Annotated in this window: 54 protein-coding genes, 1 tRNA gene, 1 other RNA gene and 1 riboswitch; of the genes, 20 read left to right on the plus strand and 36 right to left on the minus strand. The window is 73.1% G+C overall.

Features of this window, described 5'->3' with window-relative positions; genetic code table 11:
• From AC1DT4_RS12610 to AC1DT4_RS12625, 4 genes are all read right to left on the minus strand, one after another.
• The coding region (locus tag AC1DT4_RS12610; RefSeq protein WP_477090140.1) for a DNA polymerase III subunit gamma and tau at positions 1-1,984 on the minus strand (1,984 nt) is incomplete at its 3' end.
• A gap of 46 nt (positions 1,985-2,030) precedes the next feature.
• A complete protein-coding gene (locus tag AC1DT4_RS12615) occupies positions 2,031-3,389 on the minus strand; it encodes an FtsX-like permease family protein (protein WP_477090141.1) in 1,359 nt (452 codons plus the stop codon).
• Positions 3,386-4,084 carry an ABC transporter ATP-binding protein gene (locus AC1DT4_RS12620; RefSeq protein ID WP_477090142.1) on the minus strand — a complete coding sequence of 233 codons (699 nt, stop codon included), beginning with the start codon at positions 4,082-4,084 and terminating at the stop codon, positions 3,386-3,388. The genes AC1DT4_RS12615 and AC1DT4_RS12620 overlap by 4 nt, the downstream gene beginning before the upstream one ends.
• A 118-nt stretch (positions 4,085-4,202) precedes the next feature.
• Complete coding sequence (locus tag AC1DT4_RS12625) at positions 4,203-4,811, minus strand: LysE family transporter (RefSeq protein ID WP_477090143.1); 609 nt, start codon at positions 4,809-4,811, stop codon at positions 4,203-4,205.
• Positions 4,812-4,890: 79 nt separating this feature from the next.
• On the opposite strand from AC1DT4_RS12625, the gene AC1DT4_RS12630 reads away from it, so the two are divergent.
• Complete coding sequence (locus AC1DT4_RS12630; protein WP_477090144.1) at positions 4,891-5,319, plus strand: Lrp/AsnC family transcriptional regulator; 429 nt, start codon at positions 4,891-4,893, stop codon at positions 5,317-5,319.
• Here AC1DT4_RS12630 and ffs read toward each other — a convergent pair.
• The 9 genes from ffs to melA all read right to left on the minus strand — a co-directional run bounded on the left by ffs (position 5,317) and on the right by melA (position 13,994).
• Positions 5,317-5,413, minus strand: an RNA gene (ffs, locus tag AC1DT4_RS12635) — signal recognition particle sRNA small type. The two genes, AC1DT4_RS12630 and ffs, sit on opposite strands and share 3 nt — an antisense overlap.
• 8 nt (positions 5,414-5,421) lie before the next feature.
• Positions 5,422-6,348 (minus strand): 1-phosphofructokinase family hexose kinase, encoded by a 927-nt coding sequence (locus AC1DT4_RS12640; protein WP_477090145.1) that lies wholly within the window; start codon positions 6,346-6,348, stop codon positions 5,422-5,424.
• On the minus strand, positions 6,345-7,268 hold the full coding sequence (locus tag AC1DT4_RS12645; RefSeq protein ID WP_477090146.1) for a carbohydrate kinase family protein: 924 nt from the start codon (positions 7,266-7,268) through the stop codon (positions 6,345-6,347). The genes AC1DT4_RS12640 and AC1DT4_RS12645 overlap by 4 nt, the downstream gene beginning before the upstream one ends.
• Positions 7,265-8,152 (minus strand): carbohydrate ABC transporter permease, encoded by an 888-nt coding sequence (locus tag AC1DT4_RS12650; protein ID WP_477090147.1) that lies wholly within the window; start codon positions 8,150-8,152, stop codon positions 7,265-7,267. Before AC1DT4_RS12650 ends, AC1DT4_RS12645 begins: the two co-directional genes overlap by 4 nt.
• A complete protein-coding gene (locus tag AC1DT4_RS12655) occupies positions 8,152-9,126 on the minus strand; it encodes a carbohydrate ABC transporter permease (RefSeq protein WP_477090148.1) in 975 nt (324 codons plus the stop codon). Before AC1DT4_RS12655 ends, AC1DT4_RS12650 begins: the two co-directional genes overlap by 1 nt.
• A 5-nt stretch (positions 9,127-9,131) precedes the next feature.
• Complete coding sequence (locus AC1DT4_RS12660) at positions 9,132-10,454, minus strand: ABC transporter substrate-binding protein (RefSeq protein WP_477090149.1); 1,323 nt, start codon at positions 10,452-10,454, stop codon at positions 9,132-9,134.
• A 38-nt stretch (positions 10,455-10,492) separates the two neighbouring features.
• Positions 10,493-11,377 carry an SIS domain-containing protein gene (locus AC1DT4_RS12665; protein WP_477090150.1) on the minus strand — a complete coding sequence of 295 codons (885 nt, stop codon included), beginning with the start codon at positions 11,375-11,377 and terminating at the stop codon, positions 10,493-10,495.
• A gap of 452 nt (positions 11,378-11,829) precedes the next feature.
• Complete coding sequence (locus AC1DT4_RS12670) at positions 11,830-12,681, minus strand: class II fructose-bisphosphate aldolase (protein WP_477090151.1); 852 nt, start codon at positions 12,679-12,681, stop codon at positions 11,830-11,832.
• Positions 12,678-13,994 (minus strand): alpha-galactosidase, encoded by a 1,317-nt coding sequence (gene melA / locus AC1DT4_RS12675; RefSeq protein WP_477090152.1) that lies wholly within the window; start codon positions 13,992-13,994, stop codon positions 12,678-12,680. The genes AC1DT4_RS12670 and melA overlap by 4 nt, the downstream gene beginning before the upstream one ends.
• Before the next feature lie 95 nt (positions 13,995-14,089).
• Here melA and AC1DT4_RS12680 point away from each other — a divergent pair, with 95 nt between their 5' ends.
• The 5 genes from AC1DT4_RS12680 (at position 14,090) to sthA (ending at position 20,796) form a co-directional block, all read left to right on the plus strand.
• Positions 14,090-14,896 carry a DeoR/GlpR family DNA-binding transcription regulator gene (locus AC1DT4_RS12680; RefSeq protein ID WP_477090153.1) on the plus strand — a complete coding sequence of 269 codons (807 nt, stop codon included), beginning with the start codon at positions 14,090-14,092 and terminating at the stop codon, positions 14,894-14,896.
• Between the two features lie 300 nt (positions 14,897-15,196).
• Positions 15,197-15,439 carry a hypothetical protein gene (locus tag AC1DT4_RS12685; RefSeq protein ID WP_477090154.1) on the plus strand — a complete coding sequence of 81 codons (243 nt, stop codon included), beginning with the start codon at positions 15,197-15,199 and terminating at the stop codon, positions 15,437-15,439.
• Between the two features lie 169 nt (positions 15,440-15,608).
• Positions 15,609-17,954 carry a DUF4832 domain-containing protein gene (locus AC1DT4_RS12690; protein WP_477090155.1) on the plus strand — a complete coding sequence of 782 codons (2,346 nt, stop codon included), beginning with the start codon at positions 15,609-15,611 and terminating at the stop codon, positions 17,952-17,954.
• A gap of 71 nt (positions 17,955-18,025) precedes the next feature.
• Positions 18,026-19,222, plus strand: coding sequence for a hypothetical protein (locus AC1DT4_RS12695; RefSeq protein ID WP_477090156.1), 1,197 nt, complete (start codon positions 18,026-18,028; stop codon positions 19,220-19,222).
• Positions 19,223-19,332: 110 nt separating this feature from the next.
• Positions 19,333-20,796 carry a Si-specific NAD(P)(+) transhydrogenase gene (sthA, locus tag AC1DT4_RS12700; protein WP_477090157.1) on the plus strand — a complete coding sequence of 488 codons (1,464 nt, stop codon included), beginning with the start codon at positions 19,333-19,335 and terminating at the stop codon, positions 20,794-20,796.
• Here sthA and AC1DT4_RS12705 read toward each other — a convergent pair.
• Positions 20,786-21,616: an inositol monophosphatase family protein gene (locus tag AC1DT4_RS12705; RefSeq protein WP_477090158.1), complete on the minus strand. Its 831-nt coding sequence runs from the start codon at positions 21,614-21,616 to the stop codon at positions 20,786-20,788. The genes sthA and AC1DT4_RS12705 overlap by 11 nt on opposite strands.
• Positions 21,617-21,727: 111 nt before the next feature.
• Here AC1DT4_RS12705 and AC1DT4_RS12710 point away from each other — a divergent pair.
• Together AC1DT4_RS12710 and AC1DT4_RS12715 are read left to right on the plus strand one after the other, a co-directional pair.
• A tRNA-Ser gene (locus AC1DT4_RS12710) sits at positions 21,728-21,812 on the plus strand.
• Positions 21,813-21,972: 160 nt separating this feature from the next.
• Positions 21,973-22,410 carry a ScoMcrA-related endonuclease gene (locus AC1DT4_RS12715; RefSeq protein ID WP_477090159.1) on the plus strand — a complete coding sequence of 146 codons (438 nt, stop codon included), beginning with the start codon at positions 21,973-21,975 and terminating at the stop codon, positions 22,408-22,410.
• Positions 22,411-22,422: 12 nt separating this feature from the next.
• On the opposite strand, the gene AC1DT4_RS12720 is transcribed toward AC1DT4_RS12715, so the two are convergent.
• On the minus strand, positions 22,423-23,628 hold the full coding sequence (locus AC1DT4_RS12720; RefSeq protein WP_477090160.1) for a BaiN/RdsA family NAD(P)/FAD-dependent oxidoreductase: 1,206 nt from the start codon (positions 23,626-23,628) through the stop codon (positions 22,423-22,425).
• Positions 23,629-23,659: 31 nt separating this feature from the next.
• Positions 23,660-25,075 carry a DUF2252 domain-containing protein gene (locus AC1DT4_RS12725; protein ID WP_477090161.1) on the minus strand — a complete coding sequence of 472 codons (1,416 nt, stop codon included), beginning with the start codon at positions 25,073-25,075 and terminating at the stop codon, positions 23,660-23,662.
• Between the two features lie 100 nt (positions 25,076-25,175).
• On the opposite strand from AC1DT4_RS12725, the gene AC1DT4_RS12730 reads away from it, so the two are divergent.
• Entirely contained in the window at positions 25,176-25,367 is a 192-nt protein-coding gene (locus AC1DT4_RS12730) for a hypothetical protein (RefSeq protein WP_477090162.1), read from the plus strand.
• 7 nt (positions 25,368-25,374) lie between these two features.
• Here AC1DT4_RS12730 and AC1DT4_RS12735 read toward each other — a convergent pair whose 3' ends face one another.
• Positions 25,375-26,391, minus strand: coding sequence for a cupin domain-containing protein (locus tag AC1DT4_RS12735; RefSeq protein ID WP_477090163.1), 1,017 nt, complete (start codon positions 26,389-26,391; stop codon positions 25,375-25,377).
• Positions 26,392-26,437: 46 nt separating this feature from the next.
• On the opposite strand from AC1DT4_RS12735, the gene AC1DT4_RS12740 reads away from it, so the two are divergent.
• Positions 26,438-26,689: a DUF4242 domain-containing protein gene (locus AC1DT4_RS12740; protein WP_477090164.1), complete on the plus strand. Its 252-nt coding sequence runs from the start codon at positions 26,438-26,440 to the stop codon at positions 26,687-26,689.
• Here AC1DT4_RS12740 and AC1DT4_RS12745 read toward each other — a convergent pair.
• Genes AC1DT4_RS12745 through AC1DT4_RS12765 form a run of 5 tightly spaced genes read right to left on the minus strand, consistent with a single transcriptional unit; the run spans position 26,665 to position 31,602 of the window.
• On the minus strand, positions 26,665-27,741 hold the full coding sequence (locus tag AC1DT4_RS12745) for a hypothetical protein (RefSeq protein ID WP_477090165.1): 1,077 nt from the start codon (positions 27,739-27,741) through the stop codon (positions 26,665-26,667). The genes AC1DT4_RS12740 and AC1DT4_RS12745 overlap by 25 nt on opposite strands.
• 51 nt (positions 27,742-27,792) lie before the next feature.
• A complete protein-coding gene (locus tag AC1DT4_RS12750) occupies positions 27,793-28,122 on the minus strand; it encodes a hypothetical protein (protein WP_477090166.1) in 330 nt (109 codons plus the stop codon).
• 21 nt (positions 28,123-28,143) lie between these two features.
• Positions 28,144-29,661: an ATP-dependent DNA ligase gene (locus tag AC1DT4_RS12755; RefSeq protein ID WP_477090167.1), complete on the minus strand. Its 1,518-nt coding sequence runs from the start codon at positions 29,659-29,661 to the stop codon at positions 28,144-28,146.
• Positions 29,662-29,708: 47 nt separating this feature from the next.
• On the minus strand, positions 29,709-30,596 hold the full coding sequence (locus AC1DT4_RS12760; protein ID WP_477090168.1) for a diacylglycerol kinase catalytic domain-containing protein: 888 nt from the start codon (positions 30,594-30,596) through the stop codon (positions 29,709-29,711).
• Position 30,597: 1 nt separating this feature from the next.
• The gene (locus AC1DT4_RS12765) at positions 30,598-31,602 is read right to left on the minus strand and encodes an SPFH domain-containing protein (RefSeq protein WP_477090169.1); all 1,005 of its coding nucleotides are present in this window, start codon (positions 31,600-31,602) and stop codon (positions 30,598-30,600) included.
• 84 nt (positions 31,603-31,686) lie between these two features.
• On the opposite strand from AC1DT4_RS12765, the gene AC1DT4_RS12770 reads away from it, so the two are divergent.
• Positions 31,687-32,370 carry an NUDIX hydrolase gene (locus AC1DT4_RS12770; protein ID WP_477090170.1) on the plus strand — a complete coding sequence of 228 codons (684 nt, stop codon included), beginning with the start codon at positions 31,687-31,689 and terminating at the stop codon, positions 32,368-32,370.
• A 7-nt stretch (positions 32,371-32,377) separates the two neighbouring features.
• Here AC1DT4_RS12770 and AC1DT4_RS12775 read toward each other — a convergent pair whose 3' ends face one another.
• Complete coding sequence (locus AC1DT4_RS12775; RefSeq protein WP_477090171.1) at positions 32,378-32,782, minus strand: YchJ family protein; 405 nt, start codon at positions 32,780-32,782, stop codon at positions 32,378-32,380.
• A gap of 298 nt (positions 32,783-33,080) precedes the next feature.
• Between AC1DT4_RS12775 and AC1DT4_RS12780 the strand changes: the two genes are divergently transcribed.
• Both AC1DT4_RS12780 and AC1DT4_RS12785 read left to right on the plus strand, forming a co-directional pair.
• Positions 33,081-33,284, plus strand: a complete 204-nt coding sequence (locus tag AC1DT4_RS12780) for a cold-shock protein (RefSeq protein ID WP_028049733.1) — start codon at positions 33,081-33,083, stop codon at positions 33,282-33,284.
• Between the two features lie 147 nt (positions 33,285-33,431).
• Positions 33,432-34,511, plus strand: a complete 1,080-nt coding sequence (locus tag AC1DT4_RS12785) for a fatty acid desaturase family protein (RefSeq protein ID WP_477090172.1) — start codon at positions 33,432-33,434, stop codon at positions 34,509-34,511.
• Positions 34,512-34,726: 215 nt separating this feature from the next.
• Here the strand turns inward: AC1DT4_RS12785 and AC1DT4_RS12790 are convergent, their stop codons facing one another.
• The 4 genes from AC1DT4_RS12790 to AC1DT4_RS12805 all read right to left on the minus strand — a co-directional run bounded on the left by AC1DT4_RS12790 (position 34,727) and on the right by AC1DT4_RS12805 (position 41,334).
• The gene (locus AC1DT4_RS12790; protein WP_477090173.1) at positions 34,727-37,261 is read right to left on the minus strand and encodes a rhamnogalacturonan lyase; all 2,535 of its coding nucleotides are present in this window, start codon (positions 37,259-37,261) and stop codon (positions 34,727-34,729) included.
• A gap of 631 nt (positions 37,262-37,892) precedes the next feature.
• Entirely contained in the window at positions 37,893-38,582 is a 690-nt protein-coding gene (locus tag AC1DT4_RS12795) for a response regulator (RefSeq protein ID WP_477090174.1), read from the minus strand.
• Positions 38,579-41,212, minus strand: coding sequence for a DUF4118 domain-containing protein (locus tag AC1DT4_RS12800; RefSeq protein WP_477090175.1), 2,634 nt, complete (start codon positions 41,210-41,212; stop codon positions 38,579-38,581). The genes AC1DT4_RS12795 and AC1DT4_RS12800 overlap by 4 nt, the downstream gene beginning before the upstream one ends.
• Positions 41,209-41,334: a potassium-transporting ATPase subunit C gene (locus AC1DT4_RS12805; RefSeq protein WP_477090176.1), complete on the minus strand. Its 126-nt coding sequence runs from the start codon at positions 41,332-41,334 to the stop codon at positions 41,209-41,211. The genes AC1DT4_RS12800 and AC1DT4_RS12805 overlap by 4 nt, the downstream gene beginning before the upstream one ends.
• A gap of 141 nt (positions 41,335-41,475) precedes the next feature.
• On the opposite strand from AC1DT4_RS12805, the gene AC1DT4_RS12810 reads away from it, so the two are divergent.
• The 3 genes from AC1DT4_RS12810 (at position 41,476) to AC1DT4_RS12820 (ending at position 43,852) form a co-directional block, all read left to right on the plus strand.
• The gene (locus tag AC1DT4_RS12810; protein WP_370502557.1) at positions 41,476-41,772 is read left to right on the plus strand and encodes a type II toxin-antitoxin system VapB family antitoxin; all 297 of its coding nucleotides are present in this window, start codon (positions 41,476-41,478) and stop codon (positions 41,770-41,772) included.
• A complete protein-coding gene (locus AC1DT4_RS12815; RefSeq protein WP_477090177.1) occupies positions 41,769-42,404 on the plus strand; it encodes a LytR C-terminal domain-containing protein in 636 nt (211 codons plus the stop codon). The genes AC1DT4_RS12810 and AC1DT4_RS12815 overlap by 4 nt, the downstream gene beginning before the upstream one ends.
• A 185-nt stretch (positions 42,405-42,589) precedes the next feature.
• A complete protein-coding gene (locus AC1DT4_RS12820) occupies positions 42,590-43,852 on the plus strand; it encodes a glycosyltransferase 87 family protein (RefSeq protein WP_477090178.1) in 1,263 nt (420 codons plus the stop codon).
• Here AC1DT4_RS12820 and AC1DT4_RS12825 read toward each other — a convergent pair.
• The 4 genes from AC1DT4_RS12825 to AC1DT4_RS12840 are packed head-to-tail and all read right to left on the minus strand — an operon-like array spanning position 43,795 to position 47,461.
• A complete protein-coding gene (locus AC1DT4_RS12825) occupies positions 43,795-45,018 on the minus strand; it encodes a lysophospholipid acyltransferase family protein (protein ID WP_477090179.1) in 1,224 nt (407 codons plus the stop codon). The two genes, AC1DT4_RS12820 and AC1DT4_RS12825, sit on opposite strands and share 58 nt — an antisense overlap.
• A complete protein-coding gene (locus AC1DT4_RS12830; RefSeq protein WP_477090180.1) occupies positions 45,015-45,890 on the minus strand; it encodes a phosphatidate cytidylyltransferase in 876 nt (291 codons plus the stop codon). Before AC1DT4_RS12830 ends, AC1DT4_RS12825 begins: the two co-directional genes overlap by 4 nt.
• Positions 45,887-46,462, minus strand: coding sequence for a CDP-alcohol phosphatidyltransferase family protein (locus tag AC1DT4_RS12835; protein WP_477090181.1), 576 nt, complete (start codon positions 46,460-46,462; stop codon positions 45,887-45,889). The genes AC1DT4_RS12830 and AC1DT4_RS12835 overlap by 4 nt, the downstream gene beginning before the upstream one ends.
• 51 nt (positions 46,463-46,513) lie before the next feature.
• Entirely contained in the window at positions 46,514-47,461 is a 948-nt protein-coding gene (locus tag AC1DT4_RS12840) for an LLM class F420-dependent oxidoreductase (protein ID WP_477090182.1), read from the minus strand.
• Positions 47,462-47,652: 191 nt separating this feature from the next.
• Here AC1DT4_RS12840 and AC1DT4_RS12845 point away from each other — a divergent pair, with 191 nt between their 5' ends.
• Together AC1DT4_RS12845 and AC1DT4_RS12850 are read left to right on the plus strand one after the other, a co-directional pair.
• Positions 47,653-48,204 carry a DUF1684 domain-containing protein gene (locus AC1DT4_RS12845; RefSeq protein ID WP_477090214.1) on the plus strand — a complete coding sequence of 184 codons (552 nt, stop codon included), beginning with the start codon at positions 47,653-47,655 and terminating at the stop codon, positions 48,202-48,204.
• Positions 48,201-49,019, plus strand: a complete 819-nt coding sequence (locus AC1DT4_RS12850) for a hypothetical protein (protein ID WP_477090183.1) — start codon at positions 48,201-48,203, stop codon at positions 49,017-49,019. Before AC1DT4_RS12845 ends, AC1DT4_RS12850 begins: the two co-directional genes overlap by 4 nt.
• A gap of 3 nt (positions 49,020-49,022) precedes the next feature.
• Here AC1DT4_RS12850 and AC1DT4_RS12855 read toward each other — a convergent pair whose 3' ends face one another.
• From AC1DT4_RS12855 to AC1DT4_RS12875, 5 genes are all read right to left on the minus strand, one after another.
• A complete protein-coding gene (locus AC1DT4_RS12855; RefSeq protein ID WP_477090184.1) occupies positions 49,023-49,955 on the minus strand; it encodes an Fpg/Nei family DNA glycosylase in 933 nt (310 codons plus the stop codon).
• 10 nt (positions 49,956-49,965) lie between these two features.
• On the minus strand, positions 49,966-51,855 hold the full coding sequence (locus tag AC1DT4_RS12860) for an AAA family ATPase (RefSeq protein WP_477090185.1): 1,890 nt from the start codon (positions 51,853-51,855) through the stop codon (positions 49,966-49,968).
• Positions 51,856-51,985: 130 nt separating this feature from the next.
• A complete protein-coding gene (locus AC1DT4_RS12865) occupies positions 51,986-52,780 on the minus strand; it encodes a tyrosine-protein phosphatase (protein WP_477090186.1) in 795 nt (264 codons plus the stop codon).
• Positions 52,777-54,024, minus strand: coding sequence for an RNA polymerase sigma factor (locus AC1DT4_RS12870; RefSeq protein ID WP_477090187.1), 1,248 nt, complete (start codon positions 54,022-54,024; stop codon positions 52,777-52,779). Before AC1DT4_RS12870 ends, AC1DT4_RS12865 begins: the two co-directional genes overlap by 4 nt.
• A complete protein-coding gene (locus AC1DT4_RS12875) occupies positions 54,005-54,397 on the minus strand; it encodes a YciI family protein (RefSeq protein WP_477090188.1) in 393 nt (130 codons plus the stop codon). Before AC1DT4_RS12875 ends, AC1DT4_RS12870 begins: the two co-directional genes overlap by 20 nt.
• A gap of 166 nt (positions 54,398-54,563) precedes the next feature.
• Positions 54,564-54,672: riboswitch (SAM riboswitch) on the plus strand.
• Between the two features lie 16 nt (positions 54,673-54,688).
• Between AC1DT4_RS12875 and AC1DT4_RS12880 the strand changes: the two genes are divergently transcribed.
• Both AC1DT4_RS12880 and AC1DT4_RS12885 read left to right on the plus strand, forming a co-directional pair.
• Positions 54,689-55,216: an NADPH-dependent FMN reductase gene (locus AC1DT4_RS12880; RefSeq protein ID WP_477090189.1), complete on the plus strand. Its 528-nt coding sequence runs from the start codon at positions 54,689-54,691 to the stop codon at positions 55,214-55,216.
• On the plus strand, positions 55,213-55,758 hold the full coding sequence (locus tag AC1DT4_RS12885; RefSeq protein ID WP_477090190.1) for a flavin reductase family protein: 546 nt from the start codon (positions 55,213-55,215) through the stop codon (positions 55,756-55,758). Before AC1DT4_RS12880 ends, AC1DT4_RS12885 begins: the two co-directional genes overlap by 4 nt.
• Positions 55,759-55,788 lie beyond the last annotated feature (30 nt).

The raw sequence follows: 55,788 nt of genomic DNA on the forward strand, positions 1-55,788 counted from the left end.
CGCCGGGCTCGCCCGGCTCGTCGTCCGGGGGCTCGGCAGCGGGGGGCTCGTCGTCCCAGGACGCCGCCGCCTCGGCCGGGGTCACCGCGCGGGGGTTGGCGCGATCGTCCGCGGAGGTCCGGGATACCGGGGCGGGCGATGCGGCAGGAGCGGATGCCGCGGACACCTGCTCCGCGAGGATGCCCTCGACGCGGACGTCGAACCCGAGGGTCTCCCGGACGGCACGGGCGACGACGTCCGCATGGGCGCCGTTGCGGAACGTGGTGGCCAGCGCCGGGTTGTCGAAGGCGATGCGCAGCGTGGTCGCGTCGAGCTCGGCGACCTGCGCGTTGCGGGGGTCGATGAGGGCCCACGTCACGCGGCGCAGGCCCTTGACGGTCTCCAGGACCTCGGGCCATCGGCGGCGGAGCACCTCGGTGTCCGGGCCGCCGGTGGGGCGGGCGGTCGTCGGAGCGGCAACGGCAGGCGCGGCAGCGGGAGCGGACGAGGCGGCGGGCGGCGGTGCGGCAGGAGCCGAGCTCGGCTCGCGAGCAGTCGTCCTCGCCGCGACACTGTCGGACGGGGAAGCCGGCGGCGGTGTCGGGTCGGCCACCGGCTCGACCCGGTCGGACGTTTCCGGGGCCGGCGCGGCGACCGGCGACTCCGGCGAGGCGGTCGACTCCGAACGAGCGGTCGCCGCCGACTGGTCGGCGGCAGGCCCGTCCGCCGGTGCGGGGTCAGCAGCACGCGGCGCTGCGGCGGCAGCGGCCGGTGCAGGAGCAGCGGCGGCCGGTGCGTCGTGCGTCGGGACGCGGACGCCGGCACCACCGTCGGCCGGCAGCCCCCGCTCGAGCCGGTCCAGCCGTGCCCCGATCCCCGAGCGCGTGTCCTCGGCCGCGGGCAGCAGGAGCCGGGCCATGAGCAGCTCGAGGTGCAGGCGCGGGGACGTCGCGCCGGTCATCTCGGTGAGCGCGGCGTTGCACAGGTCGGCCGAGCGCGACAGCTCGGACGGCCCGAGGTGGCGGGCCTGCAGGCGCATGCGGTCGAGCTGGTCGGTCGGGACGTCGCGCAGGGCCGCGTCGGCGGCGTCGCCGGACGCGGCGATGACGATGAGGTCGCGCAGCCGCTCGAGCAGGTCCTCGACGAACCGCCGCGGCTCGTGCCCGGTGGAGATGACGCGCTCGACCACGCGGAACGCGGACGCGCCGTCGCGGGCGGCGACGGCCTCGACCAGGTCGTCCAGCAGGGAGGCCTGCGTGTACCCGAGGAGCGCCGCGGCACCCTCGTACCCCAGCTCGCCGCCGCCGGACCCGGCGATCAGCTGGTCGAGCACGGAGAGCGTGTCGCGGACCGACCCGCCGCCGGCGCGGACCACGAGCGGCAGCACGCCGGAGGCCACCGGAACGCCCTCGCTGTCGCACAGCTGCTGCAGGTAGGGCACCAGCACGTCGGGCGGTACCAGCCGGAACGGGTAGTGGTGCGTGCGCGAGCGGATGGTGCCGATGACCTTGTCCGGCTCCGTCGTCGCGAAGATGAACTTGATGTGCGGCGGTGGCTCCTCGACGATCTTGAGCAGCGCGTTGAAGCCCTGGTTCGAGACCATGTGCGCCTCGTCGAGGATGAACACCTTGTACCGGTCGCGCGCGGGCGCGAACGTGGCCCGCTCGCGCAGCTCGCGCGCGTCGTCGACACCGCCGTGGCTGGCCGCGTCGATCTCGACGACGTCGAGGCTGCCCGGTCCCCCGCGCGCCAGCTCCACGCACGACTCGCACACGCCGCACGGGGTGTCGGTCGGGTTCTCCTCGGTGTTCTGCGCGCAGTTGAGGATGCGCGCCAGGATGCGGGCGGACGTCGTCTTGCCGCAGCCACGCGGGCCCGAGAAGAGGTAGGCGTGGTTGACCTGACCGCTGCGCAGCGCCTGCCGCAGGGGCGCGGTCACGTGGTCCTGACCGATCACCTCGGCGAAGTTCTCCGGCCGGTAGCGGCGGTACAGGGCTGTCGTCACGCCACGAACCCTAGACGCCCGCGCCAACACGTGGAGCCCCTCCTCCTCAGTCCGCGCGGACCACCGTGTCGGCAAGCACCGACCGGAGCAACGGTCGCGACGTCTCGGTCGCCCCATACACCAGCGCGCACCCGCCGGCCAGGAACCCGAACAGCAGCAGGAGTCCCTGCGGCGACGTCACGGCCGCCGTGCCGAACAGCGGGAAGAACATGATCAGCGCGGTCGCCGCGGAGCCGACGGCGACGAACAGCAGCGGCACCAGCACGGACCGTCGGCGGACCGAGTCGAGCAGCTCGACGGGCGTCCCGGCCAGGTTCTGCAGCGCGATCTCCCGCCGCCGGTCGAGCACCGAGGCAGCCTGCGCGATGCCCGCGGACACGGCCGCGAGCAGGAACGCAACCACCAGGGTGACCATCGCTCCGGTGACCAGGTCGTCCATGAGCATCGCGCCCTGCGGGTCCTGCGACGTGTCGACCGCGGTGATCGCCGGCAGGACCGCCAGCACGCCGGCGACGAACCCGGCGAGCCCGAGCCCGCCGACCACCCGCCAGGCCGCCTTCGGGTCGTCGAGCAGCCGGCGCGCCGCCAGGAGCCGCGCGGGCGTCGTGGCACGGCGCAGCTGCACCTTGCCGACGAGACCGAGCACCCACGGCCCGATCGCGTTCAGCGTGGCGAAGCCGAGCGCGAGCGCCCCGACGAGTGCGCCGACGGCAGCCGCCCCGAGCGCGCCCGCCGCCGCGCTGAGCACCATGAACAGGCCGATACCGACGACGGCGACCACGACGCGCAGCCAGGTCATCTTCTTCGGCGTCTCGCGCCGGGCCACGCCCAGCGGCGAGACGGTCACGCGCCGCAGCGAGACCGCCCCCGACAGGGCCGCCAGGACCGGGACGGCGACCAGCGCGATCGCGAGCCCCTGCCAGCCCACCCAGAGCTCGCCGACCGAGAACGTCGTCCCCTGGAACGGCAGCAGGGACACGACCGGGAGCAGCAGGCCGTAGAGCACGATCCCGAGCACGGCCCCGACGAGTCCCTGCCAGGCCGTCTCGGAGACCGTCAGCGCGACGACCTCACGCGGCGTCGCGCCGAGCAGCCGCAGGGTCGCCAGGCGGGCGTCGCGCCGGGCGACGCCGAGCCGGGCGGCGGCCCCACCGAGAGAGACGAGTGGGACGACGAGGAGGACGACTGCGAACCACGCGAGCGTGAGGTAGAGACCGCGGATGTCGTTCTGGTTGTCGCCGACTGGCAGGGTGGACCGACCCGCGAAGCCGAGCAGTCCGCCGACGACGCTGAGCGTGAGCCCGGTCGTCACCGTGAACGCGGTGATCGCGAGGACGGTGGTGACCCGCGAGTCGCGACCGCCGGCGCGCTGCAACCGGGGCGCGAGCGCGACGACCGCGTTCACCGGGCGACCTCGGCGGGGGTCGACGCGCCGACGACGAGCCCGTCGCGCACCTCGATCCGGCGGTCGCACCACGCCGCGACCTGGGCGTCGTGGGTCACGACGACCAGCGACGCGCCCGCCGCCTTCGTCGTGTGCGTCAGCACCTGCATGACGTCGTGCCCGGTGGCCTGGTCGAGGGCGCCTGTGGGCTCGTCGGCGAACACAACCGCCGGGCCGGTGATGAGCGCCCGCGCGACGGCCACCCGCTGCGCCTGCCCGCCGGACAGCTCGCCCGGCCGACGCCCCTCCATGCCCGCCAGCCCGAGGGAGCCGAGCCACTGCCCGGCCAGCGTGGTGGCCTCTCGTCGCGACGTGCCCAGCAGCATCGCGGGCAGCGCGACGTTCTCGATGGCCGGCAGCTCGGAGAGCAGCTGCCCGAACTGGAACACGAACCCGTAGTGCCGACGCCGCAGCAGCGAGCGCTCGCGGTCGGACTGCCGGCCGACCTCCCGCCCGTCCAGCTCGACCGTGCCCGCGTCGGGCAACAGGATGCCCGCCAGGCAGTGCAGCAGCGTCGACTTGCCGGACCCGGACGGCCCCATCACGGCGAGCGACTCGCCCGCGGCGAGATCGACATCGACGCCGGCGAGGGCGGTCGTTGGCCCGAACGACTTCACGAGGCCGCGGGCGGACAGGCGGGGCGAGGCGGTGGTCATGGCCCCAGCCTGGGGCGAGCGCAGGCACGCCCGCGTCGGCCCTCGGGCTGCTTCCGCCCGCCCGGGTCTGCACCCGCAGGCGGACGCGGGTCCGCCCACCGTGGGACGCCGCCGCCGGCTAGACGACGAGCGCCACGCCCACGAGCACGACGACGCCCGCGCCCGCCATCGAGACCCACCGGCGGGCCTGCGGCGGCACCCGCAGGCCCAGCGCCCCGCTGCTGACCGCGAGCACCAGCTGCCACGCGAGCGAGGCCAGCCCGACCCCGACGACGAACGCCGACACGGACCCGGCTCCCCCGACCTGCGCGGCCAGCCCGACGGCGATCGTCGTGAACGTGACGGCCGTCAGAGGGTTGACGGCCGTGAGCCCGACGAACCGCAGGTAGGCGCGCGACGCCGACGGCGCCACGGTCGCGGTCGGAGCGGGGTCGCGGGACGCGCGCGCGGCCGTGATGACCCCGACCACCCCGACGGCGACGAGCACGCCGGCGCTGACCCACCGCACGAGCGCGGCGTGCTCCCCGAGCACCCGGCTCACGGGCGCGCCCACCGCCACGGCGAGCACCGCGTAGGCGAGGTCGACGGTCGCGACGCCCACAGCCGCGCCGACAGCCACCCGCACGCCGTCGACCAGCCCCGTGCGCAGGAGCAGGACGCCGACCGGCCCCACCGGCATCGCGACGGACAGGCCCGCGAGGACGCCGAGGAGGAAGGCCGTGGTCATGAGGTCAAGGCTTCGACACCCGGGCCGGTCGGTCACGGGGATACTGCGGAATTCGTCGTCGCACTGCGATCATCGACTCATGGACGCCATCGACGACGCAATCCTCCGCGAGCTGACCGTGGATGCGCGGTTGCCGTACAGCGAGCTCGGCGCCCGCGTCGGCCTGAGCCCGAACGCCGCTGCGAACCGCGTGGGCCGCCTGGTGGCGGACGGCACCATCCGCGCGTTCACCATCGTCCGCGGGGGCGGAGCGGCCGCGCCCGGGCCGGGGCTCGAGGTGTTCGTCGAGGTCCGGCTGGCCGAGGGGACCACCAACGAGGACTTCACGGACGCGCTGGCGCGGCGGGGCTTCCCGCAGGTGCTCGACGCGGTCCACGTCACGGGCTCGTACGACTACCTGCTCCACGCGGTCGTGCCGGACCCGGCGGCACTGGACCTCTTCGTCCGGCGGCTCAAGCGCGAGGCGGGGGTGGCCCAGACCTTCACGCGGCTCGCGATGCGGGCATGAAAGGACCCCCCGCACACCCGCCAGAGCTCACCTGCCCTTGCTGCCTTCCGGCCCTGGGGGAGTTCAGCGAGATGACGCCGCACGAGGGGTCTGCCGGAAATCCTAACCCGAACCGTCGGTGACGATGACCGCGTCCGTCAGCCGCGCGACGGTCGCGGGGTCGAACCGGGCGGCACCCGGGACGAGCGCGTTCGCGGCACCCGCAGCCGTCCCGCGTCGGAGCGCGTCGGCCAGGTCGAGCCCGTCGTCGAGCGCCTGGACCAGGGCGCCGAGCAGCGAGTCGCCGCTGCCGACGGGGAACTGGCCGACCACGCCCGGCAGCGAGGCGTGCAGCGTGCGGACGCCGTCGGTCGCGCCCAGACCCGCCACGCCGTCGGTCACGACGACGAGCGAGCCGGTGCGTTCGTGCAGGCGGGCGACGAGGTGGGTCAGCGGGGTGGTCGCCGGGGCGTCGAGGGCCTCGCACGCCTCGGCGCGGTTCACCTTCAGGAGGGCCGGGGAGGCATCGTGCAGCAGCGCGCGCAGGGCCGACCCGTGGCTGTCGACGGCGAGGCGCGTCCCGACCGGCAGGCTCGCGTGCAGGTCGCGCAGCGCCTCCGGCCCGAGCGACGCCGGGGACCCGCCGCTCACCAGGCACCAGCCGGGCCGGTCGACGAGCAGGGCGCCGAGGGCGTCGAGAAACGTGCGGAAGACGGCGGCGGACACCGGCGTCGCGTGCTCGTAGATCTCCGTCAGGCCGTGGTCGGACCGCGCGTGCACGCTCACGCAGGTGCGCGTGAGCTCACCGCCGTCGACCACCCGCAGGTCCAGGCCGTCGCCGCGCGCGAGGTCGGCGACCACCGCGCCCGTGCCCCCGCCGAGCACCGCGACCGCGGCGACCGACGAGCCCAGGAGGGCGGCCGCGCGCGCCGCGTTGAGCGCCTTGCCGCCCGCGACCCGGTGCACCTCGAGGGGCCGCTGGATGCCGGCCAGCTCCTCGACGACGTACGTGACGTCCAGGGAGGGGCTGACGGCCGCGGCCGTGATCATGCGACCCCGAGGTCGGCGAGCGTCGCCTGCCGGCCGGTCCCGCCGCTGCCCAGGGTGGACAGCGAGCCTGCAGCAGCGGCCCAGCGGAGGCGCTCGGCCTCGTCGGCGATCCCGTGCGCGAGCGCGGCGAGGTAGCCCGCGTCGAAGCTGTCCCCCGCGCCCGTGGTGTCGACGACATCGACCGGTAGCCCGGGCGCGCGGACGACCACCCCGGCGGGGTCGACCGACCAGCCGCCGTCGGCCCCGGCCTTGACCACGACGCGCGGGCCGAGGGACGCGAGGTGCCGCGCCCGGTCGACGTCGCTGCCGTTCGAGGGTGCGAGCGCCCGGAGCTCCGAGAGGTTCGGCAGGAACACGTCGACGTGCGCGAGCAGGTCGAGAACCCCGTCCCAGCGCTCCGCCGGGTCCCAGTTGGTGTCGAGGCTGACGGTGACGCCCGCGGCGCGGACCTCGGCCAGCAGGGCGGGCAGCTCGGCCGCGAGCGACGGCTGCAGGAAGTACGAGGCGACGTGCAGGTGAGCTGCTCCGGCCGCCGCGAGCGCCTTCCGGACCGCCTCCGCACGCAGCGTCGGGATCGTGCCCGGCACGGTGAGGATCGCGCGGTCGTCGGGCGCGGACAGGATCACGGACAACCCCGTGGGCACCGCCGTGTCGACCTCGATGTGTGCGGTGGAGACCCCCGCGGCGGCGAGCCCGTCGAGCTGGAACCGGCCGAAGGCATCGTCGCCGACCCGGGCCACCAAGAACGTCGGCACCCCGAGCCGCGCGAGACCGCAGGCCACGATCGAGGCGCTGCCGCCCAGCACGAGCTCGCCCGAGTCCGCCAGCTGCTCGGCCTGGCCGAACCGCGGGACGACGTCGCCCCGCAGCACGAGGTCGACGTTGGCGTCGCCGGCGACGAGCACCGTGCGCAGGGTCATCCCTTCAGCCCCGAGAACGTCATCGTCGCGATGAACTGCTTCTGCGCGAGCACGAAGAACGCGATGAGCGGCAGGGTCGCGATCACGTTGCCCGCCATGAGCAGCGACCAGTCCGTGCGTCGGGCGCCCTGGAAGCTGGTGATGCCGAGCTGCAGCGTGAAGCTGGCCGGGTCGTTGATGGCGATGAGCGGCCAGACCAGGTCGTTCCACGAGCCCAGCAGCGTGAAGATCGCCAGGGTCGCCATCGCCGGCTTGGCCAGCGGGAGCACGACGCGCCAGAACACCGCGAGGCGGGAGCAGCCGTCGAGCACCGCGGCCTCCTCGAGCTCCGCGGGCAGGGACAGGAAGAACTGCCGCATGAGGAAGATGCCGAACGCCGACGCCAGCCACGGGACGATCGCCGCGCCGAGGGTGTCGACGAGCCCGACCTTCGCGAACATCACGTAGGTCGGGACCATGAGCAGCTGGGTCGGGATCATGATCGTGGCGACGATGGCCAGGAAGCCGAAGGTGCGGCCCGGGAACTTCAGGCGCGCGAACCCGTAGCCGGCGAGCGAGCACAGGACCAGGTGCGACAGGACACCGACGGTCGAGACGATCACCGTGTTGAGCAGCCAGCGCAGGATGTCGGACTCGGCGAACAGCTTGGAGAAGCCGTCGAGCGTGAGGGTCGACGGGATCAGCTTCGGCGGGAACTTGTTGATCTCCGACGCCGGCGTGAGGGCCGTGAGGAACATCTGCACGAACGGCAGGGCGAACAGCAGCGCGACCGGGGCGAGCAGGACGTGCCACCACCAGTGGCGGCGGCCGGGGCGGCGCGGCGCGAGTCGGATGTCGTCGGGGGTGTCAGGCACCGGCGTGCGGGACATCAGCTGGACGGCCATCAGAACGCCTCGACCTTCGCGCGCCGGGAGTAGAGGACGACGCCTCCGGTGATGATCAGCGTCACCGCGAACAGCCCGTAGGCCACGGCCGACGCGTACCCGAACTCGAGGTTCTTGAACGCCGTCTGCCACAGGTAGTAGACGATGGTCTGCGTCGCGTCGAGCGGCCCGCCGCGCGTGGTCGTGTACACCAGGTCGAAGAGCTGGACCGCCCCGATGACCTGCCAGACCGTGACGAACACGGTGACGGGGGCCAGCTGCGGGAACGTCACGTGCCAGAACGACTGCCACCGGTTCGCGCCGTCGATCCGGGCGGCCTCCAGCAGCTCCCCGGGGATGTCCTGCAGGGCCGCCAGGTAGATGACCGTGGTGAACGCCGCCTGCCCCCACAGCGACATGAGCGTGATCACGACCATGGCCTGCGACGGGTCCTCGAGCCAGCGCTGCTGCGGCAGGTGCAGGGCGCGCAGGACCGTGTTGGCCAGGCCGAACTGCGGGTTGAAGAGGTACGTCGTGAGGATGCCGGTCGCCGCGGCCGAGGCCACGAACGGCAGGAAGATGGCCGTCCGGTAGAAGCCGATCATGAACAGCGAGCGGTTGAGCAGCATGGCCAGGGCCATGCCCATCAGCACGGACGCCGGGACGAAGAGCACCGTGTAGAGGATCGTGTGGCCGACGGCGTCGCGCAGGGCGGCGTCGGTGACCATCGCCTGGTAGTTGCCGATCCCCACCCAGGTCGGCGTCGAGAAGCCGTCCCAGCTCTGCAGCGAGAGCCAGAACGCCCAGGCCGCCGGGAAGATCGACAGGCCGAGCACGATGAGCATCGCCGGGGCCACGAAGCCCCAGCCCTGCGCGCCGGCGCGACGACGCTCCTTGCGGCTGCCGGGCCGAAGGGCGGCCTCGTCGACCGGGCGTGGGGCGTGCGCCTGCGGCAGGAGCGCGCCTCGTCGCCGGGCAGGGGCTGCCGCCCTCACCATCGTCACCCTCCGAGCGCCTGCGTCGCCGTGTCCGCGGCCTTCGACAGCGCCTCGGCCGGGTCTCCTTGACCCTGCATCACCTCGGAGATCGCGGACCCGATCGCCTCGGAGAGGTTGACGTAACCCTTCACGGTCGGCCGAGCGTGCTTGGCGTTCGCCATGTTGGCCGCCATGACGTCGAGACCCGGGAGCGCCTCGACCTGGGCGAGGAACTCGGGCGACTGGGCCTCCGAGTCGCGGAGCGGGAGGTTGCCGTACGCGACGTTCCACTTGATGTCCTGCTCGGCCGACGTCAGCCACTTGGCGAGCTCGTACGACCAGTGCTCACGGTTGGCGTCCTTGTGGTCGAACAGGACCCACAGGTCCGGGCCGGACACGCTCTCGTGGTTGCCGTCGGTGCCCGGCAGGGGCACGACCCCGTACGACGTCTTGGCCGTCTGGAGGTCGTAGAGAGTCCAGGGTCCCGACGTGATCATGCCGATCCGGTCGCTGGCGAACAGCTCGGCCGACTTGGTGTCGGTCTGGTCGAGATAGATCGACTTGTCGTCGACGGCCATGTCGCGCAACAGCGTCAGGGACTTCACGCCGGCGTCCGAGTCGAAGGTCGCCGTCTTCTGGTCCTCGGACAGGATCTCCCCGCCGTTCTGCCACAGGTGCGGCCAGAACTGCCAGGTGGTCTCCTCCGTGCCCGACACCGAGTAGCCGTACCCGTAGGTGTTCGTGCTCGTGTCGGTCAGCTCCTTGGCGGCGGTGCGGAAGTCGTCCCACGTCCAGTCGTCGGTCGGGTAGTCCACGCCCGCCGCGTCGAACACCGTCTTGTTGTAGATGAGCGTCAGGTTGTCGACGACGGCGGGGAAGCCGATCGTCGTGCCGCCGCCCGGCTGGGCCGTCTGGCGCGCCGCGGCTGGGAACTCGTCCCACTTCACGTCCGGGTCCTTGACCTGGTCCGTGATGTCGAGCGTCCGCTTCGAGGCCTGGATCTCGCTCGCCCACGAGCCGTACGCGTAGGAGATGTCGGGGTAGGTTCCGCCCGCGAAGCCCGCCGACAGCTTCTGCAGCAGCTCGTCCGTCGAGGGCGCGCCCGACGAGATGTCGACCGTGACGTTGGGGTGCAGCTCCTCGAAGTCCTTGGCCAGGCCCTCGAGGATCGACTCGGCCTGCTCCGCCTGGCCCGTCCACCACGTGATGGTCGTCTTGGCATCGGGGTCGAAGGTGGTCGCGCCCGGCGAGCCGCTCGAGCACGCGGTCACGGACAGGGAGGCGACCACGGCGGTGGCTGCGGCGAGGGCGGCGATTCGCGTACGGGGCGAGCGCTGGGGGGACAACTCGATCTCCTCGGGGTCGGTGGGGGCGCGGGCTGAGGTCAGGACAGGACGACGGAACGGGTCAGGTGGCGCGGCGTGTCCGGGTCGAGGCCCCGGCTCTCGGCGAGCGCGACGGCGAAACGCTGGGCCTGCAGGAGCTGGACCAGGGGGTCGTCGTGAGTGGCCAGGACGCGGGCGCCCGTGGCCTCGATGTCGGCGACGATCGTCGGGTCGGCCGACCCGAGGATGGTCACGAGGGACCCCGGGTGCGCCACCGCGATGGGTCCGTGCCGGTAGTCGAGCAGGGGGTAGGACTCCGACCAGGCCTGCGCGGCCTCCCGGACCTTGAGGGCGGCCTCCTGCGCCAGCCCGTGGGTCCAGCCCGTGCCGAGGTAGACGACGTGGTCGATGCCGTCGACGGCCACCGGGAGCGGCGCGTCGAGCGCCCGCTGGGCGGCGGCGGCGAGATGGTCCGTGGCGCCGCCGAACGCGGCGCGGGCGATCGCCAGGACCGTCGTCGGGAAGCGGGTCTGGACCACCGAGGCCTCGTCGGCGTAGTCGAGGACGAGGACGTCGTCGGCGCGGAGGGCGATCGGGCTGTCCTCGACGCCGACGATCGCGGCGACCGACGTGCCGGGCTCGACCAGCTCGAGGGCCGTGAGGACCTCGCTCGTGGTGCCGGACCGGCTGATCACGAGCACACGGTCGTAGGTGCGGCCCGGGCGCCACTCGGAGGCGTACGCCGCGTCCGTCAGTCCGAGCCCAGCCTGCTCGCGCAGCACCGCGACGGACTCGGCGACGAAGGCGCTGGTGCCACAACCGAGGATCAGGACAGCCTCGCCCGGGCGGCCGAAGATCGCACCGGTCGTCGAGGCGTCACGCAGGGCGCGCGCCCAGACCGACGGCTGGCTGGCGATCTCTCGCGCGGTGATGCTGCTGCTCACGGGTGCTGCCTCTCTGCTCCCGGCTCCGGGGATCGTCGCGGGGCCGTATGCGCAATACTCCGCAGCGAAGTGATCGATCCGCAATGAAACTGCGGCACACGCTCACTATTGGTGAGCGAACCCAAGAGGATGGGGCCATGACCACCCCCGACGGGGCCGCCGCCGCCGACCTGCGCCCGGCCGGCTGGCACCCGTGGAGCAGGCTAGTGGCCGGAACGACGCAGGTGGCCCGCAGCGCCGTGGCCTGCATCGACGTGCACAACCACCTCGGCCGGTGTCTACCGCCGGCGGGATGGACGGCGCCGTCCGTCGACGAGCTGCTCGCACTGATGGACCGGCGCAACGAGAATGTGCCGCCGCAGGGGCGGTGGACGGTGTCGGCGCTCGGGCTGCGCCGGGAGGCGCTGGAGGCCGCGTACGCGGGCAACGCGTGCTCGGCCTGTGACGGCGTCTCAGGCCGCCCTGATCGACTCGCAGGTGGCGGCGACGGTCGCCGCGACGGCCTCCCGGGCCGGGGCGAGGTAGCGGCGAGGGTCCGTGAGGCCGTCGTCGGCATCCAGCGCCTTCCTGACCTGCGCGGTCAGTGCGACGTTGAGCGCGGTGCCGATGTTGATCTTGCGGATCCCTGCCCGGACGGCGGCCTGCAGGGTTGCCGGCGGCACGCCCGAGGACCCGTGCAGCACGAGCGGGACGGGGACCGCCGCGGCGAGCCGAGCGACGAGGTCGAGGTCGAGACGAGCGGTCGCGGCCGTCATCGCGTGCGAGGAGCCGACGGCGACCGCCAGCCCGTCGACCCCCGTCGCGGCGACGAACGCCGCCGCCTCGCCCGGATCGGTCCGGACACCGGGTGCGTGGGCGCCGTCCTTGCCGCCGACCTCGCCGAGCTCCGCCTCGACCCACAGGCCCACGTCGTGGGCGGCCCGGGCGAGCGCGGACGTGGTCGCGACGTTCTCGTCGTACCCGACGTGGGCCGCGTCGACCATGACCGACGAGACGCCGAACCTGTGCGCCTGCGCCACGCCGTCGCGCAGGAGGTCGCCGTCCTGGAGGTGGTCCAGGTGCAGGCCGACCGGCACGCTCGCCTGCTCCGCGAGCTCGCGGCAGGCCGCGAGCAGCGGACCGAGCAGGCCCTGCCTGTAGCGCACCGCGTTCTCGCTGACCTGCAGCAGGCCGGAACACCGCGCACGCTCGAGCCCGGCGACGATGCCTTCGGCGTGCTCGAGCGTGATGACGTTGAACGAGAGGACGGCCGAGCCGCGGGCGACGGCGTCGTCGACGAGATCCCGGGTGCGCGCGACGGTCACAGAGAGCCCGCGGGCAGGAGGGCACGCAGCGGCTCGGGCAGGAGGTCGCCGTGCGCCGTGACCAGGTCGTCGCACAGGTCCCAGATCTGTGCCGGGGTCAGGGTCGACGAGGCGTTGCCGTCGACGAGCACCGCCTGCCGGACCAGGCGCGGGTCGCCCGTGCGGACGGCCTCGACCGTGAGCTCCGCGACCGACAGGTACGTGCGGTTGAGCGCCGCGCACTGGACCGGCAGCGGGCCCATGGCGATGGGCACCACGCCGTTGCCGTCCACGTGCGCCGGGACCTCGACGGCCGCACCCTCCGGCAGGTTGCCGATGAGACCGTGGTTCGGGACGTTGACGTGGATCTCGCGCGTCGTTCCCGTCAGGATCGAGTGGATGACCTGCGGCGCGTACTCGGAGGCGCCGCCCTCGAGCGGCAGCGGCGACCCGTCGCGCAGGAGGTTCTTGGCCTGCTCGTACTCGGCGACGTTCTCGCGGCTGATCCCGATGTACTGCAGCGGCTCGATGCGGAACCGCGCGACCTGCTCGTCCGACCGGAGGAACCAGGACAGGTACTCCGACGAGTGCTCGCTGGTCTCGGTCGGGTACCAGCCGATGCGGCGGAAGATCTCCACGCGCACCCGGCGCTCGAGCTCTGCATCCTCCGCGATCTTCGCGCGCAGCCGCGGGTAGAGGTCCTCGCCGTCGCGGGTGGTCCAGTCGCGCAGCCAGGCTTGGTGGTTGACGCCGAAGGCGCGGAAGCGGGTCTCCTCGACGTCGAGCCCGAGCAGACCGGCGAGGTCGTGCGCGGTCCAGTAGACGGAGTGGCACAACCCGAAGGTCCGGATCTCCGGCGCGACGACCGACGCCCACCAGACGTTCATGGCCATCGGGTTGGTGTAGTTGAGCAGCAGCGCGTCGGGGCAGACCGCCCGCATGTCCTCGAGGATCGCCGTCAGCACCGGGAAGGTGCGCAGCGCACGGAAGACGCCGCCGACGCCCGTCGTGTCACCGATGGTCTGGCGCAGCCCGTGCCGCGCAGGGATCTCGAGGTCGGCGATCGTCGCGTCGATGCCGCCGACCTGGATGATGTTGATGACGAAGGCCGCACCGTCGAGGGCGGACCGGCGGTCGAGGGTCGCGCTGACCCGTGCGGGGTGGCCCAGCTGCTCGACGAGCCGGTGCGCGGTGCCCTCCGCGACGGCCAGCCGGTCGGCGTCGACGTCGTGCAGCGCCAGTTCCAGCTCCAGGTCCCCGAAGCGCAGGAGGTCCGCGACGAGCTGACGGGTGAACACGACGCTCCCGGCGCCCACGAACGCGATCTTGGCCATGCCAGGATGATCGTGGTGCCGATCGATACGTGCAAGAATCCTCGAGTGGATCGGTCGAAGTGATCATCTTGAGTGAGCGAGCGTCGGAGGCAGGCATGGCAGCGCTGGACGTGGCCCCGAGGGCGACCTCACGGAAGCGCTCGGACCGGATGCTCGGCGTCCTGGCCCTGCTCGAGTCCGGCGACACCGTCTCGCTCACCGAGCTGACCCGGTCGCTCCGGGTGTCGACCGCGACCGTGCGACGGGACCTGGCAGACCTCGAGGAGCAGGGCCTCCTGGTGCGCACCCACGGCGGCGCCCGAGCGTTCGCGGCGGCGCGCACCGAGGTCCCCGTCCGGCTGCGCGACTCGCGGTTCCGCGAGGCCAAGCAGCGCATCGCCCGCCGGGCGGCCGAGCTCATCCCCGCCGGGCCGTACAGCATCGCCATCAGCGGCGGGACGACGACGGCCGAGGTGGCGAAGGCCCTTGCGCATCGGCCCGACCTCGCGATCGTCACGAACGCGCTGACCACAGCGATGGAGATCGCGTCCCGCCCGAACCTCAAGGTGATCATGACAGGGGGCGTCGTCCGGTCCAGCTCGTTCGAGACCGTCGGCGTCATCGCCGAGAACACCTTCAACGCCATCAACGTGGGCACCGCCATCCTCGGCACCGACGGCATCAGCGCCTCCGGCGGGGCCACCACCCACGACGAGACCGAGGCGCGCACCAACAACGCGATGGTCTGCCACGCCCAGCGGGTGGTGGTGGTGGCCGACGGGTCCAAGGTCGGCCGCGTGACCCTGGCGAAGATGGCCGACCTCGGCCAGGTGCACGTCCTCGTGACGGACTCGACCGCCGACCCGGAGGAGCTCGCCCGGATCGCCGCAGCCGGCGTCGACGTCATCGTGGTGGAGCCGTAGCCGCAGGTCACGGCCCCGTGCGCCAGCCTGTCCGCACCCCTGGCTCGCCGCCGGGAGGGTGCGCGCCACCACGGCTGACGCTCGTCACCGTGCGTCGACGTCCCCGATGACGTGCGTCGCCTTCGCCCTCGGCCGACTCGGGCGTCCCTCCGCCCGTAGGAGGTCCAGGACGCTTCTCTCCCTGGCCTGAGACCACCCTGCGGGACTCGATCATCCGAAGTGACCGCTTCGCGCAACAACCTATGCGAACCGGTCAGTCGTTCGGATACTGGGCCGAGCCAGCCCTTCCCAGGAGCCCCAGTGACCATCACCGACGATGCGATCCCGAGCCAGCCGACGAGCACCCGATCCCCGGGACCGCTACGGCGACGGTCTCCCGTCATCGCGTTCGTCGTCGCGGCGCAGCAGCACCTGATCGCGGCCACGACGTCCCTCGGGATCGACGGCTCGGCACTGCTGGGCGCCGACCTGGACCTGCAGGTGCCGGTCTCGGTCGGGGACGGGACCTACCGCGCCACGTTGGTCCTGACCGCTCTCAGCTGAGAGCGGCCCAGAGGGGGCGCGCACATCGGCGTGGAGCGCGACGACGTGGCTGGGGCCGGCTCTTCCGGCCGGCCCAGCCACCGTGTTCGCGACATCGCCTCGGCACTGCCCGCGTCGCGCGACGGCACGGCTAGCAGGACGACCACACGAGGACTGGAAGGAGTGCAAGATGCCTGGACGACTCACGATGTTGGCGCTCTCTGTCGCGCTGACTCCCACGCTGTTGCTGACCACGGGCATGGCTGTCCAAGGTGGAGCCCCCGAGGGCGGATCCGCCGCGGCGCTGGTGCCGCAGGGCCTCGACTACACAGAGAACCCGGTCGACGTCCCGAACCCGGACCGGGGGTTCTACCGGGCCAACGACGGGATGATCGTCCCGGTCACCGGTGCCGGCTCGGGCACCATCAACGTCGGTGACAACCCGGTCACCGTGGGTGGTGCCGCCGTCACCACCCGCGTCAGCCACATCTACTTCGACCTGCGGAACTTCTCGAGCAACACGTTCACGTCACGAGGCACGCGGTACACCGCGAGCTACCGTGCGCCGACCACCGTGTCGATCAAGTCGCGGCCCGGGGACCAGGCGCCGTACGCCTACGACACCCACTTCGACTACTGGCGGGCGAACGTCCTGCCCACCTGGCCGCACGGCACGACCCAGAAGCTGACGCCGGATGCCCTCGCGTACATCAGGAACAAGCTCCAGCAGGTGCGGGACGGCAACGGGGTCACCCTGATCCGCTTCAACTACGACGGCCAGGGCTACAGCTGGGTCGACGTCGACCACCCGCAGGACGGGTACATGGACCGGCTCGTGCAGGACATCGAGCCCGACAAGGCCACCGTCCTGGAACACATCGCCCAGCTGAAGCCCATTCTCGACGAGTACGAGGACGTCATCATGGGGGTCGACGGGGGCATGTTCGGCCCGTGGGGCGAGATGCACTCGACGACCCTCGGCACGAGCCCGGAGGCCTACGCCTGGCTCCTGAACGCCTGGCTGGACGCGGTCCCCGCCTCGCGCTCGATCATCGTCCAGGGTGGCGCGTTCCTGTCCTGGTACAACGCCACCTACGGCACGCACTACACCTTCGGGACCATCGACAAGATCCCCGCTCCTCAGCCAGGCACCCCGGAGGCTCGCTTCGGGTTCTTCAACGACAGCTACGCCTACGGCGAGGACGAAGGCGCCAACTATCCGGACGACTGGGGTTCGCTGTCCGAAGGGGCCTGGTGGCCGGGCTCCCCGCTCGGGGACCCGGAGTCCTACGACCGCGGCCGGTTGATGACCTGGATCAGAGGGCAGAACGGGTTCTACGGCGGCGAGGCGCAGGGCGACGAGACGCTGTGGAACACCTATCCGTTCGTCGCCTGGGAAGCCTCCTACGCGCAGACCGTCTACCTGAACGCGGACTACTCGAGCGAGGTTCACGACAGGTGGGGCAGCTTCACCTACACCGAGGCGAACGTCACGAAGACGATGGAGAACGCGTACGCCGAGCCCTACCGGACGGAGCACGCGATCTTCGACCCGGTGTACGACGGCAGGACCGGCGCGGAGTACTGGCGAGACCGGCTGGGATTCCGGCTGGTGCTGCGTGACGCCAACGCGAGCGCGTCGGTGAGCCAGGACGGCACCTTCCGGTTCGCGGGGAGCATCCAGAACGTCGGCTTCGGGAACATCGTGAACAAGAAGAACGTGTCCGTCGTCCTGAAGTCCAAGGCGGACGGCACGTCCTACTCCGCGCTGACCACCCTCGACGCCCGGGACTGGCGGCCCGACCTGGACAGCAGGGCGAGCAACACTGCCGCCTACCGGGACCTGGGCTTCTCGGTCGACATGACGAGCGCGTTCGGCACCGTGCCCGTCGGCGACTACGACGTCTACCTGAAGATCAACGATCCCAAGGAGACCTCGGCCAACAAGCGCACCATCCGGTTCGCCAACAACGGCGCGAACATCTGGGACGCCGGGCTCGGCGCCAACCTGATCGCCTCCACCACGGTCGGTCCGGCCACGGGGGCGTCGGACCACAACCAGACGCTCCAGGTGCAGATCCCGCAGGCCACCAACGAGCCGGGTGAGTTCACCTGGTCGATCGACGGGACCAACGGGCTCGTCGACCTGGGCACGGCCGTGCCCGCCGGCGACCACTACGCAGCAGCCGGTGTGATCAACCCCGTCCGCGTCACCGACACCCGCCTCGAGCGACCCGCGTGGTCGCTCTCGGCACAGACGTCCGACTTCCGGGCCGACGGCAAGGTGTTCGCGGGCAAGTACCTCGGGTGGACACCGAACGTCACCGAGAACACCGGCGGCGCCGTCGCCGGTGCCCCGGTGGTCTCCGGCTTCGTCGCCGGCGACGGCCTGTCCGTGCCGGCCACCCTCGGTTCGGCCACGACCGGGCACGAGAAGGGCTCGGCACTGCTGGGCGCCGACCTGGACCTGCAGGTGCCGGTCTCGGTCGGGGACGGGACCTACCGCGCCACGTTGGTCCTGACCGCTCTCAGCTGACACCACGACAGCGTCGTCGCCGGCCGGGGCCCTACGCCTCGGCCGGCGGCGGCGCACCAAGGAGCTGCACCATGAGTCTTCGGACCACGTCGCGGGTCGTGCTCATCGCCCTGGTCGCGTCGATCTCGTCTCTGCTGGCGGTGAGCGGTGCGACGGCATCCGCACCACGTCAGGCCTCCGTCGGCGCGCTCGGGGCACTGTTCGATGCCACCCCGGGCGCGACCGAGGACCCCACCGTGACCTGGGGGATCCGTCCGGCCGACAACGCACAGGGCGCGGGCCGTCCGAACTACTCGTACGAGCTCGAGCCCGGCGCGCGCGTCGAAGACGATTTCGTCGTGCTCAACCACGGCCAGAAGCCGCTGACGCTCGCCGTCTACGCCGCCGACGCCGTGGTCACCCAGAACGGCCCGCTCAACCTGGCCAACCGCGACGTCCCGTCCGTGGACGTCGGCAGCTGGGTGGACGTCGGCACCGACGAGGTGACGATCGCTCCGGGTGAGTCCGTGGAGATCCCTTTCACCATCACCGTTCCGAGCAACGCGAGCCCTGGCGACCACACCGGGGGGATCGTCAGCTCGCTCACGGGCGCCGACCCCGCCGCGATCACGGTCGAGCGTCGGCTCGGCTCCCGCATCCACGTCCGAGTCGTCGGCGAGCTCCAACCGGGGCTGCGGATCGACGGGCTGGTGGCGTCGCACTCGGGGAGCACGGACGCGGTCCCCCGTGGCGACCTGGCCGTGAGCTTCACCGTCACCAACACCGGGAACTCCCGTCTGACGGGCGCGGCGAAGCTGCGGCTGAGCGGACCGTTCGGGACGTCGGCCCGCGTCGTGACGCTCGACGACGTGCCCGAGCTGCTGCCCGGGTCGTCGTACGACGTCTCCACGACCGTCCCTGACGTGCCGGCGACGGTCCGGATGACGGCGACGGCGGTGGTGACGCCCATGGTGCTCGGTCCGGACGACTCGAGGGGCACTGCGATCGCGCCCGTCGAGGCGAGCACCACGTTCTGGGCGATGCCGTGGATCCCCGTCGGGATCCTGGTGCTGGTGCTGGCCTGGCTGGCGCCGCGGATCGTCCGTCGACTGCGGGCTTGGCGGGCGGGACGTGTGGACGGAGGGGCCGCCGCGGCGCCCGACGGCGCTGCGGCGGACGGTCCTGTGGCGAGCGCGCTCGGGGCGCCCGAGGAGCAGACCATCGGCGACGCCGACCGCTCCGAGGTGTCGCGGGCTCGCGTGCATGACGGCGGAGCCGGCCGAGGATGATCGGAGCGCGTACCGGCGCGGGCGTGCCTCGACGGCCACCGCGCCGAACGTTCACGTGCCGGTGATTCGCCCGACTCACATCACGACCGCTTTGGGGACAGACTGCCCCCATGGCGACTGATGGGGTTCCCGGCGAGGACGCGGTGGCGCAGGAGCCGGCCGACGCCCGCTACGACTACGACCTCGTGGTGGTCGGTTCCGGCCCCGGCGGACAGAAGGCGGCGATCGCGGCCGCCAAGCTGGGCCACAAGGTCGCCATCATCGAGCGTCGGCACATGATGGGCGGCGTCTCCACCAACACCGGCACGATCCCGAGCAAGACTCTGCGCGAGGCGGTCATGTACCTCACGGGCATGGCGCAGCGGGAGGTGTACGGCGCGAGCTACCGCGTGAAGTCCGACATCACGATGGAGGACCTGTTCGCCCGCACCCAGCACGTGATCGGCCGGGAGCACGAGGTGATCCGCGCCCAGCTGCTGCGCAACCACGTCGACATCCTCAACGGCACCGGCTCGTTCCTGGACGCGCACACCTTGGGGGTCCTGGAGGACGACGGCGTGCGCCGCACCCAGTTCACCGCGCGGTTCGTCGTCATCGCCACCGGCAGCAAGCCCCACCGGCCGAGCACGGTCCAGTTCGACGGGAAGACGGTCCTCGACTCCGACGGGGTCCTCGCGCTCGAGGCCGTGCCCAACTCGATGGTCGTGGTGGGCGCCGGCATCATCGGCATCGAGTACGCGTCGATGTTCGCCGCCCTGGGCACCCGGGTCACCGTCATCGACAAGCGGCCCGCGATGCTCGAGATGTGCGACCCCGAGGTGGCCGAGTCGCTCAAGTTCCACCTGCGGGACCTGTCGGTGTCGTTCCGGTTCGGCGAGGAGGTCGCCGGCGTCGACAGCAACACGCACGGCACCGTGACCCGCCTCGCGTCGGGCAAGCGCATCGCCGCCGACGCCGTCATGTACTCCGCCGGCCGGCAGGGGCAGACGGACGCCCTCAACCTTGAGGCGGCGGGGCTGTCCGCGGACTCGCGCGGGCGGATCGCCGTCGACGAGCAGTACCGGACCGCGGTGCCGAACATCTTCGCGGTCGGCGACGTCATCGGCTTCCCCGCCCTGGCCGCGACGAGCATGGACCAGGGCCGCCTGGCGGCGTACCACGCGTTCGGCGAGCCGGCCCGGGAGCTGCAGTCCGTGCAGCCCATCGGCATCTACACGATCCCCGAGATCTCCTACTGCGGCCGCACCGAGGAGGAGCTCACCGCCGAGGCGGTCCCCTACGAGGTCGGCGTCGCCCGCTACCGCGAGCTCGCGCGCGGCCAGATCGTCGGCGACTCCTACGGGATGCTCAAGCTGCTGGTCCACACCGAGACGCGCGAGCTGCTCGGCGTCCACATCTTCGGGACCTCCGCCACCGACCTCGTCCACATCGGCCAGGCGATCATGGCCTGCGGCGGGACCGTCGACTACCTCGTCGACACCGTCCTCAACTACCCGACGCTCTCCGAGGCCTACAAGGTGGCGGCCCTCGACGCGACGAACAAGATCCGGCAGGTGGCCCGCTTCAGCTCGTGACCGCCGCGATCCCGCGCGCGACGGCGGCGACCATCGCGTCGGCGATCTCGGGCGTCGCGGCCGCGAGGATCGAGTCGGAGGCGAGCGACCACGGCTCCCCCCGCAGGTCCACGACGACGCCACCGGCCTCCCGGACCAGCACCACGCCCGCGACGACGTCCCAGGCGGCGTTCCCGAACGCGATCGACGCCGACGTCCGGCCGGTGGCGACCCACGCCAGCTCCGTGGCCGACGTGCCCACGACGCGCACCTTGCCGACAGTCGCGGCGACCTCCCGCAGGGCGGCCGCCCGCACGTCGAGCGGCCAGGGCGCGATCGACGTCCACGACAGGTCCCCGACCGTGACCGTGAGGCTGTCGAGCTCTCCGCCTCCCGTCGACACCCGCACGTCGTCCCCGCCCGCCGTCCGGCGCCACGTCCCGGCGCCGCGCGCCGCCCACACGACCTCACCGGTCGTCACGTCCGCGGTCACACCGACGACGGGGTCGCCCCCGGCGAGCCGAGCCAGCGTGCACGCGACGAGCGGCAGCCCGGCGACGAAGTTCGCGGTCCCGTCGATCGGGTCGACCACCCACCGGTCCGGCGCGTCCTCGCGCGGCGACCCCTCCTCGCCCTGGACCGGCAGCGGTGAACCGTCCTGGAGCGTGCGGACCACGGCGTCCTCCGTCGCCAGGTCGACCGCGGTGACCAGGTCGTTCGGGCCCTTGAGCCGCAGGACGGCCCGGTCGTCGGCACCCCGGACCACCGCCAACCCCGCCTCCACCGCACGCAGGGCGAGGTCGACGTCGGGCTGCAGGGCGGGCGGGGCGAGGGAGGTCATGACACGCATGATGTCCCCCGCATGCGACATCCAGGTGAACTCACCGCTCCCGTCGAGCACTCGACGGCCGGTTCGGCCCACCGGCCGCGGTCGGGTATCCTCTGTCGGCCGGGAGGATTCGCCTAGTGGCCTATGGCGCACGCTTGGAAAGCGTGTTGGGTGAAAGCCCTCGGGGGTTCGAATCCCCCATCCTCCGCGCACCGAAGGGCCCATCACCTGCAGCGATGTGGGTGGTGGGCCCTTCGTCGTACCGCTTGACCCACGCGCTCTCGAGGACAGTCGGAACGGGTATCGCGAGCATGCGAAGGGTGCGCGGCCGTCGATTCGCCGCCCGGATCGACGTACGCTCGCACGTCGTGGCCACCTTCTCCTCCGTCTCGCGCCAGCACGTCCTCCAGGCGATCGCGGAGTACGACGACCGCGGCGGCGCGGAGTTCCTCGACGTCTACGGATTCGCCCCCTCCGACGAGTACCCGCTCGTGCACGAGGGGCGAAGCTACGACTCGCGGGCCGTGCTCGGCGTCGCCCACCGGTACGCCACCGGGCGGCTGGCGACGACGGAGGAGTTCAGCGGCGACATGGCCGGGGCGATCGCGATCCTGCGCCGGCGGGGCTTCGAGGTGACCGAGCCGCGGTCGGCGTACCGGCCGCCGCCTCCCCGGACCACCCGCGCGCCGCGCGCACCGCGGACCCCCGTCGCGCGGGCGACCGCCGCCCGGGAGGCCGCGCCGGCGATCTGCCCGACGTGCTCGATGACCCTTCCGGCGACCGGCATCTGCGACGAGTGCGGCTGAGGCGCCGAGCGGTCAGCGCTCGAGCCACGCCAGCGCGCCCTGCGCCGCGACCACCCCGGTGCTGAACGAGGCCTGCAGCAGGTAGCCACCCGTCGGCGCCTCCCAGTCGAGCATCTCGCCCGCGACGAACGTGCCGGGCACCCGGCGGAGCATCAGCGACTCGTCGACCTCCGACCACGCCACGCCGCCCGCCGTCGAGATCGCCCGCTCGATCGGCATGGTCGCCGTCACCACCACAGGCACCGCCTTGACCAGCGCGGCCATGGCCTGTGCGTCGTTCGGCAGCGGTCCGGCCAGCCCCTCCCGCAGCAGCCCGATCGCGACCGGGTCCAGGCCGAGCGTCCGGCGCAGCCAGTTCGAGGCGGAGTCCTTCGGCCGTCGGCGCTGCAGCCTCTCCGCGACCTGCTCGTGGGAGAGCGACGGGCGGAGGTCGACCTCGAGCACGCACCGCCCGTCGGCCTCGAGGACGTCGCGGATCGCGGCGCCGATCGCGTAGACCGGCCCGCCCTCGATGCCGGTCCTCGTCACCATCGCGTCCCCGCGGGACCGCTGCCCGCCGGCCGACAGCGCGACGTGCTTCAGCGGCGACCCCTCGAACCGCTCCGCGAACGTGCCGGTCCACTCGACGCGCATCCCGACGTTCGCCGGCCGCAGCGGCGTCGTCGCGACCCCGCGGTCCGAGAAGGGACCGACCCAGCCGCCATCCGCACCGAGCCGCGGCCAGGACGCGCCGCCGAGCGCGAAGACGGTCACGTCGCCGACGACCTCGCGTATCGCGTCGTCGGCACCCGTGAACCGCAGCCCCGCGTCCGTCCAGCCCGTCCAGCGCTGGCGACGCTCGATCACGACGCCGAGATCGGCGAGGCGCGCCAGCCACGCGCGGACCAGCGGCGTGGCGCGGAACGACCGCGGGAACACGCGCCCGCTCGACCCGACGAACGTCTGCTCACCCAGCCCGGCGCACCAGGCCCGCAGGTCGGCCGGGGTGAAGCGCGCGAGCATCGGCGCCAGCTGCTCGGCCGAGGCGCCGTACCGCGACAGGAACGGGTCGAGGTCCTCGGAGTGCGTGATGTTCAGCCCGCCGTGGCCGGCGAGGAGGAACTTGCGGGCGGGCGACGGCATCCGGTCGTACACGGTCACCGCCACGCCGGCCCGGGCCAGCACCTCGGCGGCGATCAGACCTGCCGGCCCGCCGCCGACCACGCTCGCCCTGCTCATCGGCCGAACGTATCTGACGACGACCTGGTCCTCAGACCCCGCGCTCGATCGGGAGCCGCCCGGCCGCCACCGCCCGGACCAGGGCGGCGTGGTCGGCCTCGGTCTGCTCGGCATACGCGAGCGCGAACCGCGCCATCGCGAGGTCGAGCTTGTCCGAGCGGCCCCCGTATCCGGAGATCATCGACGCCCCGCTGGTCCGCGCGTGGCCCTTGGCCAGCAGCCGTCCGACGATCCCGGCGTAGTCCGCGAGCGCGACGGCGTCGATCGCGTCCAGGGTGACCGTGCCCTTCATGTTCCGGAACTGGCGCACGTAGAACTGCAGACCGCCCACGGTCGTCCAGCCGAGCAGCGGATCGCTCACCGTCTGCAGCGCCTGCTGATACTCGACCACCCGCTGGCCCTGGTGCGCGTGCCAGGCGCTGTCGCCGTGGACGTGCTGGGCCAGCACCGACCGCCGGGCCTGCTTGAGCTGGAGGAAGACGACGTCGTCGGGACTCGAGCCCTCGAGCAGCGCGATGTACGCGCGCAGGCCGACCGAGCCGACGCCGACGACCTTGTGGGCGACGTCGACGAGCGTGTAGCCGCCGAGCGCCCGGCGCCAGTGCGGCGCGAGCGTGGCCAGGTAGTCGTCGAGACCCTGCGCGACGAGGGCCGCCTCGTCGTCGGGCAGGCGCGTGATCAGCGGCGGCTGCTCGACGATGCGGCGCTGGCCGCCCTCCGACGCGGTGAACTTCGGCAGCGCGCGGTCGCTCGTGCGGGTCCGGGCGCGCTTGACGGCCCGGTCGATCTCGGCGGCCAGCGTGCCGTGCGGCGCGCGCTCGTGGATGCGGTCGACGTCCAGCCGCTCGAAGGAGCGCGCGAGGAGCGGCCGGTCGGCCAGGCGTCGGATCTCCTCGCGGTAGGCGGCGCTGCACGAGACCGCGGCCGACTCGCACGCGTGCTCGGGCGCGCCGTTCTGCCGGCCGGCCACCCAGATGCTGGCGACGAGCCGACGCAGGTCCCACTCCCACGCCCCGGGATGGGCCTCGTCGAAGTCGTTCAGGTCGATGACCAGGTCGCGCTCGGGCGACGCGTAGAAGCCGAAGTTGCCCAGGTGCGCGTCGCCGCAGACCACGGGCGTGATGCCGGTGGCGGGCAGCGTCGCCAGGTCGTTGGCCATGACGACCGCCGACCCGCGCAGGAACCCATACGGCGAGGCGGCCATGCGCCCGACGCGGAGGGGGATCAGCCGGTCCAGCCGTCCCTGGTGGCTCTCGATGATCTGCGCGACGGGGTCGCGATCGGCCGGCGACCAGTCGCCCAGCGACGAGCGGGGCACCGTGTCCCGCAGGGCGCGCCCCGTCCGGTAGCGCTCCTCGCGGGTGGCCGGCCGACGCCGCAACGACGCGTAGTCACTGCTGTCGGCGCTCTGCAGGACCACGTGCCCGGCGACGGGCCGTCCGTCCATCGCTGCCCACCTCGGTTCGGGAGCCCTGACTCCCGGAGTCTCCCCCGCCTGTCAACCGCACGCCATGGCGCGCGGCTCGGCGCCGCACCACACTGAGGCCATGTCGAAGCCGCTCGCCATCGTGCTGGGAGTCGTCCTGCTCGTGATCGGAGCGGTCTTCACGTTCCAGGGGCTCGGCTACCTCGGGGGCAGCGCCATGACCGGCGTGACCCTGTGGGCGATCGTCGGCCCGGTCATCGCCGTCATCGGGCTGGTCCTGATCGTGCGCGCCGCCCGGAGCCGCCGCGACTGACCCGGGGTCAGACCCGGGCCGAACGCCCGGCTCGCCAGACGCTCGGCGCGTCCCCCCGACTGCGCTTGAACGCCCTGCTGAACGCCTCCTCCGACTCGTAGCCGACGTGGTGCGCCACCGCGACCACCCCGAGGTCGGTCGTGGTCAGCAGGTCCTGCGCGACGTGCATCCGCCACTCGGTGAGGTAGCGGATCGGCGAGCGCCCGAGCACCTCGCGGAACCGGGTGTCCAGCTGCGACCGGGACACGAGGGCCTCGCGCGCCAGGAGCTCCACGGTCCACTTGAGCTCGGGCCGCCGGTGCATCGCCGCCAGCGCCGGCGCGAGCACGGGATCGCGGAGCGCGGCGGTCCACCCCCGGTCGACCGCCGGGGCCGACGCGAGGTGGAGCCGGAGCACCTCGACCAGCAGCAGCTCCGGCAGCCGGGTCGGGATCCCGAGCGCACCGGCCGACGTCTGCTCGAGCGCGTACTCGATGTTCGCCCGCACCCACTGCGCCGCCGGCCCGGTCGGGGTCACGACGAACACCGGCGGCAGTGCTCGCAGCGCCGGGTCGAACAGGGGGTCCCGGCTGTGCAGGTAGCCACAGACGACGTCGGTCTCGGAGCCGTCCCGGCCATACCGCAGCACCGGCATCTGGGCCCACGGGACGGGCGGCATGAAGGTCGAGATGGGAACGACCTCCGCGTCCTGCAGGCCGCCCATCCGGTGCTGGTCGCCGTACGGCAGGACGATGACGTCGCCGGCCGCGGCCCAGTGCTTCGCGCCCCCGTCGACGGACACCCAGCACGAGCCGGACGCGACCACGTGGAACAGGACGACCCGGTCGGTGCCGGGCCGCAGCAGGTTTGCGGTCACCGGTCCGGTCATGGACTCGTAGGTCCACGGTTCGCGGTACTCGGCGCGCAGGAAGACAGCACCCTCCAGCCGCAGCCGCTCGAGCGAGGTCTGCAGCAGGTCCTGGTACGTGGGTTCCCGATCAGGAAGGCCGGTGGCGCGGTCATGGTCCGCGGACGTGCTCACCACGAGGCTGATCGTGTCACACCGACAAAGCACGCATAAGGAGCACGAGATGCCGCTGTTCATGGACGTCCACACCATCGACGGACCCGTCGGGATGGGCGATGTCGCGCAGGCGCACCAGGCCGACCTGGCCACCCAGGGCGCGTTCGACGTCAGCTACCTGAAGTACTGGGTCGACGAGAAGCAGGGGAAGATCTTCTGCCTCGTCGACGCCCCGGACGCCGAGTCGGCCGCGACGGTCCACCGCCAGGCGCACGGCCTGGTGGCCGACGAGATCTACCGGGTCGACGAGGGCGCGTGAGCCCTCCGGGTCGACGCCGCGACTGCCGCGGCGTCGACCCGCTCCTGGAGCGCGTCGAGCGAGTCGCCCGGGAAGAGCTGGACGGGCACGATCGACCGGAGGCGCGTCTCGCGGGCCTGGAGGAAGACGAACTCCCCCCGGACCGAGACCGCGCGGAGGGCGCCGAACCTCGTCTCCCCTGTCACGGCCGGCCCCTCGATCCACAGGCTCTCCGGGCGAAGAGCCGCCCGGAAGACCGATCCCACCGGGACCTGCCGCGTCAGATCACGCACGATCCGCACCTGCTGCCGCCACACGACCCAGACCAGCAGGAGCACCATCGCGCCGGCGAAAGTGCCGCCCACGAGCGCGCTCGAGCCCGACGACGGACCCGTCACGGCGACCATGCCCACAGCCCCGACGACGATCACGGCCGCGACCCGTGCGAGGCGTGCGGGCGCGAGCGTCACCTCGTGGAGATACGTGCGGGCGAGCCGGCGGATGTACCCGGAGTCCGTGACATACGTCGCTACCTCGCCCGGGCGCGCGTCGCCCACCGTCACCGGCGCCTCCTGCGGAAGCTCGGCGCCCACGGGCGCGGCAACCCGGACCCTCGCCCGCAGGTCGTCGAGCACGGCGTCCGGGAACAGCGCACGGGGATAGGCGACGACGCCCTTGGTCACGCGGTGCTCCAGCAGGATGACGTGTCGACGGGCGATCACCCTGCCGTACACCCCGAGCCGGACGGCGGAGGTCCCGAGCGGGCCGGTGGTGTGCAGCCGGTCCCCGCCGAGCGCGATGCTGATTCGCGAGCCGGGCGGCAGCACCCGCGCGGAACGGATGCGCCCCCTCACGTACGCGGTGAGCACGAGGGCGACCAGCACTCCCACGATGACGGCGTTCACGCCCGACCGAGTCACGAGCCCGAGCAGCAGCAGGGCGGCGAAGAGGGACTCGATCACGAGCAGCGGAGGCCGCGACAGCTGGTGCCGCCACTGCGCGTCGACGGCCCGCCGCACGTACGGCCTGTCCGTCGTCCAGGTCTGCCACGTGAGCGACTCAGCGGGTTCCACGAGGGGAGCGTAGGGGCGGACGTCCGTCGTCGGGACGCCACATCCCGAGGTTCAGCCGGTCGCCGAGCCTCGGTCCGGCGAGATCGCGATGACGTGCCGCCGCTCGAACGTCACGACGTCGCCGGCGTGCAGACCGCGCAGCTCCACCGCATCGCTGGCGAACGTCCCGTGCAGCACCTCGTCGTCCACCGAGCCGACCACGACCCACAACCGCTCGGCGATGCCCTCCGACGGCACCACCATGACCTTGACCCGGTCGCCCGCGCGCAACGCGGCCTTGGCCTCGTCACCGACGATCCGGAACGTGCTCGGCGAGAGCGCGTGCCGCTCCACACCGTCGGCCAGCACCCACTCGGCCCGGCGCCGGAAGAAGACGCTCATGCACCGATCGTAGGCGCGCGCTCAGCCCGCGAGCGCCCGCACGGTCTCGATCGTGTCGGCCTCCGCAGCGGGCTTGTCGTCGCGGTAGCGCACCACTCGCGCGAACCGCAGCGCGAGCCCGCCGGGGTACCGGGACGAGCGCTGCAGCCCGTCGAACGCGATCTCGACCACCTGCTCCGGGCGGACGGTCACGACCCAGCCGTTGTCGTCGGTCTTCAGCTCGGTGAACCGCTCGGTCTGCCACCGCAGCATCTCGTCCGTCATGCCCTTGAACGTCTTGCCGAGCATGACGAAGCCGTCGCCGTCCCGCGCCCCGAGGTGGATGTTCGACAGCAGCCCCTGGCGACGCCCCGAGCCCCACTCCACCGCGAGCACGACGAGGTCGAGGGTGTTGCGCGGCTTGACCTTGATCCACGCCGCGCCGCGACGCCCTGCCTCGTACGGCGCGTCGGCGGACTTCACGACGACGCCTTCCTGCCCGGCCCGGACCACCGCGGAGAAGTAGTCGCGGGCCGCTGCGGGGTCATCCGTCACGAGCCGGTCCACCACCGACGCACCCGCCACGGCGTCGAGCGTGTCGAGCCGACGCAGCAGCGGCGCGTCAAGCAGGTCGACGCCGTCCACGTGCAGGCAGTCGAAGAAGAACGGGGTCAGCGTCACCGCCGCGGCCACCTCGGCATCCCGGGTGGCCGAGCGCGAGGCCGTCTCCTGGAACGGTCGCGGCCGCCCGTCCGGACCGACGGCCAGCGCCTCGCCGTCGAGCACGAGCTCCGTGGCGGGCATCGCCAGGACGGTCGCGACGATCTCGGGGACGCGCGGGGTGATGTCGTCGAGGCTCCGCGTGAACACGCGCACCTCGGAGCCCTGGCGGTGGACCTGGATCCGGATGCCGTCGAGCTTCGAGTCGACGACGACGGGGCCGGGCGCCAGGCTGGCCCACGCGCCGTCGACGTCGGGCGCCGACTGCGCCAGCATCGGTCGGACGGGCCGCCCGACGACCAGTCCGAAGGCCGCCAGCGCCGTCGCGGGATCCGGGGCCGTGAGCGCTGCGACGGCGACCGGCTCGGTGTCTCCCGCGAGCATCGCGGCCCGGCGCACCGCCTCCGGTGAGACCCCCGACGCCTCCGCGACGGCATCGAGCAGCAGCGCGTCCAGCGACCCCTGCCGGAGCTCCCCCGTCACGAGCCCCCGCAGCAGCCGTTGCTCCTCCGCCGTCGCGGCGGCGAAGAGCGCGGCGGCCTGTGCGGTCCGCGCCGTGCCGGAGCCGGACCCTGCGAGCTGCGACATGGCCTCGAACGCGGCGTCGACCTCCGCGACGGTCAGGCTGGGCTCGTCGGCGGGGTCGGGCAGCGAGCTCAGCGAGCGCCAGCCCAGCCCGGTCCGCCGCTGCCGCAGCTGGCCGCCGAGGTAACGCGACACGACCGCGACGTCGTCGTCCGGCGTTCGGCGCAGCAGGTCGACCAGGAGCGCGCGCTTGGCCAGCCGCGACCGGGTCGTCGCCAACGCGGTCGAGGTGGCGGCGAGCTCGGCGAAGCGCATGTCGGCATCCTGCCCCCGCCCGCCGACACGCGCCCGAGGTCGGGCGGTCAGACGAGCCGCAGCGTCCGGCTCGCGAGCGACAGGGTCACCGTCTGCCCCCACGCCGCGGTGAGCCGGTCGGCCTCGAGCCCGTCGCCGAACACGACGAGCGCGTCGGACTGCACGACGACCGACAGCGCCTCGCCCGCCGACAGGACGCCACCGGTCAGCGACGTGCCGGTGGCCGGCGACGGCCACGCCTCCCGGACGAACCAGGCGAGCGTCCGGTCCGCGGTTCCCGGCAGGGCCACGCCACCTGCGCGCTCCCGCTGGATCGAGGCCGCCCACCCCGTCGCGCCCGTCCCGGTCGCGACGATGAGACCCGACGACGACTGCACCTCGGAGCCGCCGCCCACACTGATCCGGTACCGCGCCGACTGGTGGCTCGGGTGGCCGACGAAGACCTCGTTCAGGGCATCGAGCGACTGACCGTCGTCCAGGACGGCCCGCACCATCGATCGGTCCTGCACACGGGCGGTGCCGGCGACGACCGCAGGCAGGAGTCGTCGCGCCTCTCCCGGCCGGTGCAGGACGAGGACCCCGGCGTTGCGGCCGGGCTCGGGGTCGATCCCGACGACCGCCTGGGCACCGAGGTACTTGGCGACGTTGGCGACGAGGCCGTCCTGGCCCACCACGACGACCACGTCACCCGGCTCGAACCCGAAGCGATACAGGTCCTCGCGCTCGACGTCGCCGCGCCGCCACTCGGTCGGCACCGCGGCCCGCACCTCGGCGAGCGCGGCGTCCTGGGCGTCGTGCCGGCCCTGGACGTCGGCCATGGTCCGGCCTCGCGTGCGGAGGAAGAACTCGGCCTGCCCGCGCGTGCCGTGGTGCTCGAGGAGCCCGTCGAGCTCGGTGCGCCGGTGGACCACGACCACCCGCGGGGCCAGCACCACGTCACGCCTCCTTCGCGCCGACCAGGCCGGCGAGCACGCCCGTCACCAGGTCCGGGGTGACCGTCAGGTTGCCGATGCTCGGCAGGTTGCCCGCCAGCTCCCGCATCGCGAGAGCCGTCAGCACCTCGCGGTCGACACCCTCGTACGCGGCGAGCCGGGCGGCCTCTGCGGCACCCTCGGCCTCACCGACCACCCGCGCGCTGTGGGCGTCGGCGTCGGCAAGCAGGCCCTGCCGCTCGGCGGCCGCGTTGGCCTCGATCAGAGCCGCCGCCGCGGCCTCGCTGGCGCGGGTCCGCGCGTTCGCACCGTCCTGGGCGACCAGCTGCTGCTCGCGCAGCGCCAGCTCGATCCTGTTGGCCAGCTCGTTCTCGGCGATGGCGCGCTCGCGCTCGACGGCGAGGGCGCGGCGCTCGAAGGTCGACTTGTCCGCCTCGCCCTGCGCCTGCTCGCGGGCCGGCGTCTGCAGGAACCGCTCCATGTCCGCCTCGGCGCGGACCGAGCCGATCCGCGCGCCGAGCACCGTGATGCCGGTCGACGCGAGCCGCTCGTCACCGCGCAGCCCGTCGGTCACCAGGCGTCGGAGGGCGCCGGCACCCGCGGTGACGGCTTGCAGGACGGTCATCCCGGCCAGAGCGTCCATCACCTGTCCGGTCGCCAGCTCGCTGAGCAGGTGGGCCACCTGCTCGAGCGGGTTGCCCGTCCAGCGACCGTTGTCGGGGTCGATGGCGAAGTCGATCCGGCCGGCCACCAGCTGCGGGTCCTCGAACCGGAAGCTGACCGTCACCTGCACGGCGACGTCCTGGAAGTCCGCGGTGCGGGCGTGCGCGACGAGCGGCAGCTCGCGGTCGTCGACCGGCACCTCGCTGATCACGGCCGAGAGCGGGCGGAACCAGAAGGCGAGGCCGGCGCCGTCGTGGCGCAGGCGACCCGCGTCGAGGTGCAGAACGTGCGAGGTGGGCGCCGTCCGCAGGTGCCGGGTGAACGGGTAGCGCTTGATGGTGGCCATGTCAGATCCTCCTGTTTTTATCGTCAATCTGACCTTAATCACCGTTGCTTGTTGTCGTCAAACTGACGATATAAGGTCACCCGCATGGACCACTTCCCCCGGTTCGCGGTGACGGTGGATCTCGTCGTGCTCACCGTGCGTGACGGGACGCTGCACACGCTGCTGGTGACGAGAGGCGAGGAGCCGTTCCTCGGTAGACCTGCGCTGCCGGGCGGCTTCGTGCACCCCGACGAGGGCCTGCAGGACGCTGCCGCACGCGAGCTGGCCGAGGAGACCGGGCTCGAACGGGTGCCGGGGCACCTGGAACAGCTGGGCACCTACGGCCGACCGGACCGCGACCCGCGCATGCGCGTCGTCTCGGTCGCCCACCTCGCGCTGGCACCGCACCTGCCCGACCCGCGACCGGGTGGCGACGCCGCCGCCGCGGCCTGGGTCTCGGTCGCCGAGGCGCTCGCGACGGACCTCGCCTTCGATCACCGCGAGATCCTCGCCGACGGGCTGGAACGGGCCCGCGCCAAGCTGGAGTACACGTCCCTCGCCACCGCGTTCTGCGGCCCGGAGTTCACGGTCTCCGAGCTCCGTCGCGTCTACGAGGCCGTCTGGGGGGTCGAGCTCGACCCGCGGAACTTCCACCGCAAGGTGACCTCGACCGCCGGCCTGCTGATCGAGACCGGCCGCACGGTCGTCGACGGTCCCGGCCGACCCGCGGCGCTCTACCGGAGCGGACCGACGAGCTCCCTGAACCCGCCGCTCACGCGCGAGCCCTGAGGCAGGGCTAGGCGATGCCGCCGTCGACGTAGAGCCAGCGCCCGTCCTCGCGCACGAACCGGCTGGTCTCGTGCAGGCGTCCGCGCTGACCGACCGCCGTGCCGTCGTCGAGCCGGTAGTGCGCCACGAACTCGACGGTGCCGGTGTCGTCCCACGGTCCACCCGCGTCCGTCCGCAGCACGTCCAGGCGGTGCCACACCATGGCGTCGTCGAGCTCGAGCTCGTCCGGCCGCGTGCTCGGGTGCCACGTGGCGAGGAGGTAGTGCACCGCGCCGGTGGCGAAACCCGTGTAGCGCGAGCGCATCAGGGCCTCCGCGGTCGGAGCCGTCCGCCCTTCGGCGAGGTACCGCCCGCAACACTCGCCGTAGGTCTCGCCCGACCCGCACGGACAGCGGTCGTCGGTCTCGGTCATCGGTTGCTCCGCCCTGTCGTCGGCATGAACCCAGCCGGCGTCCCGGGGGCTCGCAGGGAAAGCTCGGACCCTCCGCGCCGCGGGTTCCGAGCAGACCAATTCGCTTCGTACGTTCCGGTCAGGCCCATAGTGCCGTACGGTTGTCCCTGTAGTCGCAGTGAATCGCTTGTCATGACGGCCAGGGGAAACCCGGCAGGACGTTCTCGAGGACCACCTCGGAGACGGACGACGAACACCGTGAATACCGGTCCCGGTCACCCGGGAGTTGTCCATACCGCACGTGAGAGAAGAGAACATCATGCCTGTTGGCACCGTGAAGTGGTTCAACGCCGAGAAGGGCTTCGGCTTCATCGCCCCCGAGGATGGCGGCCCCGACGTGTTCGCGCACTACAGCGCCATCACGACGAGCGGCTACCGCACGCTCGAGGAGAACCAGAAGGTCCAGTTCGAGGTCACGCAGGGCCCCAAGGGCCCGCAGGCGTCGAACATCACGCCTCTCTGAGCTTGAACCTGAGCTCATAGCTCCATCGCACGAGACCCCGGCCTTGTGGCCGGGGTCTCGTCGCATCATGACCGAGGCGCCCCCGATCCAGCTCATACCCCCGACCGCACTCGCGCCGCGCACTGCACGACCGACAGGACGGACGCCATGAGCTCCTCGACGCTTACCCCTACCCCCACACGTCCGCGCGACCGCGCGGTCAGCGACTTCACCGAGCTGACCCGAACCGTGCAGGCCGCCGGCCTCATGAAGCGCCGGCCCGCCCACTACGCCGTCCGGCTCTCCGCGGCCGTCGTCGCCGTGCTGGGCCTGGTCGCCACGATCATCCTGGTCGGCGACTCCTGGTGGCAGATCGCCGTGGCGTTCGCCGCCGCCGTGATCCTCACGCAGGTCGCTTTTCTCGGCCACGACGCCGCGCACCGCCAGATCTTCGCCGACGGACGCGCCAACAACTGGACGTCCCTCGTGCTGGCCGACCTGTTCGTCGGCCTGAGCCACGGCTGGTGGCAGCGCAAGCACACGCGCCACCACGCCAACCCGAACAAGATCGACGCCGACCCCGACATCGACCTCGAGGTCCTCTCCTTCACCCCGGAGCAGGCCGCGACGCGCACGTCGAAGCTGTCGATCTGGTTCCTGAACCACCAGGGCTGGTTCTTCTTCCCCCTCCTGCTGCTCGAAGGTGTCGCGCTGCACGTCGCGGCCGTCAAGCGGCTGTCGTCGCGGGAGAAGCTGGACCACCGCGCCGCCGAGATCGTCATGATGACCGTTCGTCTGGTCGGTGGCGCCGCGCTGGTGTTCCTCACCATGTCGTGGCCGATCGCGCTGGTGTTCCTCGCGGTGCAGATGGGCGTGTTCGGGTTCTACATGGGCGCCTCGTTCGCCCCGAACCACAAGGGCATGCCGCTGATCCCCAAGGACTCGCGCCTCGACTTCCTGCGCCGCCAGGTGCTGACCAGCCGCAACATCGGCGGCGGCAAGTGGGTCGACGTGCTCATGGGCGGGCTCAACCACCAGGTCGAGCACCACCTGTTCCCGTCGATGCCCCGCCCGTCCCTGCGTCGCGCCAAGCCGATCGTCGAGGCGTACTGCCGGGAGCACAACATCCCCTACGTCCAGGTCTCGCTGCCGCGCTCGTACGCGATCATCGTCAAGTACCTGAACACCGTCGGGAAGCCCGACCGCGACCCGTTCAACTGCCCGATGACGGCGCTGTACCGCGTCTGACCCGCAGCAGACCGAAGCCCCCGTCGTCCCTCGGGACGGCGGGGGCTTCGTCGTCGGCGGCTCGGGCACTCGCACGATTTCGAAGGATCCGGCCGTTACGCGGCCGGATCGTTCACATTCCTCGAGCGCGCGGGAGCCGGTCGGGGAATCCCCGGCCGGCTCCGTTGCCCCGCGGAGGGCGCCGACCGGTAGTCACCCCGGTCGACGCCCGCCGGTCAGCTCAGCATCGAGATCACCTGCTGCGCCTGGTAGCCGAGCGTCGCCCGGGCGGCCGGCGTGACCGTCGAGAGCCGGGTCCGGGGCGTGAGCAGCTCGACGTAGGCCCTGAGCGAGGTCGCCGCGAGCCTCTCGTTGCCGCGGTCGGCGGCCTTGTCGGCCACCTCGACGGCGGCGAGCAGTCCCGCGGCCGCGAGGCCCTTCACCGCACCGGCGGCGATCTGCGCCTTCGTCGCCGCGCGCAGGGCGTCGATGCTGCCCGGGGCGTAGTACGAGGGCACCGGCACCTGGGTGAAGTCCGTGTCCGAGGCCAGGTAGAAGCCCACGTCCGACGGCTGGTTGTAGGTCGTCTGCTGCCGGGCGACCTCGACGCGGTACTGCGGGTCCTGCATGAGCGTGTACATCTTCCGGTGGCTCAGGGCCGTGCTGGTGAACACGCGGATCGCCGACGAGTCCGTGGTGCGGACCAGCAGCTCCTCGCGCGAGTCACCGAGGATGTCCGCCACCAGCGACGGGGTGCCCTTGGTGCCGTTGTTTGCCCGGGTGCCGGTCGCGGTCAGCTGGCGGCCGCGGGTCCAGTCGTCGATGGTGACGTCCTGGTCGCCGGAGCCGTTCACGATCTGCGTCGTGCCGTCGGGCAGCCACCTGATGCTCATGTTCGTGCCGGGGATCGCGCCCGGCGTGAACTGCCCGGTCGCCGTGTAGAGACCCAGCGATCCGGAGCCACCGGGCAGGCTGGCCCAGACCTCCAGGCCCCGGACGCCCGGCAGCACGTCACCGATCATCGAGCGGCCCGTGTCCGCGCCCGAGTACTTGCCGAAGATGACCTGCCCGGTCTTCGCGTCCCGCAGGTCCATGCCGTAGGGCGCGAAGGTCGCCCCCTCGTGCGACGTGTAGATCTCCAGCCCTGGACGGTCCGGGTCGACGTCGGTGACGTGCATCGCGTCGCCGTGGCCGAGGCGGGCCACCTCACCGGGCGCCGCGCTCCCCGGCGGGAGCGTGTCGAACGACGAGTACAGGACGGACCCGTCGTCGTCGATCGTCGCCGAGCCGTAGACGATCTCCTGCTTGCCGTCCCCGTCGACGTCCGCCGCCGAGAGCGAGTGGAAGCCCTGCGTCGTGATCTTCCCGTAGGCCGGGTCGGTGCCGTCGCGTCCGTGAGGGCCGTCGTTGAACGGGTTGGTCATCGGCACGTGGCCGGAGTCGACGTACCAGCGCTCCTTGAGCGCCGTGCCGTCCCAGTCGTACGCGACGATCGTCGTGCGCGTGTAGTAGCCACGGGCGAAGATCGCCGACGGCGTCTCCCCGTCGAGGTAGGCGACGCCGGCGAGGAAGCGGTCGACGCGGTTGCCCGGCTCGATGCGCGCCATCGCGTAGTCGCCCCACAGCAGGCCGTCATCGCCACGGCCCGGCTTGTAGTCGATGGTCTGAAGCTCCTTGCCGGTCGCGCCCTGGAACACCGTGAGGTACTCCGGCCCGTCGACGATGAAGCCCTCGAAGTTGCGCAGCACGTTCCGGGCGCTCCGGCTGGGCGCGTAGACGTCGACGAAGTAGTTCGCCAGCGCCGTCGCGTCCTCGTGACTCAGCGGGTAGGCGTACTGCTTCGCGATGCCGAGCGCCTCCTCGACCGTCGACGGCCAGTGACCGGCGACGACCTCCGGGTGGCTGCTCCAGCCCTCGAGCATGCTGACCAGGTGCTCGAAGTAGCCGGCCTTGCTCAGCCGGTAGTCGGTGGTGTCGGTCACGCCGGCGTCGCGGTCGCGCCGCGGGAGCGTTACGTAGGCCTCGCTGGACACCGACCCGTCCGCCGCGTATCGCGTGATCTTCGTGCCCGGCGCCGTCTTCATCATGAGCTCGGCCTTGCCGTCGCCGTCGTAGTCGTAGACGGGGAACTGGGTGTAGTGCGCGCCGGCCCGGATGTTGACGCCCAGGTCGATGCGCCAGAGCTGCGTGCCGTCCTGCTCGTAGGCGTCGACGTAGACGTTGCCGGTGTACCCGACCTGGCTGACGTCCTTCGAGTTCGACGGGTCCCACTTGACGACGTACTCGTACTGGCCGTCGCCGTCGACGTCCCCGACGGACATGTCGTTCGCCGAGTAGGTGTACGCCTCGCCGACCGGCGTGACTCCGTCAGCCGGCTTGTGCAGCGGGATGTCGAGGCTCGGCTGCGCCCACGGGGTGGCCTCGGTGCCGTCGACCTCGACCCCCTTGACGACGGCCGCCACCCGGTAGCGGGACGTCGCCGTGCCGGCGGGGTCGACGAAGTTGGTGGAGTCGGTGACCGTGCCGAGCTTGGTGCCGTCGCGATAGACCGTGAAGTCCGGACCGGTCAGCCCGGTCGCCGTGGCGCCCGTGACCTCGCTGGCCAGCAGGCGCCAGCTCAGGAACACGCCTTCGCTCGTGACCGCCGCGACGAGCCCGCGGTCGAGGCGCTCGAGCGTCAGCCCGTCGGGGCCTTGGCCGGCAGGGGCGTGGAGCGTCGCGGGCGACGGCGTGGCCGTGGCGGGGGTGGCCGTGAGGGTGCCGACGAGCACGACCGAGCCGGCGATCGCTGTGAGCGTGCGTGCCCGTGGTGGTGCCCCGCGTCCGCGCCGTGGCGCTCTGGGTCCTCGTCGTGACATCAGACTCATCCTTGAATCCTTTCAATCGGCTAGGTGTCCCCCGCGGCGAACGGGCGTCCCCCGACGAGAGAAGTCGGGGGCGCCTTTGACCCCGACCGCCCACGACCGTATCGCCTGGTTCACCCGAGTCAACCCGTCCTGAGACATTCGCCGGATTCCGTCGAAGGGAGCGCTCCCGACGGCGGAAACCGCTATCCGCTGGCGCCTGCGACGGACCCCTATCGACTGCGCCCGGCGCGCTCGGCACGGTCCCGGCGGTATGGGGACCCGCCCGACAACGTCACTTCGCCGCCAGAACGTCACCGTGAACTGCCGTTCTCGCGGCGAACTGCCGTTCTCGGCGCAGCGGGCGGTCTGACGCCGCCGAGAGCCGCGAGGTCGTGAGCTTGGGACGACGTCGTCAGCTGCGGCGCACGACCTCGTCCCTGACTCACGACCTCGCGCGCATCGTCGATGCGCCGGGCGCCGACCCCGAGGTGGCGACCCGGCGGCGCTCGACCGAGGGAGTGCCTGGCCGGCGCGCCCGACGCTGCTCCGGCGCTGGTCAGACCTCGAACGTGTAGCCCAGGCCCGGCTGGGTGAGGATGTGGCGGGGGTGGGCCGGGTCGGCCTCGAGCTTGCGGCGCAGCTGGGCGGAGTAGACGCGCAGGTAGTGGGTCTCGTCGGAGTACCCGGGACCCCAGACCTCCTGGAGCAGCTGCCGACGCCCGACCAGCTTCCCCCGGTTGCGGACGAGGACCTCGAGCATCGACCACTCCGTGGGGGTCAGCCGGACCTCGACGCCGTCGCGCAGCACCCGGGCGCGGGCGAGGTCGATGGTCAGCGCGCCGGCGACGACGACCGCCTCGGACTCGGGATCTCCCGCCGACGACGAACGCCGGACCGCGGCGCGCAGGCGCGCGAGCAGCTCGTTCATGGCGAACGGCTTGGTGACGTAGTCGTCGGCTCCCGCGTCGAGGGCGTCCACCTTGTCCTCGCCGTGCTGGCGCGCGGACAGGACGACGATCGGGACGCGGCTCCAGCCCCGGATCGCGGTGATGACGTCGAGGCCGCTCATGTCCGGCAGGCCGAGGTCGAGCAGGACGACGTCCGGCGCCCGCGACGCCGCGGACGTGATCGCGGAGGCGCCGTCGGCGGCCGTCGCGACGTCCCAGCCGGACGCGCGCAGCGTGATGGCGAGCGCGTGGGCGAGGCCGGGCTCGTCGTCGACGACGAGGACCCGGTTGCCGGTCACGGCGTCGCCCTCTCGTCCGGTCGCGCCGGGGGCGGCGCGTCCGACGCCCGCAAAGCCGTCGCACCCGGGTGCGACGACAACGGGGCATCCGGCGGCGCACCCGGTCGCGACGACGGCGGCGCGTCCGGTGCGGCCGGGGTCTCGGCCAGCGGGACCGTGACGAGCATGGTGAGCCCGCCGCCGGGGGTGTCCTCGGCGGCCACGTCGGCGCCGACCGCCGTCGCCAGTCCGTCCGCGACCGCCAGCCCGAGCCCGAGGCCCGTGCCGGAGGTGTCGCCCAGGCGCTGGAAGGGCGCGAACAGCCGGTCCTTCAGGTCGTCCGGAACGCCCGGCCCCGCATCCGCCACGCGCAGCACCATCCCACGCCCGACCACCGCGGCACTCACCCGGACCGGGGCGTCCGGCGGCGCGTAGCGGACCGCGTTCGAGACGAGGTTGGCCACCACGCGCTCGAGCAGGCCGGGGTCGGTGAGCACGAACGGCAGCTCCTCGGGGAGGTCGAGCACGACGGCGCCGGGCGGGAAGCCCTCGACGGCGAGCGGGACGATCTCGTCGAGGCTTGTCGCGCGCAGGACCGGCCGGACGCTCCCGGTCTGCAGCCGCGACAGGTCGAGCAGGTTGTCGATGAGCCGCTCGAGCCTCGCGGTGGACCCCGCGAGGGTGAGCACGAGGGCCGCGCGGTCGGCCGGGTCGAGCTGGAGCGACAGGCCCTCGACCGACGCGCGGATGGTGGCCAGCGGCGTGCGGAGGTCGTGGGAGACGGCGGTCAGCAGCGCCGTCCGCGTGGCGTCGGCCTGCTCCAGCACGCGTGCCTGCTCGGCCTGCGCCCGGAGCCGCTCGTGCTCGAGCACGACGCCGACCTGCGAGGCGAACGCCTCGAGCACCCGGCGGTCGCTCGCCGGCAGCACCCGGCCGGTGAGCGCGAGCACGCGGTGGTCGTCCACCGTGAGGACGGCGGACGCATCCTCGGGCCGCAGCGCGGGCTCGGCGCCGTCCACCGCCAGCACGTCCCAGCCGGACCCGCGGGCCTGCAGGAGCGCCACGGCCGAGAGCGTGAACGTCTCCCGCAGCCGCGCGACCAGGGCGGCGGCCGTGTCCTGGCCGGACAGCACCGACCGGGACACCGCCGCGAGCGCGGACGCCTCCGCACGCGCCCGGAACGCCTCGGCGGTGCGCCGCGCGGCGAGGTCCACCACCGACGCGACACCCGCCGCGACCAGCACGAACACGGTCAGCGCCAGCGCATTCTCGGGCTCAGCGATGGTCAGGTGTCCCGTGGGCACGGTGAAGAACCAGTTGAGCAGCAGGAACCCGACGAGAGCGCTGACGATCGCCGGCCACAGCCCGCCGACCAGCGCGACGAGCACGGTCAGGGCGAGGAAGAGCATGAGCTCGGTGGGCAGGCTCACCACGTCCCGCATGGCGCTGAGCAGGGCCGTGAGGAGCACGGGGCCGAGCAGCGCGGTGGCCCACCCGGCGACCAGCCGCGACGGGGACAGGGCCGAGCGCCGCGGCCGTCGTCGCGCCCCGCGCGCCTTCTCGTGCGTGACCAGGTGGACGTCGATGACGCCGGCCAGGCGGGCGATCTCGGTGCCGTTTCCCTCCGACAGGGCCTCGCGCCAGCGACTGCGCCGGGACACGCCGACCACGATCATCGTGGCGTTGACGCCGCGCGCGAAGTCGACCACCGCCGACGCCACGTCCTCGCCGACCACCGTGTGGAACGTGCCGCCCAGCGACTCGACCAGCCGCCGTTGCGACGCGATGGCCCCCGGCGGAGCGGACGGCAGCCCGTCGGTGGCCAGCACGTGCACGGCGAGGAGCTCGGAGCCGGCCGCCCGCTGCGCGATCCGTGCCCCGCGGCGCAGCAGCGTGTCCGCCTCAGGACCGCCGGTCACCGCGACGACCACCCGCTCGCGCGCGGGCCAGGGCGTTTCGATGCGGTTGTCGCGCCGGTAGGTGGCCAGCGCGTCGTCCACCCGGTCCGCCAGCCACAGCAGGGCGAGCTCGCGCAGGGCGGTGAGGTTGCCCACCCGGAAGTACTGCGACAGCGACGCGTCGATCTGCTCGGCCCGGTACACGTTGCCGTGCGCGAGCCGGCGCCGCAGGGCCTCCGGCGCCAGGTCGACCAGCTGGATCTGGTCGGCGTCGCGGACCACGTGGTCCGGCACGGTCTCCCGCTGCTTGACGCCGGTGATGGCCTCGACGTCGTCGTTCAGCGACTCCAGGTGCTGCACGTTGACGGTGGTGACCACGTCGATGCCCGCGTCGAGGACGTCCTGCACGTCCTGCCAGCGCTTGGGGTGCGCGCTGCCCGGCATGTTGGTGTGCGCGAGCTCGTCGATCATGATGACCTGCGGCGCCCGGGCGAGGACCGCGTCGACGTCGAGCTCGGTGAACGACGCGTCGCGGTGCACGAGCACCCGCCGCGGCAGCACCTCCAGGCCGTCCAGCTGCGCGGCCGTCGCGGCCCGGCCGTGGTCCTCGACCAGGCCGACGACCACGTCCGTGCCCCGGGCGAGGCGGCGGTGGGCCTCGTCGAGCATCGCGTAGGTCTTGCCGACGCCCGGCGCCGCGCCGAGGTAGACGGTCAGCCGACCCCGCCTCGGTGGCACCTCACCGCTGGTCACGAGCCCATTGTCGGCAGCCCGAGGTCGAGCCGCAGCACGTTCACCCGCGGTTCGCCGAGGAACCCGAGGTCACGGCCGACGGTCAGCCGCTCGACGAGCGCCTCCACCGACGCGACGGGCACCCCGTTCTCGCGCGCGACGCGGGCCGCCTGCAGGTGTGCGTAGGCCTGTCCCGCACGCTGCGTACCGAGGAGGTGGTCCTGACCGACGAGTCCACCCGCAGGATGAGCACGGGCGCGCGGCCCGTCACCTAGACTCCGTCCGTGATCTTCAAGGCGGTGGGCGAGGGCAGGCCCTACCCGGACCACGGGCTGGAGACGGCCAAGCAGTGGGCCGAGGTTCCGCCGCGCCAGGTGCGGCTCGACGAGCTGGTGACGACGAAGCGCACGCTCGACCTCGACGCCCTGCTGGCGGAGGACTCGACGTTCTACGGCGACCTGTTCGCGCACGTCGTCCAGTACCGGGGTGTCATGTACCTCGAGGACGGCCTGCACCGGGCCGTCCGGGCCGCGCTGCACCAGCGCGCGCTGCTCCACGCCCGGGTGCTGGTGATCAAGTGACCGAGCAGGACCGGGGTCGTCAGCTGCGTCGACGGCACATGCACGAGCGGCAGGCCGTCATCTTCGGCGTGCTCCTGGCCGCCCTCGCGCTGGCCGGGCTCGGCGCCGCAGCGGTGTTCACGGGCAGCCTCAACCTGCCGGTGTTCGCGCGGGAGTTCGCCAGCGAGCCCAGCCCGACCGCCACGCAGGACCCGTACCCGTGCCCGCCGGCCGGCGCGATGCCGGTCCCCTACGGCCAGATCACCGTCAAGGTCTACAACGCGACGAACCGCGTCGGGCTCGCCGGCGCGACCGCCGCCAGCCTGGCCGAGCGCGGGTTCGTCATCGGGGCCAAGGAGACCGCCGCCGTCACGTACGACGGCAAGGCGCGCATCATCTTCGGCACCACCGGTGTCGCTCAGGCGTACACGCTGGCCGCCCAGATCGACGGCGCCGTCCTGATCCTCGACCCCCGGGCCGACCCGAGCATCGACCTCGCCCTGGGCGCCGAGTTCGCGGAGCTCAAGCCGGTCGAGACCGTCACGCTCGACCCGGCCGCACCGCTCGTCGCACCCGCCGGTTGCACGCCGTTCGACCAGGTCGTCGCCCCGGCCGCGCCCGCGGCTCCGGCGGAGACCCCCGCGACCGGTTGATCCCTGGCACGCCTGATCTCACAGGTGGCGCGGGCTCGACGCCGCCGACGCGCGGGCTAGCCTGAGGCCCTCGTCCGTTTCGTCGGCCTGGTCGCGGGCCACGTTCCCCGGAGGTCGCGCTGCTCCGCCCCCTGCTGCACCGAATCCTCCACGCCCCGGCCGCGGTCTGGGTCGCCTTCGTCCTGGTGCACGGCTGGCTCGCGCTCGTCGGGCTGGTGCTCATCCCGCAACAGGCGTTCTGGGACCTCGACCTCTACCGCTACTGGATGTGGCTGGGCCTGCACGAGGGCCAGTGGCCCGTGCTGTCCGGGTCGTGGGTGTACCCGGCGGGGGCCATCGTGCCGATGCTCGTCGCCGCGGCCGGCGGGACCGGCGGCGTCTCCGGGTACGCGCCCGCGTGGTCGCTGATGATCACGGTGCTCGACGGCATCGCGCTCGCGGTGCTGCTCCGGGTGCGGCGCCCCGACCGCCCCGACGACGCCCCAACCACGTACGGCGCCTGGTGGTGGCTCGCGTTCCTGCTCCTGCTCGGCCCGGTCGCGATGGGCCGGCTCGACGCCGTCGTCGCCCCGGTGGTCGTCGTCGCGCTCGCCATCGCGCTGCGGCACCCGCGCATCACCTCCGCGCTCCTCACGGCGGCCGCCTGGATCAAGGTCGCGCCCGGCGCCCTGCTGATCGCCCTGTTCTTCGCCGTGAGGCGGCCGTGGCGCAGCGTCGTGGTGCCGGCCGCGATCGTCAGCGCGGTGGTGGTCGGCACCGTCGCCGCCCTCGGTGGCCTCACGCACGTGTCGTCGTTCCTCACGGAGCAGGACGAGCGCGGGCTCCAGATCGAGGCACCGGGCGCGACGCCGTGGCTGGTCGCGGGGCTGTGGGTGCCGTCGATCACGCGCGTGCTCAACCAGGCGATCGTCAGCTGGGAGATCCACGGGCCCGGCACCCAGGGCGTCGCCGACGTGCTGGGCGCGCTGTTCTTCCTGGCGATCGGCGCCGCGGCGCTGCTGCTCTGGTGGCGCCGGGAGCACCTGGGCGAGCGGATGTGGTCGGGCGGGATCGCGCGGACCGAGCTCCTGGTCCGCGGCGCGATGCTGCTGACGCTCGCGATGCTCGTGTTCAACAAGGTGGGCTCGCCGCAGTACATGGGTTGGTTGGCCCCGCCGGTCGCGGTCGCGCTGGCGCTGCGGCTGCCGGGCTGGCGCACGACCGCGTGGATGGTCGCCGGCATCGCCGGGGCGACGCAGGTGGTGTTCCCGTGGCTCTACAGCGAGGTGATCTACGGGGGTCCGGGCGTGACGTTCACGCTGGCGGCCCGCAACATCGCGCTCGTCGTCCTGCTGGTGCACACCGTGGTCGCGCTGGTCCGGCCCGTGCCGCCCGAGGACGGCCTGGACGCTCAGGCAGCGGGCCTGCGCCGCCAGGAGCGGATCACCAGCGCGAGCCCGGCGGCGTAGCCGACGCCCAGCACGCCGAGGTACGGCCCGTAGAACCGTCGCAGCACCGGGTGGCCGATCGCGGCGGCACCCGCGACCGCGGCGCCCATGGCCACCGCACGCGCGCCGCGCGCGCCGGCGGTGTGCACCGCGAGCGGGAGGCGCGGCGTGGCGGCCTCCCCCGCCGCGGCCGCGTACAGCTTCACGGGGACGCCGTTCACGGCCTGCTTCCAGACGCCGCGCGCGCCGACCGCCATGTGCTCCGCGGCCGCCGCTCGCATGCTCGCGGTGGTCAGCGGCGCGGGCGGCCGCATCCCGCGCCGGGTCAGCTCCGCGGTCACCAGCACGCCGGCCACCGAGCCGGCCGTGAGCCAGGCGGCGGCGGGGAGGATCCGGCGCGGGTGCGCGACCCCGACGACGCCCAGGTACATCTCCATGGTGACCGGCCAGCTCACCCCCTCGGCGAACCCCCACGCGGCGGCCCCGACCATGCCGGCGCGGCCGTCCATCGCGCGGTACAGCAGCCGCCAGGTGCGGGACTCGGACGCGGTCGCCGGTCCCTCGGCCAGCAGCGCGTCGAGCTGGTGGACCACGGGCGACATGTCGTCCTCGTTCAGGTCCTCCGGCTGGATCGGGTGCCCGAGCCGCACCTCGACCGGCCCCGGGTGCAGGCGTCCGCCCTTGGGCAGCAGGTCGGCGGTGCCGACGATCGCGACCGGGAGCAGGGGCACGTCGAACTCGCGGGCCAGCCGCACGGCGCCGCTGTGCAGCTCCCCGATCGTCCCGTCCGTGCTGCGCGTGCCCTCGGGGAACACGAGCAGGCTCGAGCCCGTGCCGAGCACCGCCTGCGCGCCCTCGACCAGCCCCGCGTAGCCCCCACCACCCTGGCGGTGCACCGGCACGGCGCCGATGGCGAGCCGGAGCCCGACGCGCATCCACCGCTTGGCGAACCAGTAGTCCTCCGCGGCGACGACCACGGGCTTGTACGGCGCCGGGAAGGCCGCGATGAGCGCCGGGGTGTCGGCGTGCGAGCTGTGGTTGGCGACGATGACCATCGCCTCGTACGGCGCCGAGCCGCGCACCCGGTAGCCGCCGACCAGGTGGAACAGGTTGCGCCAGACCGTGTGCCGCGCGGCGCCGGCCAGGTTGAAGCCGGGTGGCAGGCCGACGCGGCGGTGGGTGGTCACGCGAGGACCGCCGCGAGCGGGAGCACCAGCAGCAGGGAGTCGACCCGGTCCAGCAGCCCGCCGAAGCCGGGCAGCCACGCGCCGGCGTCCTTGACCCCTGCGCGACGCTTCACCATGGACTCCAACAGGTCCCCTCCGACGCTCCCGAGCACCACGGCCACGTACAGCCCGAGCGAGGCGGAATCGAGCACGACCAGCACGATCGCCGCCCCGACGGCGGCTCCGACCATACCGCCGACCGTCTTGTTCGGACTGAGCCGGGAGAGTGGTCGCCGCGCCCACGCGAACCGCCGCAGGAAGGTCCCGCCGCACCACGCGGCGACGTCCGTGGCCGCCGCCGCGAAGCACAGCAGGTACGCGTCGCGGCCGACGATCACCAGGTTGGCCAGGGACCAGCACAGCCAGATCGAGCCGAACGCGGTGAGCGTCGCGCGCTCCAGGCCGCGCTCCGAGTCGCCGGCGAGCAGCGCGGGCACCGCGCACAGCAGGGCCACCAGAGGCACGAGCGCGAGCAGGTCCGGGTCCAGCCAGGCCGCCATCGGGTAGGCGACCGCCAGCACGAGCAGCAGGACGGTCTCGGCGCGCGGCAGCCGCATCATCGCCGCGAACTCGCGCACCGCCTGCAGCGCCAGCAGCGCCGCGAGCACCGCGGTGGGACCGGGGCCCAGCCACATCGGGATGCCGATGACCGGCAGGATCAGCGCCCAGGTGGTCCACCGGCGCCGCAGCTCGGGCTTGCCGGACAGGAACACGGGGATCGCCGCGAGCGCGAGGATGACCACGCTGACCACCAGCAGCCAGACCGCGCGGCCGTCGAGGTCGAGGTGCCAGCCGCCGAGCGTCGTGTGGATCTCGAGCTGGGGGACGTTCACGCGAGCACCGCGTGCACGCGCCGGAGCCGGAGCACGGCCGTCGTGAGCGACCCGACGGCGATCAGCCCCGCCCACAGCCCGAGCAGCGCCGGGAAGGCCGTGGCGACGACGACCACCGCGCACCGCTCTGTCTTGCCCCACGGGCCGCCGTTGAGCCGAGGCGCGCCCGCCCCGGTTCCGGCCAGCGAGGCGAACGTCGGCAGCGTCGCGCAGACCGCGGCGACCAGCACCCAGGTGACCTGCTCGGACCCGTCGGCCAGCACGGCGAGCCCGGCGAACATCAGCAGGTCGCCGGCCCGGTCACCGATCTCGTTGACGACGAAGCCCCACGGCCGCGAGACCCCGCGCGCCCGGGCGACCGCGCCGTCGAGGTTGGCGCCGGCCAGCCGCCCGGCCAGGAGCACGAGCGCCGGCAGCCACCAGCCGAGGGCGATCGCGACCGCCGCCAGCGCCGCGCTGAGCACCCCGAGCCACGTGAACACGTCGGGCGACGTGCCCCGGCGGACGGCCGCCTGGACGAACCGGTCGAGCCGACGGGTGTACCAGGGCTTGAGTGCGTACAGGCCGCGCATGCCGGGACCCTAGCGACTCCCGGGCCCGCCACCGGCGGTTCCCGCGCGCGTTCACCCCAGCTGCGCAGCGACCTCCGACGCGACGAGCTCCAGGTGGTCGAGGTCGTGCAGGTCGAGCACCTGCAGGTACACGCGCGTGATCCCCAGCTCGCGGTAGGAGCCGATGCGGTCGACCACCGCGCTCGGCGTGCCGGCGAACCCGACGGCGCGGACCTCGGAGACGTCCCGACCGATCGCGTCGGCCCGGCGGGCCACCTCGGCGTCGTCGCGACCCGCGCACAGCACCTGCGCGACGGAGAACGTGAGCGACGAGGGGTCGCGGCCGGCGTCCTGGCACGCCGCCCGGACCGTGGCCACGCGGCCCTCGACGTCGGCCGGCGCGGGGAACGACATGTTGAACTCGTTGGCGTACTTGGCCGCGAGCGCCGGCGTCCGCTTCGGCCCGCTGCCGCCGACGATCACCGGGACCCCGGGCCGCGTCGGGTCGAGCGGCGAGAACTGCACGGGCTTGGGCAGCGCCGGAGCGTTCGTCAGCGTGTAGTGCGAGCCCTCGAACCCGTAGTGCGACCCGATCGGCGTCCCCCACAGGCCCGTGATGAGCTCGAGCTGCTCGGTCAGCAGGTCGAACCGCTTCTCCGGGAACGGGATCCCGTACGCAGCGTGCTCCTGCGCGAACCAGCCGGCGCCCAGCCCCAGCTCGACCCGACCGCCGGACATCTGGTCGACCTGCGCGACCTGGATCGCGAGCACGCCGGGGTGCCGGAAGGTGGCCGACGACACCAGCGTCCCCAGCCGGATGCGGCTCGTCTCGCGCGCCAGCCCCGCCAGCGTGGTCCAGGCGTCGGTCGGGCCGGGCAGGCCGTCGCCGTCGCCCATGCGCAGGTAGTGGTCGGACCGGAAGAAGGCGTCGAACCCGAGGTCCTCGGTGGCCTTGGCCACGGCGAGCAGGTCGTCGTAGGAAGCCCCCTGCTGGGGCTCGGTGAAGATGCGCAGATCCATGACGACCACCCTCACACACGACGCTGACGTCCGCAGTCGTGGGGGCCGCGGGGTCGCAGCCGGGCGCCACCACGTGCGACGGTGGACCGGTGAGCGTCCCGTCGTCCCCGCAGTTCCCCGTCATCGTGCCCGGCCGACACCCTGCCGACGAGCCGTTCGCGGTCGCGGACTGGCGCCGGCGGGTCGCGCAGATGTACGCCGACGTCCGGCGGCTCGCCGCCTCGGACCCGGAGGCCGCGCACGGGGTCTGGGTGCAGCGGCGCGACGAGCTGCTCGCCGACCACCCGGCCTCGCCGCTCGACGTCGTCGCCAAGGCGTCGTTCGAGGGCCTCGCCGTCCCGCACTACGACCCCGCGTACCGGTTCGAGTGCGAGGTGCTGCCGGCCACGCACCAGCGGCTCGACGTGGGCACGGGCACGGACGGCGTCGTGCCGTTCGAGCGGATCGGGACGGTCGAGGTGGGCGAGCTCGGCAGCCTGGCGGTCTGGGTGATCCGCGCGTACGCGGGCGGCCTCTTCGTGCCGGTCAAGGATGCGTCGCCCGACACCTACGGCGGCGGGCGCTACCTGCTCGACACCATCAAGGGCGCCGACCTGGGCATGGTCGGGGACCGCCTCGTGGTCGACCTCAACTTCGCGTACAACCCGTCCTGCGCGTACGACCCCGCGTGGACCTGCCCGCTGGCCACCCGTGCCAACACGGTCGCCGTCGAGGTCCCCGTCGGCGAGCGCGTCTTCTCATGAGCGCGCTCACGTCGATGTGGGCCTGGGACAACCCCGTGCCGCCCTCGGTCGACGCCCGCGGCCGCGGCTACGCCCCCGCCGAGCCGGCCGCGCTCGTCGCCTTCTGCCAGGAGCGCGGCGTGCACCGGGTCTTCCTGTCCGCCCCGTGGGCCGCCGACGAGGGCCCGGTGGGCGACTGGTTCCGCGCCGCCACCGCCGCGCTGCAGGCCGTGGGGGTCGCCGTCGGTCCCCTGGGTGGCGACCCCGGTTGGCTCGGTCAGCCGCAGCTCGCGGTGACCTGGGCCCTGACCGCGCTGAGGTCCGGCCCGAGCGACAGCCTCCAGCTCGACGTCGAACCGTGGGCGACCGCGGCGTGGGCGACGGACCGCGAGCGGCTCTGCACGCAGTGGCTCGAGCTCCTCGACGCGGTGCTCGCGGCACTGCCGGCAGGCGTGACGCTCGGCGTCGACACGCCCTGGTGGCTCGCGCACGAGGCGTGGGGCGACGGGACGCTGCTCGACGCCGTCCTGGCGCGGGCGGGCCGGGTCGGGGTCGTCGCGTTCAGCGACCACGCCCGCGGCGCCGACGGGATCATCTCGCTGGCGGCGCCCGCGGTCGTCGCGGCGTCGTCGGCGGGCCGGCCGTTCACCGTCGGCGTGGAGACGGACACCGCCGAGGTCGCGGGCGGCGCGCAGTACACGTTCGTCGACGAGGGGCCCGCGGTCCTCGAGAGCGAGACGGACCGGGTCGCCGCCGCGTTCGAGCAGCTGCCCGGCTACGAGGGCGTCACGGTCGAGCACCACCGCGCCTGGCGGTCGCTGCTCGGCCTCGACTGAGGGTCACACCTGGCAGGTCGGGCACCAGTAGAGCTTGCGGACGGCCATCTCCTCGACCACCACCGGGTTCCCGCTGACCAGGCACGGCTCGCCGGTGCGGTGGTAGACCCAGTGCCGCAGCGTCGGGTCGGTGAGCGCCGCCTCGCGCTCCTGCGCCGAGAGATCCTCGCGCGTGATCATCACGCCGGTCCGGATCCCGTCGGCCAGCAGCACCGCCCAGTCGTCCCACAGGGCGCGCGCCACCTCGGCGGGGACCCGGCGGCCGGGCGTGTGCGGGTCGAGCCGCGCGCGGAACAGCAGCTCGGCGCGGTAGATGTTGCCGATGCCGGCGACCACCGACTGGTCCATGAGCAGCTGGCCGACGGCGACGTTCCGGGAGGTCAGCCGAGCGACCATGACCTCGCCCGCCGCGGCCAGGTCGTCGGTCGACGCCGGGTCGGGTCCCAGCCGCTCGATCGCGGCGGCGGCGCCGGACGGGTCGAGCACCTCGCACGCCGACGGCCCCCGCAGGTCCGCGACGGTCTCGGCCGACGCCAGCCGCACGCGCACCTGGCCGACGGGGTCGGGCGGGAAGGTCGCGACGAGGCCGCCCTCGTCGGCGGGGCTCTCGCGCTCGTCCTCGCCCATCCGGACCGCGCGCCGCAGCCGGGGTGCACCCATGCTGCCGGGCGCGAACGATCCGGGCTCCAGCGGCGTGAGCGATCCGTAGAAGTCCCACGCGCCGTAGAGGCCGAGGTGCACGCGCAGCACGTCCCCGCGCTCGAACGTGCAGAACAGCTGCTTGCCGACGGCATCGGCGGACACCATGACCTGGCCGTCGAGCCGAGCCGCGCCGGCCGCGAACCGGCCCTGCGGCGAGCTCACGGCCAGCGGCCGACCCACCAGGTCCTGGGTCAGCTGGCGGGCGATGCGATGGACGGTATGACCCTCGGGCACGCCCCGAAGGCTAGGCCACCCGCAGCCGCTCCGCCGCCGCGACCGCCGCCTGCGCCGCGGCACCGGCCGCGACCGCCGCGCTCTTCTCGTGCTCCTCGCGCTCGAGCATCTCCTGCTGCGCCCGCGTGGCCGCCTCGAGCACGTCGGTGATCTCGTCGCCCAGCAGCTCGTGGCGCTCGAGCAGCGCGTCCCGGAGCGCCTCGACCAGGTGGCGGTGCCGCGAGAGCAGCCGCCGCACGGTGCTGCGGGCGTCGTCGAGCACGGCCTCCAGCTGCGCACGCGCCTGGGTGTCGCTGAGGACCGCGGATACCAGGTCGTGCGGCGTGGCCGCGAACGAGATGAGGGAGCCGGTCATGCCCGCCGCGCCGACCATCTGCGCGGCGGTGCGCGTGGCCGAGGCCAGGTCTCCGGCCGGCCCGGTGCTGGTCTGCCCGAAGAAGAGCTCCTCGGCCACCCAGCCGCCCATCGCGATCTGGACGAGAGCGCGCAGGTCGTAGTGCGAGTGGGTCCAGACCTCCTCGCAGTCGGTGTGCGCGAGCAGGCCGAGCGCGTCGCCGCGCCGGATGATCGTCAGCACCTCGAGCGTCCGGTTCGGAGCCGCGAGCCAGGCGGTGACCGCGTGCCCGGCCTCGTGCGTGGCGATGAGCACCTGCTCCGCGTGGGTGTACCGGACGGGCTGGCCGATGCCGACCATCTCGGTGATGCGCGCGTGCTCGACGTCCGCGAACGACATCGACAGCGACCCGCGCCGCAGCGCGTTGACCAGCGCCTCGTCCAGCAGGTGCTCGATCATGACCGGCGTCCAGCCGTTCGTGGCGGCGGCGATGCGGTCCCGGACCGTGACGTCGTCGAGCTCCACGTCGGTGGAGCGCTTGGCCAGGAAGTGGTCGACCAGCGCACGCCGGCCCCCGGCGTCCGGCGTCGAGAACGTGAGGCGGCGGTCGAACCGGCCGGGCCGCAGCAGGGCGGGGTCGAGCGAGTCCGCGCGGTTGGTCGCGGCGATCAGCAGGATCGGCGCCTTGACCGGCTTGCGCTGCATGAGCTGGCGGTGCGCGGGCAGGAACAGGTTGGCGCGCGCCAGGAACCAGTTGACGAGCTTGTCGGTCGACGTCGGCTCGTCGAACGACTGCATCTGCACCAGCAGCTCGTTGACCACGCCGCCGGTGCCCTCGCTGATCACCGCGTTGGTCACCGTGCGCGGGATCGGGAAGGCGTCGAACGGGCTGAGGGCCGTCGCCGCCGACGCCATGCCGCCGCGGCGGATCGCGATGGCGTCGATCTCCTCGATGAACCCGATCGCGCCGCCCTCGGTCCTGGCCGCCTTGCGCAGCGCCTTGAAGTACGCGCGGATCTTCTTCGCCGTGGCGCCGTAGTACATCGACTGGAACGACGTCGCCGACACGAAGAGGAACGGGACGCCTGCCTCGGCCGCCATCGCCTTGGCCGTCATCGTCTTGCCCGTGCCGGGCAGCCCCTCGAACAGCAGGCCGCGCCGCGGGGTGCCGCCCATCTGCTCGGCGAACTGGCGGTGGGTCTGGAAGAGGTCGATCGACCGGCGCACGTCCTCCTTGACGGGGTCGATGCCGATGACGTCGTCGAGCCGGACGTCCACCTGCTCGGGCCTGTACACCACGTGCGGCGACCGGGCGGACCCCATCTGGGTCCCGACGAGCAGGAGCAGCAGCGCCGCGAAGAACAGCACCGGGACCAGGACCAGCGGGTCGATGGTCGGCATCGGCGGCACGAGCGGCCGGTTCATGAAGGCCGTGATGATCACGTACGCCTGGAGGGCGAACAGGACCGCGGCCATCCGGTAGACGCGCCGGCGACGGATCCGGTCCCGCTCCCGTGCGATGTCGTGCGCGCCCCGTCGGATGGGGGAGATGATCTCGTCGGCCACAGGCGTGCCTTTCCCTCGGCGCCTGGGATCAGACGACGCTGCGTCGCGGGAGGTGCGATCTGGCCATCGTGGGCCCGACCGGGTGAGTCGGCAAGATCGGACATATCGGACCACCCGAACGGTCCAACGCTCACCCGTCCGAGCGCAGCGTCCTGCGGAGGGTCTCGACCTCCACGTCGCCCAGCCCGAGCCCGTCGCGCAGGTAGGCGTCGAACGTCCCGAACCGCTCGTGCAGCTGGTCGAGCGCGGCCTGCAGGTACTCCGCGCGCACCTCCAGCAGCGGCCGCAGGAGCTCGGGGTCGCCGCCGGCCGACGCCAGCTGCTGCAGGAGCGGCGCGAACGTCTCTCGGACCGCCGGGTTGACCGCGAGGAACTCGTCCATCGCGCCCGCCTCGTCGACGCCCGCCGCGAGCAGCAGGATCGTCGCGGCCCACCCGGTGCGGTCCTTGCCCGCGGTGCAGTGGAAGAGCACGGGCGTGCGGGTGGGGTCGACGACCGTCCGCACGAACGCCGCGTACGCGGTCCTGGCGGTGTCGCCGACGACGAGGTGCCGGTAGACGGCGACCATCTGCCCGGCGAGGTCGAGCTGGGCCAGCGCGTCGAAGCCGCCGCCGCCCAGCAGCTCCGGCAGCTGGGCGGCCGCACCGCTCGGCAGGTCCGCGAGCGCGTCGAGCACGAGCAGCGTCGCCCCCGCGGGCAGCTGGTCCGGCCGACCCGACCGCTCGTCCTGCGTGCGGAGGTCGACCACGGTGCGGATCGCAAGACTCGCCAGCGACGGGTCCGTCGCGACCGCGGTGTCCGCGAGCTCGGCCGACCGGTAGGCCACCCCCGTCGCGACCGTGCCGCCGTCGGCGGTCGGACGCCCGCCGATGTCGCGCAGGTTGGTCACGGCGGGCGAGAGCAGGATGTGCGCGTCGATGGTCACGACGAGCAGCCTGCCGGAGCGTGCCGCAGGCGCGCCACCTGCAGCCGCAGGTAGTCCCGCTCCGCCAGGCTCGTGGTCCCCCGGGACGCCGCGAGCAGCTGCTCGGCGGCCTCGTCCGGCCGGCCCGCCCGCTCGAGCAGGTGACCGCGCACCGCGGCGAGGCGGTGGTGACCCGCGAGCGGCCCGTCGAGCTGGTCCAGCAGCGCGAGGCCGGCCTCCGGGCCGTGGACCATCGCCAGGGCGACCGCCCGGTTCAGGGTCACCATCGGGTTGCCGGTCATGCGCTCGAGCAGGCCGTACAGGGCCAGCAGCTGGGGCCAGTCGGTCTCGTCGGCGGTCGGCGCCTCGTCGTGCACCGCCGCGATCGCGGCCTGCAGCTGGTACTCGCCGACCGTGCCGCGCGCCAAGGCCCCCTCGACCAGCGCCACGCCCTCGTCGATCATCGCGCGGTCCCACCGGCTCCGGTCCTGGTCCGGGAGCGCGACGAGCTCGCCGTGCGGGCCGGTGCGCGCGGGGCGGCGGGCGTCGGTGAGGAGCACGAGCGCGAGCAGGCCGGCCACCTCGGCGTCGTCGGGGAGGCTCGCGTGCAGGTCACGGGTCAGCCGCAGCGCCTCGACGGCCAGGTCGGCGCGGGCGACCGCCGTCCCCGTGCTGCTGGCGTAGCCCTCGTTGAACATCAGGTACAGGACGCGGAGCACGGCCCGCAGCCGCGCGGGATAGTCGTCCGCCGACGGCATCCGGAACGGGCCGGCCAGCTCCCGCAGCGTCCGGCGCGCCCGGCTGAGCCGCTGGGCCATCGTCGGCTCCGGCACCACGAACGCCCGCGCGATCTCGGCCGTGGTCAGCCCGCCGACCGAGCGCAGCGTGAGGGCGATCGCCGACGGAGCGCTGAGCGCGGGGTGGCAGCAGCCGAAGAGCAGGAGCAGCGAGTCGTCGGCCTGGAGCGCGCCGCCCGCCAGGTCCATGGTGGCGACGAGCTCCTCGCGCCGCCGCCGGGCGTCCTCGCTGCGGTAGCGGTCCACCAGCTTGTTGTTGCCGACCACGACGAGCCACGCGTGCGGGTTGTCGGGCACGCCGCGCTCGGGCCACTGGGTGGTGGCGGCCAGCAGCGCCTCCTGCAGGGCGTCCTCGGCATCCGCGAGGTCCCCGGACCGCCGGACCAGCACGCCGAGGACCTGCGGCGCGAGCGCGCGCAGCAGGTCGTCCACGGTCGGGGCGGGCGGGTCAGTCAGGGTCCGGCGCATTCATCAGGGCGCGGACCTCGAACTCCTGCCGCAGCGGCACGCCGCCCGGCCCCGGGGCGGCCGACGCCTGCGCGGCGATCGCGATGGCCCGGGCCTCGTCCTCCACGTCGACCAGCCAGTAGCCCGCGAGGAACTCCTTCGACTCGGCGAACGGGCCGTCGACCACCTCGGGGGCGGACACGCCGTCCGACCGCACGAACTTCGCGGTGTCCGGCCACGCCAGCCCCTGGCCGTCGACGAGCTCGCCGGCGGCCACCAGCTCGGCGCCCAGGTCGTGCTGGAACTGGATGTGTCGCCGGACGTCCTCGGGCGCCCAGGTGTCGATCGACGGGACGCCCTCGAGGTAGTACTTCATCATCAGCAGGTACTTCACGGTGCGCTCCCGTTGATCTCGTGGCCCCCAGCGGGCTCCCGTCCACTGGTCGGAGCCGGTCGCACGTTCTCGACACGCATCCTTGCGGTTCCCGCCGCTGTCCGTCATTCGGGATTCTCCGGAGAAGCCCTTGCCGGGCCGCCGCCCGTTGCTACAACTCCGCCCAGGTCACGAGCACCAGCGCGAAGCCCCGGCTCGCTGGTCAGCAACCCCTCCACGACGGGGTGCTCCGGGAGATGACCCGGCCGTACCGACCGGTGCGGCAAGCGTGCAGCGAGAAGGAGCTCCACCGTGGTCCACCAGCCTGCCCCCTCCGTCGTCGCCCTCGTGGGCAACCCGAGGCCGGGGTCGCGCACCCTGGCCACCGCCGTGCAGGTGGCGGACCGGCTCGCCGAGGGCGCGGACGTCACGACGGTCGACCTCGCCACGATCGGCCACCAGCTCTTCACGGCCGACCGCTCGCTCCTCGACCCCGCGCTCGCGACGGTCGCGTCCGCGCGCCTGCTCGTCGTCGCCACGCCCGTGTACAAGGCGACCTACACCGGGCTGCTCAAGTCGTTCCTCGACCTCTACGGCCCCGACGGCCTGGCCGGCGTGGTCGCCGTGCCGCTCGTGGTCTCGGGCGGTCCGGCGCACCTGCTCGCCGGCGAGGTGCACCTGCGACCGCTGCTCGTCGAGCTCGGGGCCACCGTCCCCACCCGCGCGCTCGCCCTCACGGAGGCCGACCTCGCGGACCTGGACCCGGCGATCGACCGCTGGCTCGAGCGCGCGTTCGCTCCCCTGCGCGCCGCCCTCGACCCGGCCGTCGTGTCCGCATGACCGCCGAGATCCTCCGCGTGCTCGACGCCGACCTCGCGGAGCAGGACGAGCCGCAGCTGAGCCCCCAGGCCTACAAGGACGTGTTCCGCCGGCACCCCGCCGGCGTCGCCGTCGTCACCCTGCTCGACGACGAGGCGCGGCCCGTCGGGTTCACGGCCACCTCGGTCATCTCCGTCTCGGCCGAGCCGCCCCTGCTCGCGTTCTCGCTGGCGTCGACGTCCTCGTCGTGGCCCGCCCTGTCCCGAGCGCGCACCCTGGCGATCAGCTTCCTGTCCGCCGCCCAGGACGACGTGTCGGCACGGTTCGCGACCAGCGGCATCGACCGGTTCGCCGCCGGCGGCTGGACCGCGTTGGAGACGGGCGAGCCCGTCATCGACGAGGCCGTGTCCTGGCTGCGCGGGCGCGTCGTGCAGCGGGTGCCCGTCGGCGGGTCGTACCTCGTCTCGGTCCGGGCCCTGGAGCACGGCATCGCCGACGACGCCCTCCCGCTCGTCTACCACGACCGCACGTACCACCGGATCGGCGACCACACGGCCGTCTGAGCACCCGACCGCACACCCCGGCGCCCCGGC

The organism is Cellulomonas sp. P4_D11, assembly GCF_056401915.1.

What these genes read in the sequence shown, in the direction of transcription:
- AC1DT4_RS12620 (WP_477090142.1), bottom strand. Translation starts at nt 4,084, where the DNA reads ATGACCACCGCCTCGCCCCGCCTGTCCGCCCGCGGCCTCGTGAAGTCG.
- AC1DT4_RS12625 (WP_477090143.1), bottom strand. Translation starts at nt 4,811, where the DNA reads ATGACCACGGCCTTCCTCCTCGGCGTCCTCGCGGGCCTGTCCGTCGCG.
- AC1DT4_RS12630 (WP_477090144.1), top strand. Translation starts at nt 4,891, where the DNA reads ATGGACGCCATCGACGACGCAATCCTCCGCGAGCTGACCGTGGATGCG.
- AC1DT4_RS12640 (WP_477090145.1), bottom strand. Translation starts at nt 6,348, where the DNA reads ATGATCACGGCCGCGGCCGTCAGCCCCTCCCTGGACGTCACGTACGTC.
- AC1DT4_RS12645 (WP_477090146.1), bottom strand. Translation starts at nt 7,268, where the DNA reads ATGACCCTGCGCACGGTGCTCGTCGCCGGCGACGCCAACGTCGACCTC.
- AC1DT4_RS12650 (WP_477090147.1), bottom strand. Translation starts at nt 8,152, where the DNA reads ATGGCCGTCCAGCTGATGTCCCGCACGCCGGTGCCTGACACCCCCGAC.
- melA (WP_477090152.1), bottom strand. Translation starts at nt 13,994, where the DNA reads ATGGCCAAGATCGCGTTCGTGGGCGCCGGGAGCGTCGTGTTCACCCGT.
- AC1DT4_RS12680 (WP_477090153.1), top strand. Translation starts at nt 14,090, where the DNA reads ATGGCAGCGCTGGACGTGGCCCCGAGGGCGACCTCACGGAAGCGCTCG.
- AC1DT4_RS12690 (WP_477090155.1), top strand. Translation starts at nt 15,609, where the DNA reads ATGCCTGGACGACTCACGATGTTGGCGCTCTCTGTCGCGCTGACTCCC.
- AC1DT4_RS12695 (WP_477090156.1), top strand. Translation starts at nt 18,026, where the DNA reads ATGAGTCTTCGGACCACGTCGCGGGTCGTGCTCATCGCCCTGGTCGCG.
- sthA (WP_477090157.1), top strand. Translation starts at nt 19,333, where the DNA reads ATGGCGACTGATGGGGTTCCCGGCGAGGACGCGGTGGCGCAGGAGCCG.
- AC1DT4_RS12705 (WP_477090158.1), bottom strand. Translation starts at nt 21,616, where the DNA reads ATGACCTCCCTCGCCCCGCCCGCCCTGCAGCCCGACGTCGACCTCGCC.
- AC1DT4_RS12720 (WP_477090160.1), bottom strand. Translation starts at nt 23,628, where the DNA reads ATGAGCAGGGCGAGCGTGGTCGGCGGCGGGCCGGCAGGTCTGATCGCC.
- AC1DT4_RS12725 (WP_477090161.1), bottom strand. Translation starts at nt 25,075, where the DNA reads ATGGACGGACGGCCCGTCGCCGGGCACGTGGTCCTGCAGAGCGCCGAC.
- AC1DT4_RS12730 (WP_477090162.1), top strand. Translation starts at nt 25,176, where the DNA reads ATGTCGAAGCCGCTCGCCATCGTGCTGGGAGTCGTCCTGCTCGTGATC.
- AC1DT4_RS12740 (WP_477090164.1), top strand. Translation starts at nt 26,438, where the DNA reads ATGCCGCTGTTCATGGACGTCCACACCATCGACGGACCCGTCGGGATG.
- AC1DT4_RS12750 (WP_477090166.1), bottom strand. Translation starts at nt 28,122, where the DNA reads ATGAGCGTCTTCTTCCGGCGCCGGGCCGAGTGGGTGCTGGCCGACGGT.
- AC1DT4_RS12755 (WP_477090167.1), bottom strand. Translation starts at nt 29,661, where the DNA reads ATGCGCTTCGCCGAGCTCGCCGCCACCTCGACCGCGTTGGCGACGACC.
- AC1DT4_RS12765 (WP_477090169.1), bottom strand. Translation starts at nt 31,602, where the DNA reads ATGGCCACCATCAAGCGCTACCCGTTCACCCGGCACCTGCGGACGGCG.
- AC1DT4_RS12770 (WP_477090170.1), top strand. Translation starts at nt 31,687, where the DNA reads ATGGACCACTTCCCCCGGTTCGCGGTGACGGTGGATCTCGTCGTGCTC.
- AC1DT4_RS12775 (WP_477090171.1), bottom strand. Translation starts at nt 32,782, where the DNA reads ATGACCGAGACCGACGACCGCTGTCCGTGCGGGTCGGGCGAGACCTAC.
- AC1DT4_RS12780 (WP_028049733.1), top strand. Translation starts at nt 33,081, where the DNA reads ATGCCTGTTGGCACCGTGAAGTGGTTCAACGCCGAGAAGGGCTTCGGC.
- AC1DT4_RS12785 (WP_477090172.1), top strand. Translation starts at nt 33,432, where the DNA reads ATGAGCTCCTCGACGCTTACCCCTACCCCCACACGTCCGCGCGACCGC.
- AC1DT4_RS12835 (WP_477090181.1), bottom strand. Translation starts at nt 46,462, where the DNA reads ATGCGCGGCCTGTACGCACTCAAGCCCTGGTACACCCGTCGGCTCGAC.
- AC1DT4_RS12840 (WP_477090182.1), bottom strand. Translation starts at nt 47,461, where the DNA reads ATGGATCTGCGCATCTTCACCGAGCCCCAGCAGGGGGCTTCCTACGAC.
- AC1DT4_RS12845 (WP_477090214.1), top strand. Translation starts at nt 47,653, where the DNA reads ATGTACGCCGACGTCCGGCGGCTCGCCGCCTCGGACCCGGAGGCCGCG.
- AC1DT4_RS12850 (WP_477090183.1), top strand. Translation starts at nt 48,201, where the DNA reads ATGAGCGCGCTCACGTCGATGTGGGCCTGGGACAACCCCGTGCCGCCC.
- AC1DT4_RS12870 (WP_477090187.1), bottom strand. Translation starts at nt 54,024, where the DNA reads ATGCGCCGGACCCTGACTGACCCGCCCGCCCCGACCGTGGACGACCTG.
- AC1DT4_RS12885 (WP_477090190.1), top strand. Translation starts at nt 55,213, where the DNA reads ATGACCGCCGAGATCCTCCGCGTGCTCGACGCCGACCTCGCGGAGCAG.